General features: G+C 63.3%; 51 protein-coding genes and 1 other RNA gene (2 of these 52 only partly in view). 3 read left to right on the forward strand and 49 right to left on the reverse strand.

Annotation, left to right across the window (positions count from 1 at the left end; translation table 11 throughout):
• The 5 genes from thiI to HGI30_RS13820 all read right to left on the reverse strand — a co-directional run.
• Positions 1–149 carry the start of a tRNA uracil 4-sulfurtransferase ThiI gene (gene thiI / locus HGI30_RS13800; protein WP_168908088.1) on the reverse strand. It extends 1084 nt beyond the left edge of the window, so the window shows 149 of its 1233 coding nt (coding positions 1–149); its start codon is at positions 147–149; its stop codon lies beyond the left edge, outside the window.
• Positions 150–152: 3 nt separating this feature from the next.
• Entirely contained in the window at positions 153–1334 is a 1182-nt protein-coding gene (locus tag HGI30_RS13805; protein WP_168908089.1) for a cysteine desulfurase family protein, read from the reverse strand.
• A 145-nt stretch (positions 1335–1479) separates the two neighbouring features.
• Positions 1480–2277 carry a lytic transglycosylase domain-containing protein gene (locus tag HGI30_RS23585; RefSeq protein WP_328805121.1) on the reverse strand — a complete coding sequence of 266 codons (798 nt, stop codon included), beginning with the start codon at positions 2275–2277 and terminating at the stop codon, positions 1480–1482.
• A 141-nt stretch (positions 2278–2418) separates the two neighbouring features.
• Positions 2419–2631, reverse strand: coding sequence for a DUF1540 domain-containing protein (locus HGI30_RS13815; RefSeq protein ID WP_168908090.1), 213 nt, complete (start codon positions 2629–2631; stop codon positions 2419–2421).
• A gap of 55 nt (positions 2632–2686) precedes the next feature.
• On the reverse strand, positions 2687–3187 hold the full coding sequence (locus HGI30_RS13820; RefSeq protein ID WP_168908091.1) for a YpuI family protein: 501 nt from the start codon (positions 3185–3187) through the stop codon (positions 2687–2689).
• Positions 3188–3385: 198 nt separating this feature from the next.
• On the opposite strand from HGI30_RS13820, the gene HGI30_RS13825 reads away from it, so the two are divergent.
• Entirely contained in the window at positions 3386–5350 is a 1965-nt protein-coding gene (locus HGI30_RS13825) for a S8 family peptidase (RefSeq protein WP_168908092.1), read from the forward strand.
• Positions 5351–5548: 198 nt separating this feature from the next.
• On the opposite strand, the gene rnpB is transcribed toward HGI30_RS13825, so the two are convergent.
• The 34 genes from rnpB to HGI30_RS13995 all read right to left on the reverse strand — a co-directional run bounded on the left by rnpB (position 5549) and on the right by HGI30_RS13995 (position 44201).
• An RNA gene (rnpB, locus tag HGI30_RS13830) (RNase P RNA component class A) lies at positions 5549–5956 on the reverse strand.
• Positions 5957–5991: 35 nt separating this feature from the next.
• A complete protein-coding gene (locus HGI30_RS13835; RefSeq protein WP_168908093.1) occupies positions 5992–7113 on the reverse strand; it encodes a Nif3-like dinuclear metal center hexameric protein in 1122 nt (373 codons plus the stop codon).
• A complete protein-coding gene (locus HGI30_RS13840) occupies positions 7080–7859 on the reverse strand; it encodes a tRNA (adenine(22)-N(1))-methyltransferase (protein WP_168908094.1) in 780 nt (259 codons plus the stop codon). Before HGI30_RS13840 ends, HGI30_RS13835 begins: the two co-directional genes overlap by 34 nt.
• Position 7860: 1 nt before the next feature.
• A complete protein-coding gene (locus HGI30_RS13845; protein ID WP_168908095.1) occupies positions 7861–8715 on the reverse strand; it encodes a hypothetical protein in 855 nt (284 codons plus the stop codon).
• Positions 8716–8902: 187 nt separating this feature from the next.
• Positions 8903–10030 (reverse strand): RNA polymerase sigma factor RpoD, encoded by a 1128-nt coding sequence (gene rpoD, locus HGI30_RS13850; RefSeq protein WP_168908096.1) that lies wholly within the window; start codon positions 10028–10030, stop codon positions 8903–8905.
• Between the two features lie 71 nt (positions 10031–10101).
• Positions 10102–11973, reverse strand: a complete 1872-nt coding sequence (dnaG, locus tag HGI30_RS13855; RefSeq protein WP_168908097.1) for a DNA primase — start codon at positions 11971–11973, stop codon at positions 10102–10104.
• Between the two features lie 47 nt (positions 11974–12020).
• Complete coding sequence (locus HGI30_RS13860; protein WP_407944988.1) at positions 12021–12488, reverse strand: YaiI/YqxD family protein; 468 nt, start codon at positions 12486–12488, stop codon at positions 12021–12023.
• A gap of 37 nt (positions 12489–12525) precedes the next feature.
• A complete protein-coding gene (locus HGI30_RS13865; RefSeq protein ID WP_168908098.1) occupies positions 12526–13341 on the reverse strand; it encodes a pyruvate, water dikinase regulatory protein in 816 nt (271 codons plus the stop codon).
• Between the two features lie 42 nt (positions 13342–13383).
• Positions 13384–15471: a glycine--tRNA ligase subunit beta gene (gene glyS / locus HGI30_RS13870; protein WP_168908099.1), complete on the reverse strand. Its 2088-nt coding sequence runs from the start codon at positions 15469–15471 to the stop codon at positions 13384–13386.
• Complete coding sequence (glyQ, locus tag HGI30_RS13875; protein WP_168908100.1) at positions 15464–16351, reverse strand: glycine--tRNA ligase subunit alpha; 888 nt, start codon at positions 16349–16351, stop codon at positions 15464–15466. Before glyQ ends, glyS begins: the two co-directional genes overlap by 8 nt.
• A 348-nt stretch (positions 16352–16699) precedes the next feature.
• Positions 16700–17596: a DNA repair protein RecO gene (recO, locus tag HGI30_RS13880; protein ID WP_168908101.1), complete on the reverse strand. Its 897-nt coding sequence runs from the start codon at positions 17594–17596 to the stop codon at positions 16700–16702.
• Positions 17597–17730: 134 nt separating this feature from the next.
• Complete coding sequence (locus HGI30_RS13885; RefSeq protein WP_168908102.1) at positions 17731–17898, reverse strand: YqzL family protein; 168 nt, start codon at positions 17896–17898, stop codon at positions 17731–17733.
• Between the two features lie 106 nt (positions 17899–18004).
• Positions 18005–18931, reverse strand: a complete 927-nt coding sequence (gene era / locus HGI30_RS13890) for a GTPase Era (RefSeq protein WP_168908103.1) — start codon at positions 18929–18931, stop codon at positions 18005–18007.
• Positions 18931–19386 (reverse strand): cytidine deaminase, encoded by a 456-nt coding sequence (gene cdd / locus HGI30_RS13895; RefSeq protein ID WP_168908104.1) that lies wholly within the window; start codon positions 19384–19386, stop codon positions 18931–18933. The genes era and cdd overlap by 1 nt, the downstream gene beginning before the upstream one ends.
• Before the next feature lie 47 nt (positions 19387–19433).
• The gene (locus HGI30_RS13900) at positions 19434–19802 is read right to left on the reverse strand and encodes a diacylglycerol kinase family protein (RefSeq protein WP_168908105.1); all 369 of its coding nucleotides are present in this window, start codon (positions 19800–19802) and stop codon (positions 19434–19436) included.
• 9 nt (positions 19803–19811) lie between these two features.
• Positions 19812–20312: an rRNA maturation RNase YbeY gene (gene ybeY / locus HGI30_RS13905; RefSeq protein WP_168908106.1), complete on the reverse strand. Its 501-nt coding sequence runs from the start codon at positions 20310–20312 to the stop codon at positions 19812–19814.
• Positions 20309–22555, reverse strand: a complete 2247-nt coding sequence (locus tag HGI30_RS13910) for an HD family phosphohydrolase (RefSeq protein WP_168908107.1) — start codon at positions 22553–22555, stop codon at positions 20309–20311. The genes ybeY and HGI30_RS13910 overlap by 4 nt, the downstream gene beginning before the upstream one ends.
• A 17-nt stretch (positions 22556–22572) precedes the next feature.
• Positions 22573–23544 carry a PhoH family protein gene (locus HGI30_RS13915; RefSeq protein WP_168908108.1) on the reverse strand — a complete coding sequence of 324 codons (972 nt, stop codon included), beginning with the start codon at positions 23542–23544 and terminating at the stop codon, positions 22573–22575.
• 7 nt (positions 23545–23551) lie between these two features.
• On the reverse strand, positions 23552–24745 hold the full coding sequence (yqfD, locus tag HGI30_RS13920) for a sporulation protein YqfD (protein ID WP_168908109.1): 1194 nt from the start codon (positions 24743–24745) through the stop codon (positions 23552–23554).
• Positions 24742–25035 (reverse strand): sporulation protein YqfC, encoded by a 294-nt coding sequence (gene yqfC / locus HGI30_RS13925; RefSeq protein WP_168908110.1) that lies wholly within the window; start codon positions 25033–25035, stop codon positions 24742–24744. Before yqfC ends, yqfD begins: the two co-directional genes overlap by 4 nt.
• Positions 25036–25077: 42 nt before the next feature.
• Positions 25078–25233 (reverse strand): hypothetical protein, encoded by a 156-nt coding sequence (locus HGI30_RS13930; RefSeq protein ID WP_168908111.1) that lies wholly within the window; start codon positions 25231–25233, stop codon positions 25078–25080.
• A 52-nt stretch (positions 25234–25285) separates the two neighbouring features.
• On the reverse strand, positions 25286–25933 hold the full coding sequence (locus HGI30_RS13935) for a hypothetical protein (protein WP_168908112.1): 648 nt from the start codon (positions 25931–25933) through the stop codon (positions 25286–25288).
• A gap of 42 nt (positions 25934–25975) precedes the next feature.
• Positions 25976–26971 (reverse strand): flotillin-like protein FloA, encoded by a 996-nt coding sequence (gene floA / locus HGI30_RS13940; RefSeq protein WP_168909886.1) that lies wholly within the window; start codon positions 26969–26971, stop codon positions 25976–25978.
• A 22-nt stretch (positions 26972–26993) separates the two neighbouring features.
• Positions 26994–27716, reverse strand: a complete 723-nt coding sequence (locus HGI30_RS13945) for an NfeD family protein (protein WP_168908113.1) — start codon at positions 27714–27716, stop codon at positions 26994–26996.
• A 184-nt stretch (positions 27717–27900) separates the two neighbouring features.
• Positions 27901–28344 (reverse strand): GatB/YqeY domain-containing protein, encoded by a 444-nt coding sequence (locus HGI30_RS13950; RefSeq protein ID WP_168908114.1) that lies wholly within the window; start codon positions 28342–28344, stop codon positions 27901–27903.
• A 15-nt stretch (positions 28345–28359) separates the two neighbouring features.
• Entirely contained in the window at positions 28360–28533 is a 174-nt protein-coding gene (rpsU, locus tag HGI30_RS13955) for a 30S ribosomal protein S21 (protein ID WP_028597065.1), read from the reverse strand.
• Positions 28534–28618: 85 nt separating this feature from the next.
• On the reverse strand, positions 28619–28975 hold the full coding sequence (locus tag HGI30_RS13960; RefSeq protein ID WP_168908115.1) for a histidine triad nucleotide-binding protein: 357 nt from the start codon (positions 28973–28975) through the stop codon (positions 28619–28621).
• Between the two features lie 234 nt (positions 28976–29209).
• Positions 29210–29710, reverse strand: a complete 501-nt coding sequence (locus HGI30_RS23255) for a hypothetical protein (RefSeq protein ID WP_235680130.1) — start codon at positions 29708–29710, stop codon at positions 29210–29212.
• Between the two features lie 62 nt (positions 29711–29772).
• Positions 29773–30366: a hypothetical protein gene (locus tag HGI30_RS13970; RefSeq protein ID WP_168908116.1), complete on the reverse strand. Its 594-nt coding sequence runs from the start codon at positions 30364–30366 to the stop codon at positions 29773–29775.
• 15 nt (positions 30367–30381) lie between these two features.
• Positions 30382–34443, reverse strand: coding sequence for a helicase-exonuclease AddAB subunit AddA (gene addA, locus HGI30_RS13975; protein ID WP_235680131.1), 4062 nt, complete (start codon positions 34441–34443; stop codon positions 30382–30384).
• Entirely contained in the window at positions 34427–38119 is a 3693-nt protein-coding gene (gene addB, locus HGI30_RS13980; RefSeq protein WP_168908117.1) for a helicase-exonuclease AddAB subunit AddB, read from the reverse strand. The genes addA and addB overlap by 17 nt, the downstream gene beginning before the upstream one ends.
• Before the next feature lie 44 nt (positions 38120–38163).
• On the reverse strand, positions 38164–41256 hold the full coding sequence (locus HGI30_RS13985) for an AAA family ATPase (protein ID WP_168908118.1): 3093 nt from the start codon (positions 41254–41256) through the stop codon (positions 38164–38166).
• The gene (locus HGI30_RS13990) at positions 41253–42434 is read right to left on the reverse strand and encodes an exonuclease SbcCD subunit D (RefSeq protein ID WP_168908119.1); all 1182 of its coding nucleotides are present in this window, start codon (positions 42432–42434) and stop codon (positions 41253–41255) included. Before HGI30_RS13990 ends, HGI30_RS13985 begins: the two co-directional genes overlap by 4 nt.
• Positions 42435–42782: 348 nt before the next feature.
• Positions 42783–44201: a class I SAM-dependent rRNA methyltransferase gene (locus HGI30_RS13995; protein ID WP_407944989.1), complete on the reverse strand. Its 1419-nt coding sequence runs from the start codon at positions 44199–44201 to the stop codon at positions 42783–42785.
• Between the two features lie 148 nt (positions 44202–44349).
• Here HGI30_RS13995 and HGI30_RS14000 point away from each other — a divergent pair, with 148 nt between their 5' ends.
• Positions 44350–45333: a Na/Pi cotransporter family protein gene (locus HGI30_RS14000; RefSeq protein WP_168908120.1), complete on the forward strand. Its 984-nt coding sequence runs from the start codon at positions 44350–44352 to the stop codon at positions 45331–45333.
• An 89-nt stretch (positions 45334–45422) separates the two neighbouring features.
• On the opposite strand, the gene HGI30_RS14005 is transcribed toward HGI30_RS14000, so the two are convergent.
• The 3 genes from HGI30_RS14005 to HGI30_RS14015 are packed head-to-tail and all read right to left on the reverse strand — an operon-like array spanning position 45423 to position 48058.
• The gene (locus tag HGI30_RS14005; protein WP_168908121.1) at positions 45423–45860 is read right to left on the reverse strand and encodes an NUDIX hydrolase; all 438 of its coding nucleotides are present in this window, start codon (positions 45858–45860) and stop codon (positions 45423–45425) included.
• A 48-nt stretch (positions 45861–45908) separates the two neighbouring features.
• Positions 45909–47267 (reverse strand): tRNA (N(6)-L-threonylcarbamoyladenosine(37)-C(2))-methylthiotransferase MtaB, encoded by a 1359-nt coding sequence (gene mtaB / locus HGI30_RS14010; RefSeq protein ID WP_168908122.1) that lies wholly within the window; start codon positions 47265–47267, stop codon positions 45909–45911.
• Positions 47255–48058, reverse strand: a complete 804-nt coding sequence (locus tag HGI30_RS14015) for a 16S rRNA (uracil(1498)-N(3))-methyltransferase (protein WP_168908123.1) — start codon at positions 48056–48058, stop codon at positions 47255–47257. Before HGI30_RS14015 ends, mtaB begins: the two co-directional genes overlap by 13 nt.
• 247 nt (positions 48059–48305) lie before the next feature.
• Between HGI30_RS14015 and HGI30_RS14020 the strand changes: the two genes are divergently transcribed.
• The gene (locus tag HGI30_RS14020; protein WP_168908124.1) at positions 48306–48701 is read left to right on the forward strand and encodes a hypothetical protein; all 396 of its coding nucleotides are present in this window, start codon (positions 48306–48308) and stop codon (positions 48699–48701) included.
• Between the two features lie 721 nt (positions 48702–49422).
• Here HGI30_RS14020 and HGI30_RS14025 read toward each other — a convergent pair.
• The 7 genes from HGI30_RS14025 to HGI30_RS14055 all read right to left on the reverse strand — a co-directional run.
• Complete coding sequence (locus tag HGI30_RS14025) at positions 49423–50097, reverse strand: site-2 protease family protein (protein ID WP_168908125.1); 675 nt, start codon at positions 50095–50097, stop codon at positions 49423–49425.
• A gap of 6 nt (positions 50098–50103) precedes the next feature.
• Positions 50104–51159 (reverse strand): 50S ribosomal protein L11 methyltransferase, encoded by a 1056-nt coding sequence (gene prmA, locus HGI30_RS14030; protein WP_168908126.1) that lies wholly within the window; start codon positions 51157–51159, stop codon positions 50104–50106.
• 287 nt (positions 51160–51446) lie between these two features.
• Positions 51447–52316 (reverse strand): IS3 family transposase, encoded by an 870-nt coding sequence (locus tag HGI30_RS14035; RefSeq protein ID WP_168908127.1) that lies wholly within the window; start codon positions 52314–52316, stop codon positions 51447–51449.
• A complete protein-coding gene (locus tag HGI30_RS14040; protein WP_168908128.1) occupies positions 52313–52615 on the reverse strand; it encodes a transposase in 303 nt (100 codons plus the stop codon). Before HGI30_RS14040 ends, HGI30_RS14035 begins: the two co-directional genes overlap by 4 nt.
• Before the next feature lie 55 nt (positions 52616–52670).
• Entirely contained in the window at positions 52671–53036 is a 366-nt protein-coding gene (locus HGI30_RS14045; protein WP_168908129.1) for a helix-turn-helix domain-containing protein, read from the reverse strand.
• A gap of 497 nt (positions 53037–53533) precedes the next feature.
• Positions 53534–54136, reverse strand: a complete 603-nt coding sequence (locus tag HGI30_RS14050; RefSeq protein ID WP_168908130.1) for a hypothetical protein — start codon at positions 54134–54136, stop codon at positions 53534–53536.
• A protein-coding gene (locus HGI30_RS14055; RefSeq protein WP_168908131.1) for a polymorphic toxin-type HINT domain-containing protein crosses the window boundary here: on the reverse strand, positions 54133–57671 show its 3' portion. Its footprint extends 2770 nt past the window's final position; 3539 of the gene's 6309 nt are visible here — the last part of the coding sequence; its start codon lies beyond the right edge, outside the window; it ends in the stop codon at positions 54133–54135. Before HGI30_RS14055 ends, HGI30_RS14050 begins: the two co-directional genes overlap by 4 nt.

The raw sequence follows: 57671 nt of genomic DNA on the forward strand, positions 1-57671 counted from the left end.
GCCCGGGCATAGGTTTTTTCGAATTCAAGTCCTTCCAAGTGCTGCAGGCTGAGCTTGATGTAGCGGAACATCTGCTGCTCGAACCGGCCGCGGTTGCGGCCTTTGAGCGTCAGCTCTCCGTATCGGACCGTAATGAGATCATACTCCATGAATCAGCTCTTGCTCCTCTCCAGCGGCTTCAGCCGCTTCACGACGGCCTCCAGGCTGTCCGCCAGCCGGTCCGCCGCCTCCTCGTCATGCTCGTCTCCGAACGTGATGCGGATGCCTCCGGCTGCGCGCGCAACCGGATAGCCCATCGCCAGGAGCACGTCGCTCGGCTTCTCGTCCTTGGACGAGCAGGCCGACTTCGTGGAGACGATGATGCCCTCCTCCTCGAGCGCATGCACGATGACCTCCGGCTTCATGCCGGGGTAGGACAAATGAAGCACATGGGGAGCCTGGCGCGGCGAGTCGGGGTCGGCGTCCCCGCTCAGCTGCAGCTCCGGAATGGCGCTCAAGCGCTCCAGGAGCCGCTTCCGCAGGCCCCTCATCCGCTGCGCGCGCTCCGTCTGCCCTTCCACGGCCAGACGGAGCGCCTTGGCGGAAGCGACGATCGCCGGCACGTTCGGCGTTCCCCCGCGCCAGTCTCCGTCCTGCCCGCTGCCGCCGATGAGCGGCTCGATCTTGACGCCGGCGCGCGCATAAAGGAGGCCGGTTCCTTTAGGCCCCCGCAGCTTATGGGCCGAGACGCTGAACAGATCGATGCCCCACTCGTTGAGCCGGATCGGCAGCTTGCCGACGCTCTGCACGCCGTCGACGTGGAACAGGACGCCAGGAAAGCGTCTCACAACCGCTCCTGCCTCCTCGATCGGCTGAACCGACCCGACCTCGTTGTTCACGTGCATGATGCTGACGAGCGTCGTGTCGGGCCGAATGGCCGCTTCCAGGTGGTCGAGCCGGATGCGGCCGCTGCCGTCGACCGCCAGCCTCGTCACCTCGAAGCCTTCCGCCTCGAGCCGCTCGGCTGCCTGCTTCACGGACGGATGCTCGATCTCCGACACGACGATATGGCGGCCTCTCGCCCGAGCCGCCCTCGCCCCTCCGATAACCGCAAGCTGGTTGCTTTCCGTGCCGCCCGAGGTGAACACCCACTCCTCGGCCGACGTGCCCAGCAGCTGCGCCGCCAGCTCCTGCGCCCGCCTGAGCAGCCTTCCCGCCTCCAGACCCGCGCCATGGATCGAAGAAGGATTGGCATAGTGCCGCTCCATCACCTCGGCGAGCGTACGGATCACATCGGGATGCGGAGGCGTGGAAGCCCCGTGATCAAAATAAAGCACCGGACGGTGCTTGTCCATCGCCATGACCTCCTCGAATCAAACAAAAAGACCGGCTTCGCCGGCCGCCCGTCAAGCGTGCAGCCGCGAACGCGGTCCTTCCTCCAGGCTCCGGCCGAACGCCGAGAGCCAGCCTAATGCCTATCCTATTATAAAAAGCCGTCGGTTACAACCCGGCGCCGCCGAGCTTGTCCATGATCTTGACGACGTAGGACTGCGTCTCTCGCGGCAGCTCGGCAAAATGCTCGGTCAGCGTCGCCTCGTCGCGGATGCCGATCCGATCGAGCCTGCCGGGCCCGGCATTGTAGGCCGCGAGCGCGGCAGGCACGCTGCCGTCAAGCTTGCGGAGCAGGTACGAGAGATATTTGGAGCCGCCGTCGATGTTCTGGGCCGGATCGAACGAGTCGGTCACGCCAAGCCCGCTCGCGGTGCCGTCCATGAGCTGCATCAGGCCCTTCGCCCCGGCTCCGGATACGGCCTGCGGATTGAAGGAGGACTCCGCCTCGATGACGGCGCGGATCAGCTGGGGAGGCAGTCCATGCCGGGCGGCGGCGCCGGCGATCAGCCCTTCGTACTCGGTGCCGGCAGAAGCGGCTCCGTTCTGGAGGGCGGCTTCGAACGTCGAGGCATAGTCGCCGCCTGCCGCGATCAGCGCGGCCTGCAGCGAAGGAGAAGCGGACGCGCCCCACCCTTCTGCCGCCTCTGCGGCTTGGCCGGCATAGCTGCCCGCTCCGGCGCCGGACAGAAGGCCGGACCCGTCGGAGAGCGACGGCATGTCGGCAGAGACGGAAGCGGCGCCGGCTAGGCCCGCCGTTCCCGCCGATCCGGACAGCTGGCTCAAGATCTGATCGAAAGCGGAGGCGGTTCCGCTCGATGCTTGGCTGCCTCCGCCTACCAGCTGATCCAGGCTGGGCCTAAGCTGCTGCTTGATGAGCGCCGTAAGCATACGGGGATCGATCGACATGATAGGTTCACTCCTCATTCCTTTATCCTTTCTATATCGGCTTGCAACGCTCGGAGATGAAGAGATGGGCGATACAGATATATCGAAAAAGAGCCATCCCCGAAGGGACGGCTCCAAGAAAGCTCATGATGGCGAATCGATTCAGGAGTTGGGCTTGAACGTATGGCAGCAGGTCGCAGATGATTCCTTCGCCTTGTCCTTATGGTTGTCCCCGAACTCCCCGCCGGCAAATTCAGCGGATAGATCGGCGTGCGCATGCTGATCAATTTCGATATGGATCGCATCCGCCGAGCAGGAATTGCCTTGTCCCCAGAAAGCGCAGTTCGAAACGCTGCATGCAACGCCTTTCGGCATGGTCCCTCACCTCCGCTACCTAGGCTGGCCAGGGAGGGGGTTCGGTATGCCTTCCTTATTTTTGACCTTGCATCCGGCGCGAGGTCATGTAGTCGTTTTCGTAGTAGGAGAGGTCATCCCTCAGCTCTTCGTAAATCTTGGATACGCCGAGCACGATGTCGCGCGCGCCGCGCAGCGGCTTGTGCCGGAAGCGGATCGCGTCCTGGCCGGTATACGCGTAGCGGCCGTCTTCGGAGTAGCCTTCGTTTTTCGGATAGAAGAAGGCGTTGACGCAATGATGGTACACTTCGTAAAGCTGGCGTTCGGCATGCTCGGCGTCGAAGTTCGGCCGGCGCAGCGTGACCCCTAGCTTCTCATAGGCGACCTCGGAGTAGACGAGCAGATGGCGCAGGTCGGACAGAAGGCCCTTGTAGAAGGTGAGCTCCTCGTCGTTTGCTTCCGGGGAGGCGAGCTGAGGAAGAGCATGCTCGTTCAGGAAAGGCTCCAGCTGCGAGATGGCGTCCTTGAGCTTGGCGCGGGTAGTTTCGCTGAGCGGCTTTACGTTGGCGGATGGCATGGTGAATAGTTTCCCCTTTCATCGATCCCGTAAGAAGTTGAAGATTATGTCTATCCTAACATACAATCGGCGCGATTTGTACTTTTTATGACCCTGCCGGAGCCTTGAGGCTGAGCCGGTCTTCCGAATAATTTGCGCCCGCTTGCCGGACTCTAAGGCAGGAAGGGCTATAGACATGACCGGGAGGATGAAGCCTTCATGAGAAAGAAATGGATCGGCGCGTTCACCGCGCTCGCCCTGCTCACGCTGTTGATTCCGATCAGTCCGTGGCTCATTCCCGGCGCGCGCCCCCAAGAGCAGAAGGCCCGGACCCGGGCGCTGTCCGCGGAGCAGGAAAGCCGGCTCAAAGAAGCGGATATCCGCCACGATATGGAAGCGACCGCCATGCTGTGCGCGAGCGAGTGCGCCAAGGACATCGGCAAGCTGTTCGCCCTGACCGGGGAGCCGGCCGCACGCCGTGCCGCCAAGATGACCGATCTGATCCGCCATCATCCGCAGATGGCGCATCTGAGCTGGACCGTTCCTGGCGGCGTCGAGGCCGAGGCAGGAAGCATCCCGTCCGACGCCGAGGCGTTCGTCGCCGCGCATGCGAAGAAGGCCGCCGAAGCGATCGCCCAAGGCACCCGCTACCAGTCTCAGACGCTGACCGCCGCAGGCAAGCGGTACCTGATGCTGGCCGTGCCTGCTCCCGAAGGCAAAGAAGGCGTCGTCGGCCTGATCCGCCAGGACATCATCGGCGACGTGCAGCGGCATCAGACGCGCAACCTGCGCCAGGTTCCTTACCCTGCGGAAGGCCAGTACCGGATCGAATCGGTCCGCGCGGGCACGAAGCGGGAGTTCACCGTCCGCACCGGCCAGGACAACGGAGGCGCCAGCCATTATCATGTGCAGGAAGTCGTCGTCCGCTTCCGAACCGAGCCGACTCCGCAGCAGCTGGAGCAGATTCGCCGCGACATCGGCGCCTCCGCCGAAAACCGGATGCGGGGCGTCTACGTGTTCCGCTCCCGTTCGATGGAAGCGATGAAGATGATGGGCTATTTCCGCAAGAAATGGAACCCGCTGTATGTCGAGCCCCACTACTTGTACTTGACGAATGAAGAGCCGGCCGACGTCCGGCCGATCGTGCCCAACGACCGCCTATACTCCGACTATCAGTGGAACCTTCCCTCCATCGAGACGGAAATCGGCTGGAACCTGTCCAAAGGCAGCGAAGGCGTCAAGGTCGCCGTGCTCGACACCGGCGTGCAGCTGGATCATCCCGATCTCTCGGGCAAGCTGGCGGAAGGCTACAACGTCGTGACCTCGGGCCAGCAGCCGGATGACGACGTCGGCCACGGCACCCATGTCGCCGGCATCATCGCCGCCGCGGTCAACAACGGGGAAGGCGTCGCCGGCCTGACGTGGTACAACAAGATCATGCCGGTCAAAGTGCTCGACGCCACCGGCGCCGGCTCGACGTACTCCGTCGCCCAAGGTCTCATCTGGGCCGCCGATCACGGAGCCAAAGTCATCAACATGAGCCTCGGCAACTACGCTCAGGCCGAGTTCCTGCACGATGCGATCAAGTACGCCTACGACAAGGACATCGTGCTTGTCGCGGCCAGCGGCAACGACAATTCCGAGCAGCCCGGCTATCCGGCCGCATATCCGGAAGTTTTCGCCGTCGGGTCCACCGATTCGCGCGGACAGAAGTCGTCCTTCTCCAACTATGGGGATTATATCGACGCGGCCGCGCCGGGAGACAGCATCGCAAGCACCTATCCGGGCAGCCAGTACGCCGCTCTGTCCGGCACTTCGATGGCCAGCCCGCATGTCGCGGCGCTTGCCGCTCTCATCCGCTCGCGCAACCCGCAGCTGACCAACGTCGAAGTGTACGACCTGATGCGGAGCACGGCGCGCGATCTGGGCGCCAAGGGCAAGGATCCCTACTTCGGCTACGGGCAGATCGACATCGACAAGGCGCTTCGAGCCGCCGGAGAGGGCGCCAGCGGAGGCCGGACGGAGACGATTCCGGCTTCGGATGGGCGGCAGCCTGCGGGAATCGTGTCGGAGCCGGGCGAAGCTCCTGCCTCCGAATCGGCCGCGTCCCGCATGCCGGAGTCATTGGGCGAGCGCATCCGCAAGCAGCTGGAAGAGCTTCTGGGCCGGCTGCAAAGCAGGTAGCGGAGCGATCCCCCCGATCCAAGCCCAAACGTAAAAAGCGTCCTTCTCCACGATGGAGAAGGACGCTTTTTGTGTGGGGGCGGCGCTTCATGGGGCGATCGAGGCTAGGCTCTCGACTGCCGCCAGGGCCGCCCGCCGACCACCCGGAAGGGACGGCAAAGGCAAGAAGCGCGAAGCGCTGTCGATCGCAAGGCCGTTGCGGAAAGTCTGCCGTAAGCCGGGTTCTGTGCTCTTCGTGGTCCGAACGGGAACGACCCTCCCACTGTCAAGCGACAATCATCTATCTAGGCCTGCCATTGCTGACAGGCTCAAGCGACCAACCCGAACGCGCCCCGGGCAAGGACTGAAGCCGAAGCTTCTGCGTTCTCTTAGGTCTTGCTCCAGATGGGGTTTACCAGCCGCGTTGTCGCCAACGCCGCTCGTGGTCTCTTACACCACGGTTCCACCCTTGCCTGTGCCGGCGCGCAAGGCGCCCGCCATCGGCGGTCCATTTCTGTGGCACTATCCTTCGGCTCGCGCCGACTGGACGTTATCCAGCATCCTGCCCTGTGGAGCCCGGACTTTCCTCTCGCGGCCGAGGCCGCCAGCGATTGTCTGTCAGACTTTCCGATACCTAAGCTAGTATAGCCGGATCAGCCGCCTCATGCAAGACGGAACGGCTCGGTATTTATTGCCGAAGGGATGATCTCCGTCTCATGGCGCGATTCGGAAAGCCGTTCGGTCAGCCACTGCGCCACTTTGCGCTTCATGATCTTCTCGGCGTTATGTCCGGGATCAAGGAGAAGCATGCCCGCGGCAAGCGCGTCGTGGGCGGAATGGTAGTCGATGTCGCCGGTGACGAGCGCTTGAGCGCCGGCGAACTGCGCCTGCCGCCAGTAGCGGGCGCCTGAGCCGCCGAGCACGGCCGCCTTGGTGATCGCCGCTGCCGGATCGCCGGTCACCCGCACGAACGGGACGTCGAATGCGGCCTTGACCCGTTCCGCCAGCTCGGCGAGCGTCGCCGGCTTCTCCAGCCGTCCGCTGCGGCCGAGGCCGAGCGACTTGCCTTCCCGCTCGAGGCGGATCACGTCATAGGCCGTCTCCTCGTACGGGTGAGCGGCCAGCATCGCCTTCACCGTCTTGCGCAGCAGGCTCTCGGGCACGACGATCTCGATGCGAACCTCGTCGACCGTCTCCAGGCGGCCCTGCGAGCCGAGAAACGGCGCTGTGCCCGCACCCGGCCGGAACGTTCCTTGTCCGCTCGTGCTGAAGCTGCACCGGTCGTAGCGGCCCAGCGTGCCGCCGCCGGCTTGCCACATCGCCTCGCGCACCGCTTCGGCATGCGGCTGCGGAACGTAGACCGCAAGCTTGAACAGGCGGTCCTCATGCACCTTCTCCAGGCTCACCCGGCCCTCCGCCGCGATCCCGAGCGCATCGGCCATCCAGTCGTTCATGCCGCCCTCGGCGACGTCGAGGTTCGTATGCGAGATGTAGACCGCGATGTCGTGCTTGATCAGCTTTTCGTACAGCGCGCCTGCGGGCGAAGCGGTATCGATCTTGGCCAGCGGCCGAAAAATGATCGCATGATGGGCGATGATGAGGTCGGCTCCCTCGGCGATCGCCTCGTCTGCGACCTCCATCGTCACATCCAGCGCGATCAGCGCCTTGCGGATCGGCTTTTGCAGCGTGCCGAGCTGCAGGCCGATCCGATCGTTCTCTACCGCATATCTCTTCGGCGCGAGCCGCTCCATCAGCTCCGCGACGACATGTCCGTTGGCATACATTCCAGCACCTCCTCGATTCGGGCGATCACCTGGGCGAGCTCGCGCTTGCGGGCCGCCGCTTCCTCGGTGTCCGAGCGCTCCAGCTGCCGCTCGATGCCGCGCAGCTTGCGCAGCTCCGAGCTCCATTTCAGGGCGAAGGCCTCGGACGGACGGCGGGTCAAATACGGCCCCATCCGCAGCTTGAGCTTCCGATCCTCCTCCGCCGACAATCCGGGCAGCAGCGGCTCGCCCCCGTACAGCTCCTCGTTCGGCGCCTGCCCCTCGGCGGGGCGGAGCGCGTTCAGCAGCTCATACACTTTGCCGTCCTCTTCCAGGATCGTCTCGCCGGCCAAATGCCAGCCATGCTCCAGGAGCCAGGCGCGCACGAGCTCTTCGCCTACGTTGGGCTGCAGCACGAGCTGGCTTACGCCCTCGAGCCTGCCGCCGACGCGGCCCGATTCCAGAATCGACACGATCAGCGCGCCGCCCATGCCGGCGATCGTCACCGTATCGGCCTCCCCGGGCCGCAGCACCTCCAGTCCGTCTCCTTTGCGCGCCTCGATCGAGGAGGCGAGGCCGGCCGCGGCGATGCCGCGGCGAGCCGCCTCCAGAGGACCGTCGTTCACCTCGCCGGCCACCGCCGACGGGCATGTGCCGCGGCCGACGAGCTCGACCGGCAGCAGCGCATGATCCGACCCGATGTCGGCCAGGCGCGAGCCTTCGCGGACGTAGTCCGCTATCGCGCGTAAGCGCTTCGATGTCAACATATCAGGCAACCCACTCTATCCAATAGTTTCGCAGGAGAAACAACGCTCCTCCCCCTACGACCAGTTTACCAACAAATACGCTCTGGAGCCAAACGCCCCTGCCCTGCTCGACGAGCAGCGTCGCTTCCGGCATGAGCGCCAGCAAAGCCGCCGCGCCGAGCAGCACGGCGCAAGACGGCTTGGACCAGCGCCGGACGAACCAGCCGGACCAGCCGAACAGCACCGCGAGCGGCAGCCAATACAGCTGCTTCTCCCCGAGGCCGGTCCCGCCGGCGAGCTGCTGCAGCAATATCGCATAGACGAGCGCGAGACATGCCCACCCGCAAAAATGGAGCAGCGGAATGCGCTGCCAAATGCCGTACCCGATCCAGAAGACGGCGCAGACGCTCCAGATCGCGGCATTCCATTGCCAGCCGAGCAAGTCGTGCAGGGCCATCAAATACAGCGCGAAGCCGACGAGCAGCAGCATGCCCGCCCCGGTCCAAGCCATGCCAGCCGTCTCGCTCCGAGGCCGGATGACCGCTCCCGCGGTCAGGAACCCGCCCGAGACAAGCAGTGCGATCGCGATTTGCAAAGCAGGGGGAAAAGAGCTAAAATGAAGAACAATCAAGAAGAAAAGGGAGAAGATGGCAAGAAATAAGAGCCATTTCCAGCCTGAGGCGCCCGCAGCGGCCCGGACCGCTTTTTTCGTCCGCAGCCTCTCGTTCGAAGAGGTTTCTGCCGGCAGCTGATCGCCCTCGGGCGCCGGGTCGGCATACAGATTCAACAAAAAATCGCAGTAATGGTCGGGCAGCAGCTTGCTTTTTTTCCACCCGCGAATCTCCTGCACCATGAGGGTGCGCTTGTCCATATCCATCGTGACGGCTCTCCTTGCAGCCGCTCGCTCAGCGAGCAGCCTGTGGAATCGGAGCCGTTCGGCTCCACTCCTTACATCGTCATCTCGATGTGACGGCTGAAGGGCCATCCGTCTCCGGGACGTTTGACCTATCCATGCCGATATAAAAAAACTCCCCGCCGAGGCGGAGAGCCTATCCATCATCGTTCTATTCCAGGAAATCCTTCAGCCGCTTGCTGCGGCTCGGATGGCGAAGCTTGCGAAGGGCCTTGGCTTCGATCTGGCGAATCCGCTCGCGCGTCACGCCGAACACCTTGCCGACTTCCTCCAGCGTTCTCGTACGGCCGTCATCGAGGCCGAAGCGCAGGCGCAGCACGTTCTCTTCCCGCTCGGTGAGCGTATCGAGCACGTCCTCCAGCTGTTCCTTGAGCAGCTCGTATGCCGCGGCATCCGCGGGAGCGAGCGCCTCCTGATCTTCAATGAAATCCCCCAGATGCGAATCGTCTTCCTCGCCGATCGGCGTTTCAAGCGATACCGGCTCCTGAGCGATCTTCATGATCTCCCGCACCTTGTCGGTGCTCAGATCCATCTCGGCCGCAATTTCTTCCGGCGTAGGTTCGCGCCCGAGTTCCTGAAGCAGCTGGCGCGAGACGCGGATCAGCTTGTTGATCGTCTCGACCATATGCACCGGGATGCGGATCGTGCGGGCCTGGTCGGCGATGGCGCGCGTGATGGCCTGACGGATCCACCACGTGGCGTACGTGCTGAACTTGAAGCCTTTTTGGTGATCGAATTTCTCGACCGCCTTGATCAGGCCCATGTTGCCTTCCTGAATGAGATCGAGGAACAGCATGCCGCGTCCGACGTAACGCTTGGCGATGCTGACGACCAGACGCAGGTTCGCTTCCGCGAGGCGGCGCTTCGCTTCCTCGTCGCCTTGCTCGATCCGCTTGGCGAGCTCGATCTCGTCGTCGGCGAGCAGCAGCGGCACCCGGCCGATCTCTTTGAGATACATGCGCACCGGATCATTGATTTTGATGCCCGGCGGCAAGCTCAGATCGTCGTCGAAGTTGAATTCGTCGCTCTCGCGCTCCTGGTCCTCTCCTCCAAGCGGAGACGGCCGATCGTCCCGCTCGTTCGTCACTTCGATGCCGAGATCGTCGAGCTGCTCGAAGAACTCGTCGATCTGCTCCGGCTCCTGGTCGAAAGGAGCCAGCTTATCCATGATCTCTTTATAGGAAAGGGAAGAGCGCTTCTTCCCCTGTTCGATGAGCTGATCCTTGACCAGCTCCATTTTTTGCTCGTTGTCCAGCTCCGTACGTTGGTCATTCGCCATATTCCCGACTCCCTCCTCCCTAGAAAGGATCATCCTGCCGTTCCTTGAGCGGTCTTTCTAGGGCGATAATCTCACTTTGGATCCTTGCTTTTCAAAACGTCGATCGCTCTCTCCAGAGGAATGATATCGAGATGGATCTGGGCCGCTCTCAAGACATCCCCCGACCTTTCCGCCCGCGTCGCTTCTTCCTTCAACACCTGGATCTTCTGCTTCAGAACCATTCTTTCCGTTTCCTTCTGGATGTCAAGAATGTTCGAAGGCACAAGCTCGAAATTAAGGGAGGAGCTGTCTTCATGAATGAGGATCGAAGAAGCGAGCTGCTCGAGGCGATTGTCCTGGATCGAGCTGATGAAGCGGCTCGCATCCGGGTCATGGCCCTCGGCGTAATAAGCATAGAGATAAGCAGCCAACGCGACATGATCCTCAAGGATGAACGAATCACCGAGCTGTTCGTAAACCGTCGATGCCACTTCCTTGTCGTGCATCATGCAAGCCAGCAGATGCCGTTCCGCTCGTTTGAATAAAGGCGGAATATCCGTCGTCTTCGGAAACGAGGACGCACGCCTTGTTTCATTCCTACCATTATTCCACGATTGATCGTTCTTATCCCTGTCCGGCCTCGTTTTCTGCCGCTCGCTCCAGATCCGGTGGCAGTCCTGCTTGAGCGACTCCAGAGAGAGCTCGAACTCGCGGGAAAGCTCCTTCAGGTATACTTCCTGCTCCGTGCGGGAATCGAGCTCCGCGACTATGCCGACGGCTTCCATGACATAGTTCTTGCGGCCCTCTTCTCCTATGAGTGTATGATTCCGGCGCGAATATAAGAGCTTAAATTTGGTGACGGAGACCGGATGCTCGATGACTTCCCTCATGAACGTCTCGGCGCCGAAGCGCGTGATATGCTCGTCCGGATCCATGCCTTTGGGAAGCAGGGCGACAAGCGGCCGCAGTCCGGCTTTTTCCAGGATCGGAATCGACTTCATCGCCGCGGCTTGTCCCGCATCGTCGCCGTCGTAGCAGAGGATCACCTCGTCTACCTCGCGCGCAAGCTGGACCGCATGGTCGTCCGTCAACGCGGTGCCCATCGCCGCCACGCCGTTCTTGAGGCCGGCGGACCAGGCTTTGATGACATCCATGTATCCTTCAAAAAGAACCGCGGACCGTTTCTTGCGGAAGACGGAGCGCGCCGCATGCAGCTGATAGAGCAGCTTGCTCTTGGCGAACAGGCGGGTTTCGGGCGTGTTCAAATACTTCGGCTTGGAATCGTCCATGACGCGGCCCGCGAAGCCGCAGACCTTGCCGTCCCGCGCCCGAATCGGGAACATGATGCGGGCGCGGAACCGGTCGACATATCCGCTTCCATCGTTTTTCGCCGAAAGGAGGCCCGCTTTTTCCAGCAGCTCGGGCTCGTAGCCCCTCGATTGCAGAAATCTGGACAGCGTGTCCCATCCCTCCGGCGCGAAGCCGATGGAGAATTCATCGATCAGCTTGCCGCTCATGCCCCGTCCAAGCAGGTAAGCCCTCGCCTCCTGGCCTTGAGCGGAGTTGTTGAGCAGGTAATGGTAGAACTTGGCCGCAAGCTCGTGCGCCTCGTAGGACTTGTCGAGCTCGGGGTCACGCGGCGAAGAGCCCTCGCCGGGCGCATCCCATGTAATGGGCATCCCTGCCTCTTCCGCCAGATGGCGGACGGCTTCCGGGAAGGAGTAGCCCTCGATCTCTTCGATGAACCGAATGACATTGCCTCCCTTGCCGCAGCCGTAGCAATGAAAAATCTGCAGCTCGGGAGTGACCGTGAAGGAGGGTGTCCGCTCCGAATGGAACGGACAAAGCCCCTTCATATATTTTCCGTTTTTGGTCAAATGAACGTACTTGCCGACGGTGTCTACAATTTCGTGATTCCGGCGCACCTCTTCGATGACGCTTTCCGGTATCTTGCCGTATGCCAATCGTTCATCACCTTCGTCCGAATAACACCTAATATTATTCGCTGGTCCTACCTTTTTTCCTGCCTGCGCTGCAAAAGTTTTGTCAGCTTTTGTTGAAAGGCCGCCCGGTCTTCGGCAGTCATCGCCTTAGGACCTTTGGTCCTGCCGCCGCTCCTCCGGATGACGCTTTGCTCATGGCGCCTCGCCATCATGGAATCGATCGTCTCGTCCCGATAGCGATGGCCGCGGAAGCCGATGACCTCCGCTCCTTTGGCGAGCGCGATCGCCGCCAAGCCGTAATCTCCCGTGACGACGATGTCGCCGACGCGGACGCGGTTCAAGATGTACAGATCCGCCGCCTGGCTGCTGCGGTCGACATGGGCGATCTCCAGGCCGGGCTCCGGCTCCAGGCGATGATCGTACGACGAGACCATCAGCACCGGCACGCCGAGCGGATAGGCGATGTCCATGATCTCCCGCTTCACCGGACAGGCATCCGCATCGACCACGATCCGGGTACTTGCCGTTTCCTCCAAGGGCTCCACCGCCTTTCGGCCTCAGCCGTCCATTCCTTCAGCTGCTCCGGATCCGCTCCATGATGATGCTGGCCGTCTCCTCGACCGCCCGATGCGACACGTCCATCGTAAAGCAGCCGATCCGGTCGGTGATGGCCTTGGCGTAGGCGAGCTCGCGCTCGATCCGCTCGGAGGTGGCATAAGACGCGCTGTCCGGAAGGCCGAGCGCCTTCAGCCGCTCCTTGCGGATGACGTTGAGGTAGTGCACGCCGATCGTCAGGCCGATCACGCGCTCCTTCGGGATCGTGAACAGCTCGTCCGGAGGCTTCAGCTCCGGCACGAGCGGAACGTTGGCCACCTTGTATTTCTTATGGGCGAGATACATCGACAGCGGCGTCTTCGACGTGCGAGACACGCCGACGAGCACGATGTCCGCTTTCTTGATGCCCGTCGTATCCCTCGCATCGTCATATTTAACCGCGAACTCCACCGCTTCAACCTTGCGGAAATAGTCTTCGTCGAGCACATGGTTCAACCCCGGCTCCTGCCGGGAAGGCATGCCCGTTTTGCGCTCCAGGCTCTGGATCAGCGTGCCGAGCAGATCGATCGCCTCGACCCCGCTCGTATCCGCCAGACGAACCATCGCTTCCCGCAGATGCGGCAGCACGAGCGTGTAGAGGACGATCGCGCCGTTGCTGCGGGCAAGCTCCATCACCTTGGCCAGCGCGGCCTCGTCGGCGATGAACGGCGCCCGCCGGATCTGCGGCACGATCGGATGGAATTGGGCCGCTGCGGCGCGCACGACCAGATCCCCCGTATCTCCCGCCGAATCGGACACGACATAGACAATGACATCCCGTTCGTATGCGCTCACGGCGCCACTCTCCCTTCAGCCGTTCGAATTCGGATCAACGGATCATGCCCAGACGAGCTTGGAGAAATCGGCGTACCGCGCGGCGTCCTTGGCGATGCCCGAAAGCAGCGCCAGCCGGTTGCGGCGCACCGCCTCGTCCTCCGCCATGACCATGACGGAGTCGAAGAAGGCGGTGATCGGCTCGCGCAGCTCCGTCAGCAAGCCCAGCGCCGTCGCGGCGTCGCCGGCGTCCAGCGCGCTGCGGTAGCGGCCGGATACTTGCTCGTAGGCTTCGTGCAGCCGGCGCTCCGCTCCCGCTTCGAGCTTCGCCGCGTCGACCGCGGCGTCCGATTCCGCCTTGGCCGCCAGGTTGGCGCTGCGCGTAAGCGCATCGACGACCGTCTTGAACTCGACCTGCTCCGGACCTGCAGCCCGGGCGAGCAGGATCGCGGCGCGCTTGACGGTAAGCGTCAGATCGTCGAAGCCGGCGGCGAGCGCCGCGTCGATCACGTCGTAGCGGTTGCCCTGCTCCGTCAGGACGTTTTTGAGCCGCAGCGCGAAGAAGTCGTATAATTCTTTGCGAATATCGGCTCTCGGTCGTTTCAATCCGCGCTGCTCATGGATGTCCAGCGCCAGGTCGAACAGCTCGCCGAGCCGCACCGGGAGCTCATGCGCCATCAGCGTCTGCACGATGCCGGCCGCCTGGCGGCGCAGCGCGTACGGATCCTGCGATCCGGTCGGAATGATGCCGATCGAGAAGCAGCCCACGATCGTATCGAGCTTGTCGGCGAGGCTCACCAGCGAGCCCGGCAGCGAAGCCGGCGCCGTGTCGCCGGAGAAGCGCGGCTGATAGTGCTCGTTGATCGCCTTGGCGACGGCCTCGTCCTCGCCGGCTTTGCGGGCGTAATCTTCGCCCATGATGCCCTGCAGCTCGGGGAATTCGTAGACCATCTGCGTCACGAGGTCGAACTTGCAGATCTCCGCGGCGCGCGCCGCGGCTGCGGCCGCTTGCGGCTCGACGCCGGCGGCGGCCCCGACGCGGCCCGTCAGGGCGACGATGCGTCCGACCTTGTCCGCCACCGTGCCGAGCTCCTCGTGGTAGACGATCGACTCCAGCTTGCGGAGCGCATCGGCGATCGCCAGCTTCTGGTCCTCGGCATAGAAGAACTTCGCGTCCGACAGGCGGGCGCGCAGCACCTTCTCATTGCCCCTGGCGACGTTGTCGAGCGACACCGAGTCGCCGTTGCGGACCGTCACGAAGTACGGCAGCAGCTTGCCCGCGCTGTCCAGTACCGGGAAGTAGCGCTGATGCTCGCGCATCGAGGTAATCAGCACCTCCTGCGGAATGTCGAGGAAGGCCGGGTCGAACGAGCCGAACAGCACCGTCGGCGTCTCGACGAGGAACAGCACCTCCTCGAGCAGGTCGTCCTTGATCGAGATCGTCCAGCCTTTGTCGGCGGCCAGCGCTTCGATGCCCGCTACGATCAGCCGCTCCCGCTCCGCGATGTCGACGATGACGTGTTGGCGGCGCAGCGCCTCCACATAGGCGGCCGGCTCGGCGACGCGCGTCTCCTCGCCGAGGAAGCGGTGGCCGCGAGAAGCGTTGCCGCTCTTCACGCCGGCGATCTCCATCGGCACGACGTCCGTGCCGAACAGCGCGAGCAGCCACTTGATCGGTCGGACGAACTTCAGCTCGTACGAGCCCCAGCGCATGTTTTTCGGGAACGTCATCGCGTGCACGATCGCGTTCAAGCCTTCGGCCAGCACGGATGCCGTATCCACGCCGAGGCTCGATTTGACGGCATAGACGTACTCGACGCCCGCCAGCTCCTTGAAGAACAGCTGCTCCGGCTCCACGCCCTGGCTGCGCGCGAAGCCGAGCGCCGCCTTGCTCCAGCCGCCTTCGGCGTCCTGAGCGATCTTGCGGGAAGGTCCCTTGACTTCCTCGCTTACGTCGGACTGCTTCTCCTCCACGGCCCGCGCCAGCACCGCCAGGCGGCGAGGCGTCGCGTAGGCGGTCACGCCGCCGTGGCCGATTCGCGAGTCCGACAGCCATTTCTCGACGCGCTCCCGAAGCTGATTGACCGCGGCGCGCACGAAGCGCGCGGGAACTTCCTCCAGTCCGATCTCGAACAGCAGGTCCTTAGCCATTGGCGTCCCCTCCTTTCTTGAGCAGCGGGAATCCGAGCCGCTCCCTTTCCTCCAGATACGTGGCCGCGCAGGAGCGGGCAAGATTGCGCACGCGCTGGATGTAGCCCGTCCTCTCGGTCACGCTGATCGAGCCTCGGGCATCCAGCAGGTTGAACGCATGGGAGCACTTGAGCACGTAGTCGTACGCCGGGAAGACGAGGTTGTGCTCCATCGCACGGCGAGCTTCCTCCTCGTACATCGAGAACAGCTTGAACAGCATGTCCGAATCGCTCACCTCGAACGTGTACTTGGAATGCTCGTACTCCGGCTGCAGGAACACGTCGCCGTAGGTGACGCCGTCCACCCACTCCAGGTCGAACACGTTCTCCTTGTCCTGAATGTAGGAGGCCAGGCGCTCCATGCCGTACGTAATCTCGACGGCGACGGGGCTGGCGTCGATGCCGCCGACCTGCTGGAAGTACGTGAACTGCGTGATCTCCATGCCGTCCAGCCACACTTCCCAGCCGAGTCCCCACGCGCCGAGCGTAGGCGATTCCCAGTTGTCCTCGACGAAGCGGATGTCATGATGGAGAGGGTCGATGCCGAGCCGCTTCAAGCTCTCCAGATAGAGCTCCTGGATGTTGTCCGGCGACGGCTTGAGGATGACCTGGAACTGGTGATGCTGGTACAGGCGGTTCGGGTTCTCCCCGTAGCGGCCGTCCGCCGGGCGGCGGGAAGGCTCCACGTAGGCGACATTCCACGGCTCGGGGCCGATGGAGCGGAGGAAGGTCATCGGGTTCATCGTGCCCGCGCCTTTCTCCGTGTCGTAAGGCTGTACGAGAATGCAGTTCTGCTCGGCCCAGAACTGCTGCAGCGTCAGAATCATGCCTTGGAAATTCATGCTGGTGGCCACTCTCCTTCAATGGAATCTGGGGAAAAACAGCAGCCGTCCGGAAGACGCCAAAAAAACTCCCGTCTCCTACGTCTGCGATACAGACGTAGGGACGAGAGCTTGCATCTCCCGCGGTTCCACCCTACTTGGCTTCTCCGGCCGCCTCGGCAGCTCGGGACGAAGCCCGCTTTCCTCACTTGCACGCACTCCGGAGTGCCCTCGCCTGCGCTTCCGGCCGGGCTCCCACCGCCCCCGGCTCGCTGTTCCCGCTGGAAATTCGGAAGATCAGCAGACTACCTTCTCCATCATCGTTCGTTCGAGCATATTTTCCCATTGTAACCCTTCACTCGGCCACTGTCAACCGTCCAAAGAATCTTCTTGCAGCGTCGCATCCTCTCCCGCGGATTCGGATGCGGCATCTTCTTTTTCCGGCTCCGCCTGCATCTCCTCCCGCTCCTGCGCCCGCTGCCGCCGACGCTCCGCCGCCGCCGCGGCGGACGCCGGCATCGGCTCGTTCATCCGCTCCAGCTGGTCGAGGAAGCCGCGCGTCTTGAGCCTCAGATCGAGATGCGCGTCCATGAGCGAGCGCAGTGCAAGCTTGAGCTGCTGCCGCGTCTCGGGGCGCACCTGGATGCTGCCGAGGCGCCGCAGGTCGATCGCGCCGAACAGCCGCAGCAGCTTCAGCGCCCCTTCCTCCAGCGGAAGCGCCTGCAGGTCGCGGTGGCGGCAGCGGGGACAGAGCAGGCCTCCGCCCGCCGCGCTGAGCCGGAACGGCCCGCGGTCCGAGCCGCAGCTGACGCATACGTCAAGCTGCGGCGCATAGCCTGCGGCTTCGAGAATCTTCATCTCGAACAGATGGATGACGATCCCCGGATCCTTCCCGTCCCGCAGCGCGTCGTAGCACGCCTTGAGCTGATGGTACAAATAGGCGCCCGCCTCGTCGTCCTGGAACGCCCGGTCGCACACCTCTGCCGCATAGGCCGCATAAGCGGACAGCTCGAGATCCTCCCGCAGCTGGTGGTTCGACTCGAGGATCTCGCCTCCGTTCAGCTGGCCCAGACCGGCGTTGCGGAAATAGACGAATTCGCCGTGCGTGAACGGCTGCACGAGCGACGAATGGCGGCTGCGCACCTTTTTCGCGCCGCGGGCCATGATGCCCGCCTTGCCTGCCGAATCGGTCAGCAGCGTGACGATCTTGTTGCCTTCTCCGTAGTCGACGCTGCGGATGACGATGCCTTCCACCCGGTAGATCATAGGTCCTCTCCCCTTCCTGCAAGCGGACGAACGGCGGTCGCGGGCAAGGCAAGCATGCCAAAACCGCCCGGAGCGCATGGCTCCGGGCGGGCCCGAGCAGCTTCAGTAAGCCGCATCTGCAGGAAGGACGGACGTCAGACGGTCAACGTCACCCATGCCTCGGCCGGCTCCTGCGCGGCGGCTTCCGCCGCGGCCGCCGCTTCGGCGCTTCCCGCCTCGCGAACCTGATCCACTTCCTTGTAAAGCAAAAACGACTCAACATCACCGGTCATCGTAAAATACGTCCACGAAAAATCCCGCATGCCGCCATCTTCCTTTCGCTTTCCAAAGTGGCGCGGCTACCCGCGTCTGGCACTCTTATCATGCGGAAAAGGAAGAAGGGCTATGCTGTCAAATAGCGGGAAAGGCCTATTCGTTGCGGAAGCCGAGGTCGCGCAGGACGCGGTCCTGGTTGCGCCAGTCTTTCTTGACCTTGACCCACAGCTCGAGGAACGTCTTGGAGCCGAGCAGCTTCTCGATGTCGCGCCGCGCCTGCTTGCCGACTTCCTTGAGCAGGGCGCCTTGCTTGCCGATGATGATGCCCTTCTGCGAATCCCGCTCGACGAAGATGACCGCGCCGATGTGGACGACGCCGTTTTCCTGGACCTTCATGCTCTCGATCGTCACGGCGATGGAATGCGGAATCTCCTCGCGCGTCATCTGCAGGATCTTCTCGCGGATCATCTCCGCGCAGACGAACTGCTCGGGATGGTCGGTCACCTGGTCGGCCGGATAATACTGCGGTCCTTCCGGCAGGTAGCGGTCGATCTGGTCGAGCAGCCGCTCGACGTTGCTGCCCTGGAGCGCCGAGATCGGGATGATCTCCGCGAAGTCGTAGCGGTCCTTGTATTCGATGATCGTCTTCATCAGCTTCTCGTCGTCGATCTTGTCGATCTTGTTGAGGATGAGGAATACCGGCGTCTTGACCGACTTGAGCCGCTCGATGATGAAGCGGTCGCCGCCTCCATACCCCTCCGCCACGTCGACGAGGAACAGGATCGCCTCGACCTCGGAGAGGGCGCCTTCCGCCGCCTTGACCATATAGTCGCCGAGCTTGGAGTTCGGCTTGTGGATGCCGGGCGTATCGAGGAAGACGATCTGCGAGTTGTCGCGCGTCAGCACGCCGTGGATCTTGTTGCGCGTCGTCTGCGGCTTGTCCGACATGATGGCGATTTTCTGGCCGATCATCCGGTTCATGAGCGTCGACTTGCCGACGTTCGGCCGGCCGACGATGCCGACGAACCCGGAGCGGAACTTCGCTTCGGACCCTTTTTTGCTGCCTGTCGTGTTCGCCATCAGCGGTTGCCCTCCTTGTGCCCGTCCATGCGGCTGTCTTCCAGCGAAAAGGCTCCCGGAAGCAGCTCGGCGACGGTCATGACCGCCTGGTCGCCGTTGAGGTTCGTCATGACGACGGGCATGTCCGGCCCGCACAGCTCGGACAGCACCTGGCGGCATACGCCGCATGGCGAGATCGGACCCGGCGTGTCGCCGACGACGAGAATCGCTTGGAAGGTACGGGGCTCGCAGCCGTCGGCGATCGCCCGGAAAAGCGCCGTGCGCTCCGCGCAGTTGCCCGGGCTGTAGGCGCCGTTCTCCACATTGCAGCCTTGGTGGATGCGGCCATGCTCGTCCAGCAGGGCGGCGCCTACCTGGAACTTGGAATAAGGGACGTACGCGCGGCTCATCGCCTGGCGCGCAGGTCCGGTCAGCTGCTCAAGCAGCTTGTCGATCGGTTGGTTGGTCGGACTCATGTATTCTCTCCTTGGCCGGTCCTCCAGGGACCGGATTCAATCCAAACTTAAACGGCCAGAAGCCGCCATAGCGGCGGCCCCAGCACGAGCAGGCCGATGACGGCCGAAGCGGCCGCGCAGACGAGCACCGCGCCGGCTGCGGCGTCCTTCGCCACCTTGGCGAGCGGATGAAGCTTGCCGCCAGAGGCGAGGTCGACCGCGCGCTCGACGGCGGTGTTCATCAGCTCCGCCGCCAGCACCAGCGAGATGGCGAGCGTAAGCGCGGCCCACTGGAGCGGGCCGATGCCCAGCCAGGCGGCCAGAGCGCAGGCGGCCGCGCCGGCCGCCAGATGAATCCGCATGTTGCGCTCGCTGCGGATGGCGGCGGCGATGCCGGCACAGGCGTCCGACAAGCTGTCGCGGAACGGCCTCGCCATGGCTGCCGCCTATTCCCGCGTCAAGCCGGCTTGCTGCAGGACGGCCTCCTGCTTGGCCGTCATGACGGCCTCGGCCTCGGCATCCTGATGATCGTAGCCGATCAGATGCAGGAAGCCGTGCACGAACAGGAACCCGAGCTCCCGCTCCAGCGAGTGGCCGTAATCCTCGGCCTGCCGCACGGCGGTCTCGACGGAAATGATGATGTCGCCGAGCGGCTCGCTGACCGGCAGCTCGTCGGCCTCGTCCTCGACCTCGTAGATGATGCCGAGCTCGTCCTCGCCGTCCTCCTGCATCGCGAAGCTGAGCACGTCCGTCGGACGGTCGATGCCGCGATACTCGCGGTTCAGCTCATGGATGCGCGCGTCGTCGACGAACGTCACGGCCACCTCTCCATCCTCGATGCCCTCGGCCCGGGCCGCCAGCTCCAGCAGCCGCTCCAGCCGCTGCCCCCACGCCTCGGGAATTTCGACCGCTTCTTGCTCGTTGCTCCAATCCATCGTCACGCTCATGCCAGCTTCTCCTTTGATTTGACCTCTTCCGGATATTCGATCCGCGAATGAAAGATGCCGATGACGGCTTCCTTCAGCGTCTGGCCGATCTTGTCCAGCTCCTTGAGCGTCAGATCGCACTCGTTGAACTGGCCGTCGTCCAGGCGGCTCTTGATGATCTTCTGGATCATCGACTCGACGTTCTCCATCGTCGGGCTGCGCAGGCTGCGGACCGCTGCCTCGACGCAATCCGCGATGCCGACGATCGCCGCCTCCTTGGACTGCGCCTTGGGCCCCGGATAGCGGAATTCGTCCTCGGTGAAGTCCGGCTCGATCCCTTCCGCCTCCGCCTGCTTGACCGCCTTGAAGTAGAAGAACTTGAGCGACGTCGTGCCGTGGTGCTGCTCCGCGATATCTCGCAGCGGCTTCGGGATGCCGTGCTGCTTGAGCATCTCCACCCCGTCGCGGGCATGGGCCACGATGATCGACTTGCTCAGCTTCGGATCGATGCTGTCATGCGGATTTTCGCCGCTCTGGTTCTCGATGAAATAGCCGGGACGCTTCGTCTTGCCGATGTCGTGATAGTAGGACCCGACCCGGCACAGCAGGCCGTCGGCTCCGATCGCCTCGGCCGCCGCCTCCGACAGGTTGCCGACCATGACGCTGTGATGGTAGGTTCCCGGCGTCTCCGTCAGGAGCTTGCGCAGCAGCGGATGGTTCGGATTCGACAGCTCCACGAGCTTGAGCGCCGACAGGATGCCGAAGCTGAGCTCGAAAAACGGCATCAGGCCGATGACGAGCACTGCCGTGATGAGTCCGCTGACGAAGGCGAAGCCGAGCGAGTAGAGCAGCTCCTGGCGCTCCGGCAGATCGCCGAGCAGCAGCAGCGCCAGCACGGTCACGGCGCCGAACAGGCTCGCCATGATGCCGGCCTTGAGGATCGTCGAGCGCTGGCTGGCCCGGTGCACCGTGAAGATGGCGCTGAACGAGACGACGCAGATGACGAAGCCGTAGCGGAAGTCGAAGATCAGGTTCACGTCGTGGTTGAAGATGATGCTGCCCATGATCGCGAACACGAACGAGCTGACGATCGCCAGATGCTTGTCCAGCAGCAGCGTGATGAGCATCGTGCCGACGGCGGCCGGGGCCAGGTAGCCGATATACGGCATCGCCGGCGACTGCGCCAGCGCTGTCGCCTGCATGAGCGCCAGATCGAGGAACAGGATCAGCCAGAGCATGAACAGGTGCATGTTGTTGTAGCGCGGCTTGACGCCGCCGATGCGGCCGCTCTGGTACAGGTAGACCATCAGCACGAGCAGGAACAGCAGGCTCGTCAGCAGCAGGCCGAGCTGCGGCCAGTAGCTGCGCTGCCCCCCGAGCAGGCCGGCTCCGGCCAGCATGTCGAGCTTCTCCTGCGTGACGACCTCGCCCTTCTTGACGATGACGCCGCCTTCCTTGATGATGACCGGCGTCGTATTCTGGCGTGCCAGCTCGCGCGCTTCTTCGGTCGCGGCCGAATCGAGGAACTTGTTGGGCATGAGCGACATGCGCGCCAGCTCCTGCACGACCTCCCGCGTCGTCCGCTGCGTCAGCGAGCTCGCGTTGACGAGCTCCGCCACCTTGGCGCGGGACGTCTCCGCCTCGCGGATGGAGTCCGCCGACAGCTTGCGGGCGACGTTGACCGCCACCTGCCGCATCTCCGCGACCTGGGCGGGCGTCAGCGCCGGCAGCTTGTAGAACACCTCGGCCGGAACCGCGTAGCTCTGGCTCTTGGCGACCCGGGACATCTCCTCCAGGAGCGCCTCGCTGATATCCGGCTTGCCGCTGTTCGTCCGCACGAACTCGTCGATGTATTCGTTGTAATAAGACGGAATCTCTCCGCGATAGATCTCGATCTTGTCGCTCGTGCTGACTCCCTCGTCCTGGTTGAGCACCTCGATCCGGTTGAAGACGCGGTTCAGGATCGCTTCCGGCTTGAGCGGCAGCGAGCTTGAGATCGGCTCCACCGACTCGGCCGCCAGCTCCTGGGCTTTGGCTGTGGCGATCTTGTCCTCGAGGCTTTTGGATGCGACGATGTCCCGGCCGCTCTCCTCGCCGAGCGTAATATTGTACGTCTGGGGAATCAGATGCGGCGAGAGGTTGAGGTAGAACAGCAGCACGAACAAAACGCAGAGCGCCAGGCGGATGCCCGTGCTCTGCTTCCAGCTGGCTGCCCATGAAGGCTGTTCGGCCGCGTTCCGGGTCTCGGCGCTCTTCCGGTCCATTCAGGCAACCATCCTCTCTATGCTTGGTTTTCGTCATCCTCATTATAAGCGAGAATGATCTTCTGAACCAGCGAGTGGCGCACGACATCGGCTTCGGTGAACGTAATGAAGCCGATCTCGGGAATGCCGGCGAGAATCCGCTGCGCTTCGCGCAGGCCCGACTTCTTGCCTCGCGGAAGGTCGATCTGCGTCACGTCGCCGGTTACGATCATCTTGGAGCCGAAGCCCAGCCTCGTCAGGAACATCTTCATCTGCTCCGGCGTCGTATTCTGGGCTTCGTCGAGAATGATGTACGAATCGTCAAGCGTCCGGCCCCTCATATAAGCGAGCGGAGCGATCTCGATGATGCCTCGCTCGAAGGCCTTGGCCGTCGCTTCCGGACCGAGCACGTCGTGCAAAGCGTCGTAAAGCGGACGCAAGTACGGATCGACCTTTTCTTGAAGGTCTCCGGGGAGGAAGCCGAGGCTCTCGCCCGCCTCCACGGCGGGACGCGTCAGCAGGATCTTCTTGACGGCGCCTTCCTTGAGCGCCGCGACGGCCAGCACGACGGCGAGATAAGTCTTGCCGGTGCCCGCCGGACCGATGCCGAACACGATGTCCTTGGCCTTGACGGTCTTGACGTAATGCCGCTGCCCGATCGTCTTGACCCGGATCGGCTTGCCGCGGAATGTGGAAGTCAGCTCCATCTTGAACAGGTCGAGCAGCTGGTCCGCCTCCAGCGTGCGGGACAGGTCGAACGCATACTGCATGTCCCGCTCGGACGGCGAATAGCCGCCCCGCACGAGCTGCAGCAGCACGGTGTACAGCTGCTCGAGCGAGGCGACCTCCGCCTCAGGACCGCTGATGACGATCTCGGCCTCTCGCGAGCGGATCGTCGACTCCGTCTGCTCTTCGATCAGCCTCAAGTAGTGGTCGCGGGGGCCGAACAGCGCGAGGCCCTCCGCGGCGTTGTCCAGTGCAATCTTTACGGTTCTCGTCTCAGTCGGCAAACGTTCCTCATTCTCCTTGCATCTGAACTAGTGGCATTTCCTTGACGATAGACTGATCCACTTCCAACAGAACTTTCAAATAAACTTTACCATTGTCCGTCTTCTCATGCAAAATTTTTTGCTCCTTCACGACGGCATCCGCGCCGGCTTTCGACAGGACGTCGGCACGCGCCTGAAGCAGTCCGCTCTCCACCGCTTCCTCGCGCCCCAGCTGCCGCCGATCCTGCCGCAGCTCCATCACCGTCTCCTTGAGCCGGCCGACGGGCAGCTCCCAGCCGCGCCAGCCGAGCTGCTGCAGCTGCTCCCTCGTCTGGGACGTGGCGAACGAGTCCTTGCCGTAGCCGCTCACCTGAAACGCCTTACCGAACAGCACGAGCGACCATTTCGTCTTCGTCTCTCCCGTGTACACGTTTACCGTGCGCACGAGCGGAGACACGACATTATACTCGTACCACACCAGCCCGCGTACTTCCCCGTCCGCCACGACGGTCGCCGTGTTGGACCCCTCTCCGATCGTGCCGGAGATGAGCGTCTGGCCTTTTTTCACCCGGCTGTTGACATGCACGACCGGACGCCCTTTGTCGGCGATGATGCGGGTGACGACAGCGTCTGCGGAGGCGATCAGATGCCGCGTGCTCCGGAGCGCTCGCGCTTGCGGCTTTTTCGTCTCGACGACCTGGATGATCAGCCTCGTCCCTTTTTTCTCCACGCCGATCCAGGCCGCATCCGGCAGCCGCTGCGAGAGCCGCTTGGCCAGATCGGACGGCTCCGGCAGCTTCCACTCCCATTGAAAGGGATGGACCCCCTCCGCCTTGGCCGCCGCCAGCAGGTCTTCCGTGCGGATCGTCTTGTTGCCGCGCACCTCGATGTTCCACAGCAGCGAGGACAGCAGGTACATGGCGGTGAAAAAGAGCACGACGCCGCCGAGGAAAAACTTGCGCTTCCCGGCCTTCCGCAGCCAGAACGGCAAGCCTTCCCGCTGCGTCACATGGACGCGGCAGCCTGTCCGCCGCAAATACGGACGCAGCCGGAAAAAGTCCGGCACCGTCAGCGAAAATACCATATGCTCCGGGCTCGTCCGGCGGATGGACCACAGAGACAGCCCGTCCTCAAGCGCGCCGTTCACGAGCGCCTCCGGCTCTCCTCCGCGGACCTGCACCGTGACGATGCCTTTTGCTCTCTGCAGCCAGCCTACCTTCATCTCGGCCCCTCCTTGTCCATCAGCTGAATCGATGCGATCTTGCCCTCGATGAACACTTCCTCGGTCCAGATCGTGCGGATGACCAGGTCCGCTCCGCTCACCTCGAGCACGCCATGGCTCAGCTGCAGCCGCAGCTGCTCCGACGAGAAGTGCAGCACTCCCCGATGGTTCTCGATATAAAGCTGCCGATCGCCGATCATCGTCATGCGGGGCAGGTCGTAGGCTACATCCTGAGGCAGGTCCAGCATGTCGGCGGTCCATTTGCGCAGCTTGCGGTTCAGCTTGCCCATCGAGGCGTCCGCCCTCCCTTTTCATCGCTTATCTATCCATACCTATGCCTCGGAAAAGAGGAATATGAACGGCTTGCGCTGCGCCGAGGAGAGCTCCGGCCTGGGTTGCGCGCCGGGAATGCCAAGCACAAACAGCCGCTCCGCCGCCGGAAGGCGGTCGAAGCGGCTGTTTTGACAGGCGGACTTGCGGACGATCACGATCGAACCTCCGCCCCTCGCGGGGCTGATCCGAACCTTGGCTGTCCTTCGCTCAGCGGCCGCCGCTGCGGCGCGAGCGCGGCGGGCCAAGAATCTCGGCCCAGAGCACGGCCTGGCGCAAGTCGTCTCCGCTCACGCTGCCCGCTCGCGGCGGCTGCAGCCTGGACGCGGAAGGAGCCGAAGGCCTGGATTCGGCGATCGCGGCGGAAGCCGATCGTTCCCAGAATTCATTCGGGCTGGAGTCGTCCGTCCGATCCGGGGCCTGTGTCGTCTCGTACCGGCCGAACGGGCTCCTCGCCGCCTCCTCCTGCCATTCCAGCGACTGGCCTTCGCCGCCGCTCGTTCCCTCCGGCTCGGGCTCGATGGTCCGAATGCGGCCCGGCTGCGCCGTTCGACCCCTCGGTCCTGCCTGGTCCTGGCGGACGGCAGGGGGACGGACGGCCTCCGTCCGACTCGGGGCAGATTCGGCCTCGGGTTTTTGCAGGGGAGACGGAACGGGCGGAGACGGACGACGATCGAGTCCGCCGCCGCCGAAGTCGGGCATGCGCCCCGGCGGACGGCTTGCCGGACGGCCCGGCTGCTGCTGCGTCGCCGATTTGAACAGCTTGCCGAGAACCGACCAGATCGCGCCGACAATAAGGAAGACGAAAAAGATGTTGTCGAGCAGAAAATTGATCAGCAGTTGAATCGGGTTGGGCATGGCCGCGGCTCACCTCCTGCGATGCGGCTCGGGAGCGTCGGTTCAGCCTCCGTTTTTCGTGTCGTTCGCCTGGCCTTCCGGCTTGGCGATGCTGCTCCGCATCTGGGTGTCCGCCTCGACGTTCTTCAAGTTCATGTAATCCATGACGCCAAGCTTGCCGGACTTGAGCGCATCGGCCATCGCCAGCGGAACCTGGGATTCCGACTCGACGACGCGGGCTCTCATCTCGACGACTCGCGCCCTCATCTCCTGCTCCTGGGCGACGGCCATCGCGCGGCGCTCCTCGGCCTTCGCCTGGGCGATGCGCTTGTCGGCCTCGGCTTGCTCCGTCTGCAGGTTGGCGCCGATGTTTTTGCCTACATCGACGTCCGCGATGTCGATCGACAGGATTTCGAACGCCGTGCCGGCGTCCAGCCCTTTTCCGAGAACGGTGCGCGAGATCAGGTCCGGGTTTTCCAGGACGTCCTTATGCGAGCCGGAAGAGCCGACGGTCGTGACGATGCCTTCCCCGACGCGCGCGATGATCGTCTCCTCGCCGGCGCCGCCGACGAGCCGCTCGATGTTGGCGCGCACCGTGACGCGTGCTTTGACTTTCACCTCGATGCCGTCCTTGGCGACGGCGGCCACGGTCGGCGTCTCGATGACCTTTGGATTGACGCTCATCTGCACGGCCAGAAGCACGTCGCGGCCGGCCAGGTCGATCGCCGCCGCACGGGCGAACTCCAGCTCGATGTTGGCGCGCTGGGCGGCGATCAGGGCATTGACGACGCGGTCGACGTTGCCGCCCGCCAAATAGTGGCTTTCCAGCTGGTTGATCGACAAGCCGAGGCCGGCCTTGGTCGCCTTGATCATCGGATTGACGATGCGGCTTGGCGTGACGCGCCGCAGGCGCATGGCGACGAGCGTGATGATGCCGATGCGCACGCCCGAGGCGAGAGCCGAGATCCAGAGCATGATCGGGAAGAAGCTTAGAAAGACGGCGATGACGATGACGGCGACGATTGCGGCGACGACATATCCGACGCCTGCAAAATCCATATCCATTGAATCGACTCCTTTGTTAGTGGATTTCCTTGACGATGACGCGCGTACCCTCGACCCGCGAAACGACAACCCTGGCATGCTGAGCGATGAACTCGCCCGCCGTGACGACATCAATGCGTTCTCCGCCGATATCGACGATGCCCGCCGGGCGAAGCGCCGTCACCGTGACGCCCTGTTGTCCGAGGAGGCTCGATTTGGACGCCGAAGGCACGAAGCCTTCCTCGCTCGTCAATCGTTCTCTCAGGACGAAGCGGTTCCAGATCCCCCGTTCCTTGAAGCGGCGGGCGATCAGCGTGACGACGATGATCGCTGCGGCGAATGCCGACAGCATGGCGATCGTCGCCGTCGCCATGTCCTCGAAGCTGAACAGGATCGCGCGGACCAGCGCGGCCGCTCCCAGAATGCCGAGAATTCCGAAGCTCGGGACGAGCAGCTCCAGCACGAGCAGCACGATGCCGAGGACGAAGAAGAAGACGTCCATTCCTTCGCTGTAGCCGGCCTGGTGGCCGCCGAGAAAGAACAGGCCGAAGCCGATGATGCCGATCAGCCCCGGAGCCGCGAAGCCCGACAGCAGCAGCGCGAGCATCGTCCCGGTGAAGCCGGCAAACAGCAGCAGCGCGGCGACATACGGATCGGCCAGCCAGACGGCTCCTCCCTCTGCGCCGGCCGCGCCTGCAGCGGATGCCGTGGCGGTTGCAAGGAGTCCGAATAGAGCGGAGCCTGCAGCCGCTATCCTCACTTTTCTCAGTTGGTATCCCCCCTTGATGCAAAATCATCCCTAACTAATTCAGTGGTGAAGCATTTACTCCTTCTTTGATACGGGCGAGAAGCCCTTTCGTTTCGCCTATTTTACCCTATGCGGCGCCATTCAGCCGGCAAAACCAAAAAACACTCCCCGAAGGGAGTGTTGTTGTGGTCCGAGATTAAGGCAGAAATTGCTGTACCGTTTGGTTTACTAGCTTACCGTCAGCGCGTCCCTTCACTTTCGGCATGAGAGCGCTCATCACTTTGCCCATGTCGGCCTTGGAAGAAGCACCGGTTTCCTGGATCGTCTGCTGTACGATTGCTTTGATCTCTTCTTCGGTCAGCTGTGCGGGAAGGTAGACACTAATAATATCAATTTCTGCTGCGACATCTTTTACAAGATCGTCGCGGCCGGCTTTTTGAAATTCTTGGAGGGATTCTTTGCGCTGTTTGATCTCGCGACTGACGATGTCAAGAACCTCGCCGTCCTCAAGCGGTCGCTTCAGGTCGATCTCCTGGTTCTTCACAGCTGCGCGCACCATGCGGATCGTGGTCAAGCGGAACTTGTCCTTGTCCCTCATGGCTTGCTTCATGTCGTCGTCCAATCTTTGGCTAAGGCTCATTTCGGAAGGATCCTCCTAAAACTTTCTCTTGCGCGCAGCCTCGGATTTCTTTTTGCGCTTCACGCTCGGCTTCTCGTAATGCTTGCGCTTTTTCACCTCAGCCAGGACGCCGTCCTTAGCAATGGTGCGCTTGAAGCGGCGGAGTGCAGCATCGATGGTTTCATTTTTGCGAACTTTCGTTTCAGACACTTGTTATCCCTCCCTCCGAAACAGACGGTCCAGAAGATGAACACGGCTAATCAAATTTAATTATAGTTCAATGAAAGAGCCAGTGTCAACTCGTATGACCTTCGACCAGCGCACCCAGCGGACGCCCTCCCAGCAGATGCACATGCAGGTGGTAGGCGGTCTGCCCTCCGTCCGAGTTGCAGTTGTTGATGAGGCGGTAGCCGGACTCGGCGATGCCTTCCTGCGCGGCGAGCTTTTGGGCCGTGAGCAGCAGCTCGCCCAGCAGCGCGGCGTCCTCGGGCCCCGCGTCGTTCATCGTGGAGAGGTGGCGTTTGGGGATGATCAAAATATGTACGGGCGCCGCTGGCGCGATGTCCCGGAACGCCAGCACGTTCTCGTTTTCGAACACTTTGGAAGAGGGAATGGCTCCTTCGACGATCTTGCAGAAAATACAATCGCTCACAGCTCCCGACAGCTCCTTTGCTCCAGCTCTTGCTCTTGCTCTTGCTCCCCCTATTGTAGCCGATTCGGGAGCGTTCGTCTAACACAGACGAAAAAGCCCCACCCGCCGCATAAGGCGAAGATGGGGCGTGCTTCGGCCGCGGTCGCGGCGCATGGAAGCCGGCGAGGGACGCTGCCGCGGATGCGTGCCGGGGAGCGGCATCCGCGCCGTCGGAAATCCCCTCGGATCAGGCTCTTAGAGGAACGGCAGCAGCGTCAAGCCGGCCAGCGCGGCCAGCGGGAACACGGCGCGGGCGAAGCGGCGGCGCGGATAGTACGGGTACGGATAGAGAGGCGGATAAGGACCGAAGCCAGGACCGAAGCCCGGGCCGAAGCCAGGACCGCCGACAAAGGCGCGGGGATCGATCTCGTTCATGCCGCAAGGAACGGCGATACAGACGTACTCGTCGTCATAGTGCTCGATGAAGCCGTCGACGCACCAGCCGTCCTTCGTATGGGCGAGCACGTAGCGATGCTTGTGGTTGTCGCAGAAATGCTTCATTTCCGGCTTTTCCATGACGACGACGACCGTGTTCTTGATCGTCGTGTGCGACGGAGCAGCCGGCATGACCGGCATGACCGGCTCGGGCGGCGCGACCGGCATGACGGCGGTCGGAGCCTTCATCGGCATCGGGGATGTAGGCGTCTTGGCCGGCATCGGGGCAGGAGAAACAGCTGTCGGGTTTGTCGGTTCCATCGTGGGTTACCATCTCCTCAACGTTCGTTCTGCCCTATCCTATGCAGCCCATGGGCGAATGGTTAATCGCCCGTTTTGAATCCGTCCACGATGTCCGCCATCCGGCGCGCGGCCTCCGGCCAGTTCTTGTCGGCGAGAAGGGTCAGATAGCGCTCGCGCGAGGCGATCGACGTGTCGACCGAATCCGCGAGCTGCTTCAGCTCGGCGAGCACGCCGGAAAGCCTCTGCAGCTCTTCCTCCGAGCCTTCAAGAGCCGTCCTTCTGACCTGCTGGTTGAAGTCTTCGGCGCTGCTGCCTGCGGTGTCCGGCCAATCCGCCGAATGGCTGCGGGCGGCCTCGAAGAGCTCCGGGAGCGGAATATCGCTCAGCGCCTCCCCCTGCCCGTCCTCGCTTAGTCCGTACAAAACGGAAAGCCGAAGCTTCTCTTGCGCCGCCTCTTCTTCCCGGAGCTTGCCGAAGGCCTGACTGGCCTTTTCCAGCCCTGCCTGCGTCTCCTTCCAGAGAGTGAAAGCCTGCTCTCCCTGAGCCACCCTTTCCTGCTGCTTTTCCTGCAGGTAATGCGCGAACAGAAAAACGTTGCCGACCAAGCTCATGGTCAGCAGGATGAAGAGTACGGCTGTCGTCATGCTGCGTTTCGGTTGCGGCTCTTGCTTCACACGATCGTTCCTTTCTTAATCGAGTTCGAGACGGACCGCTTGGCCGCCCCGGAGAAAATAGACCTGAACTTCGGCGACCCGGCGGCCGAGCGCCTGCTCGACGGCCCGGCGGTACAGCCCCAGCTGGAAGCGATGCCTGGACGCCGCCCGCTCGAATTGGCCGGAGGGCACCCGGTCGCTCTTGAAATCGCACAGCACGAGCCGGCCGGCCTCCTCGAACAGGCAGTCGATGACGCCTTGCAGGAGCACCGGCTCTCCGGCCGCCTCCAGGCCGGCGTCCGGGAACGCCTCCCGCGCCGGCATCAGGCAGCTGAACGGGAGCTCTCGCCAGACGCGGTCCGCGGCAAGCAGCCGCTTGCCCAGCGGTCCGGCGAAAAAGGCCTTCGCCGCCTCGACGTCGGCGGACTCGGCCTGCTCCTCCGTCAGGATGCGCTTGAGCACGAGCCGCGCCAGCGTATCCTCGACCGCGCGTTCCGGCAGCGGTGCGTCCAACGGCACATGCTGCAGCAGCGCATGCACGGCGGTGCCTTTGTCGGCAGCCGTCATGCCGCGCTGCTCCATGAACTTCGGCCGCCGCAAGCGCAGCGCGGCCTCTTCGCCTAGCGAAGCGGATGGCGGGGGCGCAGCGGCGGGTACAGCGCCGGAAGGCGCGCCGGCTGAACCGCTGCGGGCCGTCAGGCTTCCTCCAGGCTCGACGAACGGTCCGCTGTCCATCGGCACCGCATCCTCGCCCCTGGCGGCATCGCCGCGAAGGCGCTTGAGCTCGGTGACGGATGTTTTGGCCGCGACACGGGACGCCTCGGCATGGGGATAGCGCCAGGACAGCCTCCTCTCCACCTCGCGTTCCCACCCTCCCGGCTGGAGCGGCACCGCATGCAGCGCGGCTTGCCGCTCCGCCGTCCGGTCGGGCGCAGCAGCCGGCTCCGCCCCGGCGGCAGCTTGGCCGCCCAGGACGTAGTAGGGCAGGATGCCCGTTTTCCAGCTGGAGAAGGAGGCTTCGCGACGCGCGGCCGCATCAGGGAAGGCAGCGGGCGCCGGGTCGGCAGACGGACCCGGCTTCGCTGTCTCCTCGGACTGCCCCGCAGGCGCGGATAGAGCCGCATGCGAGGCTTGCTGCAGCTCGCCCGAAATCGAGGCGAATCCGGCGAGCGGGCCGAGCCAGTCGAGAAAGCGGCGGGCGGCGGCGATCCGGTAATCCGACAAGCCGCCGTCCGCGCCGACGGAGGAGTTCCAGCGCTCGACTTGGCGGACGGCGTCGTCGACCGTGCCGACAAGAACGAGCTTTTCCTTCGGCCGCGTCAGCGCGACGTAGAGCACCCTCAGCTCCTCCGCCTGCATCTCCATCCGCATCCGGCGGCGGATCGCCAGGCAAGGCAGCGTCGGATAGCTGAGCCGCAGCTCGGGATCGACGAACTTCGGGCCGAAGCCGAGATCCTTGTGGAGCAGGAATGGAGAGCTGACGTCCTGCTGGTTGAATTTCTTGCCGAGGCCCGCCACGAAGACGACCGGGAACTCCAGCCCCTTGCTCTTGTGGATGCTCATGATGCGCACGACGTCCTCGCCCTCGCCGAGCGCTCCCGCCGTACCGAGGTCGCCGCCGTTCTCGCGCATCCGGTCCATGAAGCGCAGGAAGCGGAACAGCCCGCGCGCGGTGCCGGCCTCGAATTGCCGGGCCCGCTCGTGCAGCGCGCGCAGGTTGGCCTGGCGCTGCGCTCCGGCCGGCAATCCGCCTGCCCAATCATAGTAACCCGTCTCGCTGTAGATCCGCCAGATCAAATCCGCCAGGCTGCCCTGGCGCGCCGCATCCCGCCATTCGTCGAGCGAGCCGAGAAAGGCCGACAGCTTGGCCCGCAGCTCCTGCGGCGCGAGCAGATGGTCGGCCGTACGGACGACCGCTTCGTAATACGGCCCCGGGCCGCCGACGATGCGGATGAGCGCCAGCTCTTCGGCCGTCAGCCCGAACATCGGCGAGCGGAGGATGCCGGCGAGCGGAATGTCTTGAAACGGATTGTCCGCGACGCGCAGCGCCGACAGCATGACATCGACCTCGACGGCGTCGAAGTAGCCGCTGCCGAGCTCGGCATAGGCCGGGATGCCGGCTGCCTGCAGCTCTTCCATGAGCACGGGCGCCCACGACTTGGTCGCTCGCAGCAGGATGACGACGTCCCGCCACGCCATCGGCCGGGTGCCGCCGCGCCCGTCATGCACCCCATATCCCTCGGCATGAAGGTCCAGCAGGCGGCGGGCGATGTAGCGCGCCTCCAGCTGAGCCGTCTGCAGGTCGGCCGCCTCCTCCCGCTGGCCGGCCTCGGCGCCGTCCGCGCCTTCGCCTGCGGCGTGAGCCTCCGAGGCCGCCGCTCCGCGCTCGCGGTCGATCAGCGCGAGCTCGACCGCGAACGCATCCCGCGGCTCCGGCTCGGGGTAGGAAGCGCCGAGCACGAGCTCGGCGGAACGGTCGTAGTCCATCTCGGCGACCGACTCCCGCATCAGCGCGCGGAAGACGGCGTTCACGCCGTCCACCACCTCGGAGCGGCTGCGGAAATTGCGGGCCAGATCGATGCGGCGCCCTTCGTCCGCATCTCCGCGGCCGAAGCGGCGGTATTTGGCCAAGAACAGGTCCGGCTCCGCCAGGCGGAAGCGGTAGATGCTCTGCTTGACGTCGCCGACCATGAAGCGCCGTCCGCCTTTCTGCTCCGGCGGATCCGCGGGAGTGCCCGTCAGCAGCTCGACGATCGCTTCCTGCACGCGATTGGTATCCTGGTATTCGTCCAGCAGCACCTCGCGGAACTGCCTGCGGTAATCCAAGGCTGCCGCCGACGGGACGGCACGCTCCGGCGAGGAGCCTTCTCCGCGCAGGATCGCCAGGCAATCGTGCTCGAGGTCGCCGAAGTCGAGCAGTCCTTTGCGGCGCTTGGCGACCCGGTAGCGCCGGTCGAACTCGACGACGAGTTCCGCCAGCGTCTCGAGCAGCGGAGCGAGCTCGCGCAGCTCGCGGACGTAGTCGGCGGCGGGACGGCTGAACAGCTCCTTGCCCAGCTCCTCCACGATGCCCTTGGCCTCGGCGCGCAGCTCCTTGGCCCGCTCCTGCAGGAGCGGGTCGGCTTCGTCGGACGCGCGAGCGGCCTTCAGCCTGCCGAACGAACCGGCCAGCTGCCAGGCGTCCCGCCACTCGTCCCAAGGACGGGTCAGCACCGACTCCCGGACGGACGAGACGAGGAGGAGATCGTCCCGGAGCGTGTCCGCATAGGCCGCCGGCCCTCCCGGCGCCCCGGCAAGCTCCAGCGCCTCGGACAGGGCAGCGGAGGCTCCGTCGAGGCTGAGACGCAGATCGGCGGCGAGAGCCGACAGCCACGGCGTCGCCTCGAGCTCGGACGGCTCCTGCACGCGGAAGGCGGCCGCCATGCCGCGCAGCCAATCGTCCGGCCACGGCTGCGAGCGGGAAAATCCATGCAGCTCCTGGACGAGCCGGTACAGCGGCTCGTCGCTCTTTTCCCCGCCGTAGCGGTCGGCCAGCTCCAGGAAGCGGCCGCCGTCCTTGTCCGAAGCCGCATAGCGCTCCTCGAACAGCTCGTCCAGCACTTCCAGCCGCAGCAGCTCGCCCTCGGTCTCGTTCGCGACGCGGAAGCCCGGATCGAGCCCGATCATCGGATAATAGCGGCGGATGACGTCGAGGCAGAACGAGTGCAGCGTCGTGATCGACGCCCGTCCGAGCAGCGCGAGCTGACGGCGCAGATGCTCGGAATCCGGCTCGCGCTCGAGCGCCGCTTCCAGCGCGGCCCGGATCCGCTCCTTCATCTCGGCGGCCGCGGCCTTGGTGAACGTCGCCACGAGCAGCTGGTCGACGTCGGCATCCTCGGAGATCATGCGGATGATCCGCTCGACGAGCACGGCCGTCTTGCCGGAGCCGGCCGCGGCGGCGACGAGCACGTCCCCTCCGCGGGCCGATACGGCCGCCCACTGGTCGTCCGTCCAGCGGGAGCCTGCGGGCTTGGGCGCCGATGCGACCGATGCGTTCACCGCCGCAGGCATCGATCCTTCCTTTGTCCCGCCGATCGGTTCGTCATGGTCTGCGCTCATCCTCGTTCCTCCTCTCCTTGCCGGCTGCGTTGCCGGTTCCTTGATTCCTCGCCCTGCCCGGCGCTTCTTCCGGCCCCGCAGGCATGAGCCGCGGCGGATGCTCGCTCGAGGCGGCAGGCTCGGCCTGCGCTTCGGCAAGCTCCTCCAGCGAGGTCCAGAACTCTTCCTTGCCCGGCGCAGGCAGCTTCAGGTACGCGTTGCCCTCGTTGAGCGGATCGAACTGGCAAACCGGCTTGTACGCGCAGAACTGGCAAGGCGTCTTGGCCCCGAGCCGGTAGGGGCGGATGGCGATCTCGCCGTCCTTGACCGACTGCCCGATGCCGCCGATCGTGCGGCGGACCGAGCGCCGGAGCAGCTCCCATTGCCGGCCGCTCGCCACCGAGGAGTCGGACAGGAAGCCGCCGTCCTTGCGGAACCCGGCCGGCAGCAGATCCGACCGTCCCTCGAGGCCCGCATCCATCATGCGGACGGTATCGGCGTCGTCGAGGAGCAGCCCGCGCATCTTGAACCGCTTCAGCAGCATCGCGGCCGCCTCCTCCGCCTCCATGCCCGCCGGCACGCTCAGCACCGGGTTCTGGACGTGGAAGTAAAGCACGCCGGCCGGATGCGCCCGCTCCCCGAGCCAGCTCTCGGCATGGGTCAGCAGCACGTCGAGATAGGCCAGCATCTGCAGCGACAGGCCGCTCGCCACCTCCTCGAGGCGGAGCTGCGTCGCGCTCGACTTGTAGTCCAGCACGCGCAGCAGCAGCCCCTTGTCCGAACGGGCGGCGTCGACGCGGTCGATGCGTCCGATCAAGGTCACGGAGCCGCTGCCGTCGGGGAACTCGACGTCGAGCGGCGGCAGCTCTCCGCCCGGCCCGAACTGGACCTCCAGCCCGATCGGGCGGAAGTCCGCGCGGCGCGCATGCTCGCCGAGCACGATCGCCGCGCGCGAGACGACCGCCTTGAGCTTGCCGGCGATGTAGCGATAGCGGCTGCTGCTCAGCAAAATCTCGGACTGCAACCTCGGCACGAGCTCTTCGACCGCTAGGGACGCGGTCTCGCGGATGCGCGCCTCGCCGGCGCGGCCCCAGCCCTCGCCGAGCTCCGTCGCGACCTTGGTGAGCGCCGCATGGAACAGCTGGCCCATGTCCGGCGCGCCCAGCCGGTAGAGACGTCGCTCCTTGAGCTTCAGGCCGTGCGCGGCGAAATGCTGGAACGGACAGGAGACGAAGCGCTCCATCCGCGACACGCTCGTCGTCAGCTGCCCTCCGTAGAGCCGGTCGGCCAAGCCGCGGCCGAGGCGGACGACCTGGTTGTCGTAGCCGAGCGCGCCCGTCATCGCGGTCAGGCGGCCCTGCCAGTCCGGCCGGACCGCGAACCAGTTGTACACGTCCTGCCAGAGCGGATCGAGCTTGCCTCCGTCCAGCCATTCGCGCAGCCTCGGCACGAGATAGGACAAGGCGCGCTGCGGCAGCTCCAGATAGTCGAGCTGCCGCTCGGCCGCCGAGGCGGCGTCCGGCGCTGCGGCAGCTGCACGCGCCGCCAGGCCGGGGAACAGCGTCTGCAGGTGGCGGATGTACTCGGACGGATGCAGCCCCTTGCCCTCCTCGTCGGCAAGCGGCCAGCTCACCCATAGCCGCTCGGACGGAGCAAGAAAAGCGCGGTAGATGTGGAAGCGCTCGTCGAGCAGGCGGCGGCGCACGCCGGGGGCCATCTCCAGCCCCGCATCCCCGAGCTGCTCCCGCTCCCGCTCGGTGAGCAGGCCGTCCTCCTGGATGCGCATCGGCAGCACGCCGTCGGACGCGCCCAGGACGTAGGCCGCGCGCACGCGCCCGTTGCGGACGCGGTCCATCGCGCCGACGACGACCTGGTCGAGCGACGGCGGCACGGCCGACAGCTTCATCGACTCCAGGCCGGTCTCCACCATGCCGGCGAACAGGTCGGCCGGGATCGGCTCCTCGCCCGCCAGCTCCACGAGCTGGTCGAGCAAGCCGAGCACGCCGTCCCATACCTGGCGGTGGACGCGCGCCGCGCCCGGCCGTCCGGCGGCCAGCTCCTGCTCCGCTCGCCGCTCCAGCCGGTCGGCCGTCCCCGACCGGTCGAGCAGGTCGAACAGAGCCTCGCAGCGCTGCCGCACCGTCTCCGCCTTGGCCATCGCGCGCTCGAAGCGCGTGAGCGGGCGCATCAGCTCGCTGCGGGAGCGCAGCACGTCCTCAAACTCCTCGCGCTGGCGGGCGCCGGCCTCGCCCGGCTCGTCCTCGACGCTGCCGGTGCGCAGCGGCTGCCAGCGCTTGAGGCTTTTCCAGCCTCGGCCCTCGATGCCCGCCGCCAGCACGTAGTTCTCCAGCCGGTCGAACCGCTCGCGGTCCAGCCGGCCGTCGGCCGGGAACAGCAGCTCCGTCTTGACGCAGCGGAACACCGCCTCGTGCTTCCAGCCGTACAGCACCGTCTCCAGCGCCGAGCGGATGAACTCGACGAGCGGATGATGGAGCACGTCGCGGCGCCCGTCGAGGAAGAACGGGATGCCGTAGTCCGTGAACACCTGCTGGATCATGTCGCTGTAGTCCGCCGTCTGCCGCACGACGACGGCCAGCTCGCGCCAGCGCATGCCGCGCTCGCGCACCTGGCGGACCATGTCGCGGGCCGCCGCTTCGACCTCGGCCCGCCGCGAGGCGGACGGGCGGAGGACGATCTCGGCGGCATTCTCCGCCAGCCGGTCGGAGCCAGAGCCAGACGGCCCTGCGGCCGTCCGCAGCTGGACGCGCCCCCCGAAGTGCCGGTTCAGATGCTCCAGCATCCCTCCCGGGCGGTAGCGGGGCGCATCGCCGGGCGGCAGGACGAGCGGGGATTCGACCGCTGCGCCGAGCTCGGCGGCCAGCTGCGTCAATCGGATGCACGCGTCGGCGGCGGGGTGGAACAGGTCGAGCTCATGCGGGCGTTCCCCGGCTTCGTAAAGGCGGTCCAGGCAGAGCGTCACAGTGACCGACTCCGCATGGCGCAGCAGCGAGCCGACGGCGGCCAGCTCGCGGGCCGTGAAGCCGTTGAAGCCGTCGAGCCAGTACCGGGCCCCGCGCATCGAGCGGCAGTCGGCGTAGCCGTCCGCAAGCAGCGTCAGATGGTCCTCGTCGTCCATGTAATGCCCGGCCAGCTCCCGCTCCAGCTCGGCATAGATCAGCGACAGGTCATGGAGCTTGCGCTCCAGCAGCGGGCCGGGGGCGCGGGAGCCGGCAATGGAATGGGCCGGGTCTGGGCCGGTTTCGCCGCCCAGGCTGCCGCGCACGGCAGCCGCGTCGATGCCGTAGCGCTTCCACTCGGTCAGCAGCTCGCCCATCTTGGCGATGAAGCCCTGCTGCCCGCTGCCGGCCTGGAACAGGCGGAGCTGCGGCGAGAGGCGATGGACGATTTTGTGCAGCAGCATGTTCTTGCCGTTCTCGCCGACCGGCACGAGCGCCGCGCCGCCCGACTCCTGCATGACGCGCAGGGCAAGGCGGCGGAAGCTGAGCACCTGCGCCCTCAGGCTGGAGCGGATGCCGCTGCCGAGCAGCGCGTACTCCGTCTGGAACGTCGCCTGCTCCGGGGTCAGCAGCACGAGCGGAGCGCCGGCCGGATCGGCCGACAGCTCGCGGCGGATCTCCTCCATGCAGGCATGGGTCTTGCCCGTGCCCGCCCGTCCGATGATGAACCTCAGCGCCATTCTGGACCTCTCCTTTCCTCCGGCGGCTCGCGCCGATCGTTTCGTTATTTGAGCAGCAGCCGCGTGCTGCTGTGCCCTTCCTTGGTCTTGCTCACTTCCAGCACCGCCGGAAACGCATCCTTGAGCTCCTGCACGTGGGAAATGACGCCGATCAGCCGGCCCGCCTCATGCAGGTCGGCGAGCGCCGAGATCGCCCGGCCGAGCGACTCCTCGTCGAGCGAGCCGAAGCCCTCGTCGATGAACATCATCTCGATGGAAACGCCGCCGCGGCTCGACTGGATGACGTCGGTCATGCCGAGCGCGAGCGCCAGCGAGGCGTTGAACTTCTCGCCCCCGGACAGCGACTTGACGTCGCGGTTCTGCCCCGTATAGCTGTCGTAGACGTCGAGGCCGAGGCCGCTCTGCCGCCCCCGCGCCTCGAGACGGCCGCTGCGCTCCAGCACGAACTGGCCGCTCGACAGCTCATGCAGCCGCTCGTTGGCGGCATGCAGGATCTGCTCGAGGAACTCGATCAGGATATAGCGCTCGAACGAAATCTTGAGCGCGTTGTCGCCTTTGAGCATCTCATGCAGATCGGCGACCTCCTCGAGCTCGGCCTCCGTCGCGGCGCAGCGCCGCGCCGCCTCGGCCGCGGCCGCGCCGAGCGCCTGCGCCTGGCCGCGGCGGCGGTCCGCCTCGCGCCAGCGGGCGTCGGCCGCCTCCCGCTCGCCGCCGAGCCGGCGCGCCTCCGCCGCCAGCTCCTCGAGCGCGCCGCGCTCCCGTCCGGCAAGCTCGCGCTCCAGCTCCTCGGCGAGCCGCCGCTGCGCGGCCAGCTCCGCGCGATACGCCTCCAGCGCCCGCCGGGCCTCGCCCCGCCGCGCCTCGTCCAGGCGCGCCGCGCGCCACGCGTCCGCCGAGGCGAACCCGCCGGCGGCGAGCTCCGCCGCGAGCCGCTCGGCCGCCGCAGCGGCGGCCAGCTCCGCCTCGCGCGCCTGCTCCGCAAGCCCCGCGAGCCGCGCCGCCGTCTCCGCCGCAGCCGTGCCGGCGCGCCCATGGCGCTCCTGCGCGGCGCGCAGCGCGGCGGCCAGCTGCGCGGCCAGCCGCGCCGACGCCTCGTGCCGGCGCTCCAGCTCCGCCGCGTCCTGCAGCGGCTCCGGCACCGCCGCCAGCTCCGCCTCCAGGCGGGCTTCCCGCGCCGCCGCGTCCAGCGCGAGCGGCTGGAGCAGCGCCTGCAGCCGCTCGCGCTCCGCCTCCAGCGTCTCCAGCCGGCGCTCCAGCGCGGCCATCGCTTCGCGCAGCGGCCCGCGCTCCGCCTGCAGCACCTGCAGCCGCTGGCATTCGCCGCGGACCCGGCGGCCCTCCTCGAGCGTCTGCTCCAGCTGCCGCTCCAGCGGCTCGGCTCCGATCTCAAGCTCCGCGCGCCGCCCTTCGGCCTCGGCGAGGCGCTCCTGCGCGGCCGCGGCCTGCGCCGCCGCGGCGGCGAGCTCGCGCTCGAGATGCAGCAGCGTGGCCTTGGCCTCCTGCAGCTCCTCGCGGCGCACCGGCTCGGCATCGGCCGAAGCCTTGCGCGGATGCGCCTCGCTGCCGCACACCGGACACGGCTTGCCGTCATGCAGATGCTCGGCGAGGCGTCCCGCCTGCCCCTCGATCCAGCGCTGCTCCAGCCGGTCCGCCGCCTCGCGGCTCGCCAGCGCGGCGTGCTCGCGCTCATCGCGGGAGCGCTCCAGCGCCTGCGCCTGGCGGCTCGCCTCGAGCATCGCCCGCAGCGCCTCGTGGCGGCGCAGCAGCTGCTCCAGCCGCCGCTCGAGCTGCGGCAGCGGCTCCACGGCCTGCTCCAGCTGCTCCAGCCGCCCCTGGCGCTCGCGGCGCTCGGCGCGCGCGGCCTCCAGCGCGGCCCCGGCGCGCTCCAGCTCCGCGCCGACGCGGCGCTCCTCGGCGCGCAGCCGCGCCAGCTCCGCCCGGCGCTCGCCGAGCGTGCGCACGAGCGGCAGCAGTCCCGCGAGCCGCTCCTGCTCGCGGCCGGCCGCCTGCCGCTCGGGCTCGCGCTCCTGCTCCGCCGAGGCGGCCGCACCCGCCGCCTCCAGCTCGCGGGCGGCCTGCGCGGCCGCCTCCTCCGCCTCGCGCCGGCGGCGCTCCACCGCCGCCGTCTCGGCCGCGGCGCGGCGCGCCTGCTCGTCGTACGGCGCGAGCCGCTCCGCCCGCTCCGCGGCCTCGAGCCGCTCGGCGAGTCCGCTCATCTCGCCGCCGCGCGCCTCCAGCGCCTCCGCCTGGCGGCGCGCGGCGTCCCGCTCGTCGAGCCGCGCGTTCACTCGCTCCGCCTCGGCGAGCTGCGTCCGCTGGGCATCCCAGACGGCCTGCGCCCGCTCCCGCTCCTCCAGCAGCTCGCGGCAAGCCGCCGCATAATGCCGCTCCTCCTCGCCGAGCCCGTCCAGCAGCTGCGCAGCGCCGATATGCTCCTGCGCGAGCACGGCGGCGAGCCGGCTCTCCTCGCGGGCGGGCAGATCAGCCCTAGCCTGCTCGCCGATATAGAGCAGCCGCTGCCGATCGCCCTTGACGGCCTCGCGCAGCTCGCGGGCGCGAGCGGCGAAGCTTTCCTCCAGCCGCCGGTACAGCTCCGTGCCGAACAGCCGCCGCAGAATCTCCTCCTTGTTCTCCGTGTCGGAGGTGAGCAGCTTGCGGAACTCGCCCTGCGGCAGCATGACGATCTGGATGAACTGGTCCCGCGTCAGGCCGACGAGCTCCTCCAGCCGCGCGTCCACCTCCTTGACATGGAAGCGGTCGACCGCCGGGGCCTCGCCGCCTGCGGACAGCTCGTACAGCTCCGCCTTGCCGCCGGTCTCGCTCTTGTTGCCTGCCCGGCGGTGGGCCATCTGCCGGAACACGCGGTAGCGGCGTCCCTTGGTCTCGAACACGAGCTCGACCGACGTCGGCTGGTCGTCCCCCGCGAAGTGGCTGCGCAGCAGCCGCGTCTCCGCGCGGTCCTCTCCGCTCGCCGCGCCATAGAGCGCGTAGCAGAGCGCGTCGAAGACGGTCGTCTTGCCGGCGCCGGTCTGGCCGGAGATGACGAACAGCCCCCTGCCGCGCAGCGGCTCGAAGTCGATCGCCTCCTCGTCGCGATAAGGCCCGAAGGCCGTCATGCTCAGCGTGATCGGCCTCATCCCGCCGCCTCCTCTGCGCCGAGCACCCGTCCGCATACTTCTTGGAACAGGCGCTTCTTGCTCTCGCTCAGCTCGGTGCCGCGCACCTCCCGGTAAAAGCCCTCGAACAACGACGCCGGATCGCTCGCCCGCCGCGCGCCTTGCTCTCCGGCGGCTGCAGCCGCCTCGGCTGCGCCCCCCGCCACAGCCGGCGGCGCAGCCGGCCGGCGCTCCACATGCAGCGCGTTCGGGTAGGACGCGCGCACCTTTTCCATCGGGAACAGCACCGGATTGTCGTCCAGCAGCGTCACGAACACGTAATCGTCGCTCGTCTCCGCCGCCTCGATGTCCCTTATGTATCCGCTTACCCGGCGCATGTCGCGGCGCGGCTCGATGAGCCGCTGCTCCGTCGAAGCAGCGCCGTCCGCGTCCAGCTCCACGACCAGGTAGCCCTTGCGGTGGCGCTCCTCCGAGACGGAATACTTGAGCGGCGAGCCCGCGTAGCGCACGCTCTCGCGTCCGACCCAGTGCGCCTGGTGCAGATGGCCGAGCGCCGCATAGTGGAACGGCTCGAAATGCCGCGCGTCCACGTGCTCGGCTCCGCCGATCGACAGCGGCCGCTCCGAGTCGCTCGTATTGTCCTGCGGGCGGCCGCCGGGCGTGACGAACGCATGCCCGACGAGCACATGGCGCGCCGACGGATCGAGGCGCTCCGCCAAGCGGGCGGCCGCCGCCCGCATCGCGTCGTCATGCGTCCGGATCGTCTCGTCGCCGAGCGCCAGCCGGACGGCCGACGGATCGCAGTACGGCAGCAGGTGAAAATGGACCTCGCCATGCGCGTCCCGCAGCCGCACCGGCTCCGCGTCCGGGTCGTAGCGTCCCGCCAGATGGAGCCCGCGTCCGGCCATCAGCCGGCTGCCGAAGCGGATCCGGTCGGGACTGTCATGGTTGCCGGCGACGGCGATGACCGGCGTGTCGAGGCCGATGACGAGGCGCGAGAGCGTCTCGTCGAGCAGCTCTACCGCCTCCGTCGGCGGCACCGCCCGGTCGTACAGGTCGCCGGCGATGACGACGGCGTCGGGCCGCTCCCGTTCGACCGCCTCCAACAGCTGCTCCAGAGCGAAGCGCTGGTCGTCCGTCATGTAGACGCCCTGCACGAGCTTGCCCAGATGCCAGTCGGCCGTATGGATGAACTTCATCTCCGCCTCTCCCTTCCCGCCGGCCAGGCTCGTCCCGCCCGGCCGACCATGAACATATGTTCTTAAACAGTAGCATTTTCGCGCCTGCCGTGACAAGCCCGGCCTTGCAGCCAAAAGCCGCCAGCGGCGCGCGCGGCCCGGAACGAAAGCAGCCGCCCGGGTCGGTCCCGGACGGCTGGATCGCGGCTGGAGCATGCCTGCTGCCCCTCTCAGGGGCTTCATTCGCCGCCTGTTCGGCCCCGCTTCGTCACATACGCGAAGGCGTACCGCTGCACGCCTTCGCCTACGTTCCTTGCATGGAACGAGCCTTCGGATTCCTCTGCCGCCCCCGGAGGCTGACCGCTCGCCCTAGGCCAGGCTGCGCACTTCAAAGATCGCGAACTTCAGGTAATGGCCCTCCGACACGCCGAGCAGCTGCGGATGGTCTTTGCCCGCCGCGCGCCACTCCACGAGCCGCAGCGACTTGCCCGCGTCGGCCGCGGCGTCCTGGACCGCCTGCAGGAACAGCTCGGGGCTCATATGGTACGAGCAGCTCGCGGTGACGAGGTAGCCGCCTTCGTTGACGAGCTTCATGCCGTGCAGGTTGATGTCCTTGTAGCCGCGGCAGGCGCCTTCGACCGCGCCCTTCGTCTTGGCGAAGGCCGGCGGGTCGAGGATGACGACGTCCCAGGTGCGGCCGCCCTCCTCCAGCTTGCGGGACGTATCGACGCCTTTGGCGCCTTCGGCGCGCGCGCTGCGCTCGTCCCGGCCCTTCACCTGGCGGCGCAAGTATTGGAAAGCGTCGTCCACGACGAATTCCACCCGGTCCGCGAAGCCGTTGCGCTCCACGTTGCGGCGAGCCGTCTCGACGGCATGCTCCGATACGTCGAGGCAGGTGACCTTCTTCGCCCCGTATTTGCAGGCATGGAGCGTGAAGCTGCCCGTATGGGCGAAGCACTCCAGCACCGTCGCCCCGTCCCAGAGCGGGTAGGTGACGGGCTTGCCGCTTTTGTTGACCGGCACGAGCGCGGTCTCTCCATCCCCGTGCCCGCCTGCAGGCGCGGAAGCCTCCCAGCCTGCCGAAAGCTCCGCGATCGGACGCCGCTCGAGCCGGATGCCGCTGCGCGCGCCCCAGCCTTTCATGAGCGGCGCGATCGAGGCGCGGTTTTCCCGCTGGTCGTAGAAATAGCCGGTCTTCTGGCCTTCCTCCAGATCGACCTCCATGACGATGCCGTTCTCGACGATGTCCGCATAGCGCGGACAATCGCCGTACAGCACGCCCGTGCGCTCCTCCAGTCCTTCCAGTCGGCGCACGCCGACGTCGCTGCGCTCGTAGATGCCCTTGGGCCGGAATACGGCGACGAGCGCCCGCACCAGCTCCTCGCGGCGCTGGTCCATGCCGAGCGTCAGAATCTGCACGACGAGCACGTCCGCGAAGCGGTCGACGACGAGCCCGGGCAAATAGTCCGCCTCGCCGTAGACGAGCCGGCAGTCCGGCTCGGACACGAAGCGCTCGCGATGCGCGCGGCACTCCTCGAGGCGGGCGGTCAGCAGCGCCTCGTCCAGCTCCTGCTCCGGCTGCCGCGACACGACGCGAACGCGGATCTGCGAGGCCGGATTCCAGTAGCCGGACGCCAGATAGCGCCCGTTCGCCGCCAGGACATCGACCATCGCGCCGGGCGCAGCCTCCCCTTCCATCCGCTCGATCTCGCCGGCGTACACCCACGGCTGCCCTTGCTCCAGACGCTTCGTCTTCTTCTTATATAAATAAAGCTTCGCTCTGCTCAAGCCTGATCCCATCCCTTTCGCGATCGGGCGGCCGGATGTCCGGCTCGGCCCGTCCTGCTCTTCCCTTCCGGCCCGCGCGGCGCGCGGCGATCCGGTCATGCCTCCCCGCCCGTCCACATAAAGTAGAAGAGCGAAAGGAGTCCTGTCCATGCTCAGCTCCATCCTCATCCCCGCGCTGCTCGGCTTCGCCGTCTTCATGCTCGGCATGAAGCTGATGGAGGCGGCGCTGCACCGCTCCGCCGGCCGCTATGTCGCGGCCGCCGTCGAGCGCTTCACGCGCACGCCGCTGCACGGCCTCGCCTCCGGAGCGGCGATCAGCGCCGTGCTGCAGAGCAGCACGGCCGTCACCGTCATCGCCATCGGCATGGTGAACGCCGGCATCCTCACGCTGCCGCGCACGCTCGGCATCGTGCTCGGCACGAACGTCGGCACCTGCCTGACGACTGAGCTGATCGGCCTCGAGCTGGAGCGCCTCGCCGGACCGCTGCTGCTCGCCGCGCTTGCCGGCTGGCTGCTCACCGCCGCGCTCGGCGAGATGAGCCCCTCCGGCGGCAGCCACCGCCAGCGCTGGCTCGGGCCGCTGCGCAGCGCCTCGCTTGCCGTCTTCGGCTTCGCGCTGCTGCTCGCCGGCATCTCCGTCATGAAGTCGATCGGAGCCGCCGTGCAGGCCAGCCCGTTCTACGCCTGGTTCATGGAGCGCTCGGACGACAGCCTGCTGTGGGGCCTCCTGGCCGGAGCCGCGCTCACGGCCGTCGTGCACAGCAGCGCCGCCGTCATCGGCATGGCGATGAGCCTCGCCGCCGCCGGAGCGATGCCGCCCGAGCTCGGCATCGCCATCGTCATCGGCGCCAACGTCGGCACCTGCCTCACCGCCGTGCTCGCCTCCATCGGCGGCAGCCGCGCCGGCGCCGGCGTCGCCTGGTTCCACGTCGCCCTGAACGTCGGCGGAGCCGCGCTCTTCCTGCCGCTGACGCCGCAGCTGGCTGCAGCGGCCGCCTGGTTCGGCGGCGGCGCTTCCGCGCAGCTCGCGCATGCGCAGACGCTGTTCAACGTCGCCTGCTCGCTGCTCGCGCTGCCGCTCTGCTACTTGCCGCTGCGCCGCCGCTCCGGCCGCCCGAGACGGGACAGCTGAGCGCTGCTTCAGCCGCGACACGCCGCTCCCCTTCTTTCAAGCGAAAGCCCCGTCCCCGACCTGCAGGGACGGGGCCTTCCCCGCTGACGCTACGTTCCGCTGATGCCCAGTCCGAGCAGCCGCAGCGCGCCCGCTACGATCCGGTCGTTGTTGTCGTAGCCGGACTGCTTCTGGCGGCGCCACGCTTCCTCCGGCGCGAACCATTCGACGCCGCGGATCTCCTCGACCTGCGCCTGCAGCGAGCCGCCGGTCGCTTCCACGAGATAATAGTGGACTTCCTTGTCCACGACTCCTTTGGCCTCATGCCGGTACTGGTACTTGATCTGGTCGATCGGCTCGACGATCCGGCCCTCCAGGCCGGTCTCCTCCGCGATCTCCCGAAGCGCGGTCTCCTCCACCGTCTCGCCCGGCTCCATCTTGCCCTTCGGCAGCGAAACCTTGCCGTACCGATCCTGGATGAGCTGGATCTGCAGTCCATGCTCTGGCGTCCGCCGGTATACGACCCCGCCTGCTGAGATTTCCTTCATGCGCTTCCGATCCTCCCCGATCTGATCTTGACGGCGCGGCGCCGCTTGTCAGGCTCCTGCCTTTTCCAGCCTTGCCGGCTGCTCCTGCACGACCTCGACGAGGCGTCCGCGGCTCTCGTTGACGCCCGCCTCCGTGATCTCGACGCGGCACAGCTTGCCGATCATCGACTCGTCGCCCTGGAATACGACCTGGATATAGTTGTCCGTGTACCCCATCATGAGGCCCGAGCCCGGCGCGCTGCCCTTGTGCTCGCGCTCCGGGATGACGCCCAGCGTCTGGCCGACGTACTGCTCGGCATAGGCGAGCTGCATCGTCTCCGACAGGTCGATCAGCCGGTGGACGCGCTCGTTCTTGACCGCCTCGTCCACTTGTTCCTCCATCCGCGCGGCCGGCGTGCCGGTCCGCTTGGAGTACGGGAAGACGTGCATTTCGGAGAAGCCGAGCTCCTTCATGTACGCGTAGCCCGCCTCGAACTGCTCCTCGCTCTCGCCCGGGAAGCCGACGATGACGTCGGTCGTGATGGCCACGCCCGGCATCGCCTCGTGCAGGCGGCGGATCGTCGCCGCGTATTCCTCGGTCGTGTACTTGCGGCGCATGCGCTTGAGCACCGTGTCGTCCCCGGCCTGGAGCGGCACATGCAGATGGCGGCACATTTTCGAAGACTTGTTGAGCACCTCGATCATGTCCTCGTCGATCTGGCTCGCCTCGATCGAGCTGATGCGGATGCGCTCCAGCCCGTCCACCTTGTCCAGATCCCACAGCAGGTCGGACAGCTTGTAGCGGTCCAGATCGTCGCCGTAGCCTCCCGTGTGGATGCCGGTCAGCACGATCTCCTTGAAGCCGGCCTCGACGAGCTTGCGCGCCTGCGCGACGACGCTCTGCGGATCGCGGCTGCGGGACAGCCCGCGCGACCACGGGATGATGCAGAACGTGCAGAAGTTGTTGCAGCCCTCCTGGATTTTCAGGAACGCCCGCGTGCGGTCGGCGAAGTCCGGCACGTCCAGCTCCTCGAACTCGCGCGTCTTCATGATGTTGCGGACGGCGTTCACCGGCACGCGCTCGGCCTGCACCTGGCGGACGTAGTCCATCATCCGCTCGCGGTCCTGCGTGCCGATGACGAGGTCGACACCCGGGATGTCGAGGATCTCCGCCGGCGACGTCTGCGCGTAGCAGCCCGTTACGGCGATGACCGCGTCCGGATTGCGCCGGATCGCGCGGCGGATCACCTGCCGGCTTTTCTTGTCGCCCGTGTTGGTGACATGGCATGTATTGATGAGATAGACGTCGGCCTTGTCCGTGTCGAAGTCCACTTGCTCGTAGCCTTCGTTCTTGAACAGCTGCCAGATCGCCTCGGTATCGTAAAAGTTGACTTTGCAGCCTAAGGTGTGAAGGGCTACCGATGGCATGACGTTCCTCTTCCTCCCATTTCTCCGGACTCGTACATGAGCGCGGCCAGTCCCGCCAGCCCCGCCGTCTCGGCCCGCAATATTCTCCGTCCCAGGCCCGCCGCGAGCGCGCCCGCCGCCTGGATCTCCTCCGCTTCGCGGGGGCTGAAGCCGCCCTCTGGCCCGACGATCAGCAGCACCGCTTGCGGCTCGCCGTCCTTGAGGACGCCGCTCTCGCGCGCCTGCCGGATGCGGTCGCCCAGCCCGGTGCGGATGCCTGGCGCATGGCCCTCTGCCTCGTAGCAGAACAGCGCCAGATCATGCCGCGGCACGTCGGCGAGCAGCTGCTTCCAGCCATGCACCTCCCGCACCTCGGGCAGCCGGCTGCGATGCGCCTGCTCCGCCGCCTCCTTGGCGATCCTGCCCCAGCGCTCCAGCCGCTTCGCCTCCTTGCGGGCGTCGTACTGGACGACCATCCGCTCGGATTGGAAAGGCAGGAAGGCGAACGCGCCGAGCTCGGTGCCTTTCTGGATGACGAGCTCCATCTTGTCCCCCTTGGGCAAGCCCTGGGCGACGGTCACGCGCCAGAGCGGCTCGCGGTCCATCGGCAGCCGCTCGGCGATGTCGGCGGTCACTTCCGACGGCGACAGCTGCGTGAGCACGACGCGCGCTTCCTGCGAGACGCCGTCGGCGACGATGGCCTCGTCGCCCGCCTTCATGCGCATGACCTTGACCATATGATGGGCGTCCTCCCCGCGGAGGACGACCGTGGAATCGCCGAACTGCTCCGGCGATACGAAATATCGCTGCATCTCATAACCCCTGTATCGTAAAAGTCATCCTCCATCATACACCTTTTGCGGATGAAAATCCACGCGAGGGACCGGCAGGCGCCGCGCATGGCGATACATTCGATGCGAATCTTCCGTCTATCGGGACAGGAATCCGAAATTATGGAAAGAGGGCGATGTCATGCATGATGAAGACCGGCCTGGGGATGGAGGGAACACGGCATGGCGGAAACCGCCTGTCCCGTCATGGGTCTATCGGGGACTAGCCTTGCTGATCCTCGCTGCCGTCGCCGGCCTGTTTCTCGTCGGATTCCCGCTTTATTCCCTCTCGAAGGAGTTCCGGCCCTTTCGGTTGACCGTCCACAACCAGTCCGGCAAGAGCGTCGACGTGCTGGCGATCTATATCCGCTCGCTGAACGAGTCGGGAATCGAGGGCGTGAGCTCGCTGGACCGCTTGTCCCGGAAGCTCGGGAGCGGTCGCAAAGCGACGTTCAAGCCGGCGCTGGAGCATGCCGGGGAAGGGACGATCTACGTGGAGTACCGGATCGGCGGCGACCGCCAATCCATGAAGACGGTCGTATGCGGGTACACGGAATATGCGAGCGGGTTTTCCACGTTGACGCTCAAGGGAACCGAGGTCCAGTTGAAACAGAGATGCCATTAGCTGCTAGAGCGCGCAATCAACCCGCTAGGGCGTGTCTGCAACCTCCGCAGGAAGCAGATGCTGCTGGATTTTAGTTCCTGGCAAGGAACGTAGGCGAAGGCGTACCGGGGATGGGGATGCGTCAAGCCTACCTGACGAAGCAGGGCCCTTTCCTGCTGTTTCGCGTGATCCATCCCGTCCCCGCCCGATGCCAACGACTCCTCAGACGCTTCGAACCCCTTTTTCCGCGTCTCCAACATCTTAACGACGAATCAGACGCTTAGAACTGCCTTTCGCGTGTTTTCGAATGCTTTTTCGGCCATTTCGAATGGCTAAGCTCTTCACACGTCGTTAGATAGTTGAGCCGCCCCATTCGCTGCTTCTAACGATCTGATTCGTCATCAGCGGCCCTCTACACTTCGACGGGAGAAGCTGCGCGCAAAACCGAGCGCCTCTCGACGGTGGGATGCTCGGGATCGGGATGAGGCTCGCGATCGGGACGATTCCCGCTATCAGGAGGATGCCCGCGATCGGGACGATGCTCGGGTTCGGAACGAAGCGGCGGTGTCATGGAAACTCACCGAGCGGAATGGAGCGCAACGGCCTACGGCACCGCTTGCCTCCCGTTCAGGTCCAATGCAGTCGCGGGATAACTCGGCGGGCGTTACTGCTTTGCAGGCAAAAAGGACAAAGCGAGACCATCTCGCTTTGTCCTTTTTGCCATGCGGATTTGGGATCAGGATTAAAAAAGGGCTTCGAAAAACGATCGGAACATGACATGCAGATCTCCGACAAGAGCCAGATACGGCTGCAACGTGGCCTCGTTGAGCGGCCGGATGAAGACAATGAGCAAGAAAATGAAGATCCCCCACTGCGAGTACTGGTCGAGCTGGATGCGCGTGCGGCGCGGCAGCAGCTCGTACAAAATGCGGTAGCCGTCCAGCGGAGGCAGCGGCAGCAGGTTGAACAGGAACAGCATGCCGTTGAGGTAGATGAAGTAGTGCAGGAAGATCGAAAGTGCCTCGACGACGCGATCCGAAGCGCCGAGCAGCAGATCCGTGGAGTTGAAAAGCTGCCATAAAAACGCGCCGAGCGCCATCAGCAGCAGGTTGCTGAGCGGTCCGACGAGAGCCACGACGATGTTCATGAGGCGCGGCCGCTTGAAGTTGAGCGGGTTGACCGGCACCGGCTTCGCCCAGCCGAAGCCGGCGATCAGGATCAGGAACGTGCCGAGGAAGTCGAGATGCACGGCCGGGTTGAGCGTGACGCGCCCTTGCTTGTACGCCGTATCGTCGCCGAACTTGTAGGCGGCATACGCATGCGCGAATTCATGCAGCGTGAACGCGATGATGAGCACGAGCGCGATGAACGGCAGCTCGTCCAGCGGGAAGCGGATGAGGCTTTGCAATCCCTCCATCCGCGTCTACCCTTCGCCCTTCGGCTTGGCGGCGACGAAGGCGATCCACTTGTCCTCGCGGACGCGGTCGACGATCTCGAAGCCCGAGGCGAGCAGCGCCGCGGCGACCGTCTCTTCCTTGTTCTCGTAAATGCCGCTCGCGATGTACGTGCCGCCGGGCTTCAGCGCCGCGTACACGTCGTCGAGGAACAGCAGGATGATCTCCGCCAGGATGTTGGCGACGATCAGGTCGCACGGCACGCCGACGATCAGCGGCTCGCTCACGGCGCGGGCGGCCAGCTCCGCCCTCACCTTGGCCTCGATCGGATTGGACTCGGAGCTCCAGGAGGACGCCTCGCCGCTGCTGATCTTGAGCACGCCGAGCAGGTCGCTCTGGAGCGCCTGGATGCGGTCCTCGAGCCCGTTCAGGCGGGCATTTTCAATCGCGCTGGACACGGCGACCGGGTCGAGGTCGACCGCGAGCACGCGGGCCGCGCCGAGCTTTACCGCTCCGATCGCCAGGATGCCGGACCCGGTGCCGACGTCGATGACCTCGTCGCCCTCGCGGATCGACGACTCCAGCGCGCGCAGGCAGAGCGAGGTCGTCGGATGCGTGCCGGTGCCGAACGCCATGCCGGGATCGATCTCGATGACCAGCTCCTCCGGCGTCGCCTCGTAGTCCTCCCACGTCGGCTTGATCGTCAGCCGCTCCGAGACGCGGATCGGCTTGAAGTACTGCTTCCAGGCGGTCGCCCAGTCGTTCTCGTCGACCGTCACGACGGAGATGTCGGCCGGACCGGGATCAATCTCGTACGTCCGCAGCTCCTCGATGCGGGGACGGACCGCCTTCACATGCGCGTCCATGTCCTCGTCTTCGTTGAAGTAGCCCTTCATGACGACGAAGCCCTCGGGGATGTCGTTCAGCGGCAGCTCGTACCACTGGCCGAAGCTCAGGTCGCGGCGCCTCTCCAGCGAGCCGGACTCCTCGATCGACACGCCTCCGGCTCCCTGCTCGTGCAGGAAATTGGAAATCATCTCGACCGCTTCCTCGGTCGTGTAGATGGTCAGTTCATGGTATTTCATCGGTGCAGCCCCACTCCTCTTCGCCTACTGGCTTATCCTGTCTATTCTACAACAGAACGAAGAGGGGATTCAAAATGCGGATAACAACTTTATAACTCTTGTTACGAGAAACACTCAAGAAGCCGGATATAGTAGGTTCTATGACAAGCGATTGGAGTTTTGCAACGTAGAGCGGGGTCACAAACAGTTTAGAAATAAATAGTGGGATGTCAAAGGCTACTTCGGAACGAACATGCAGAATGCTGGACCTCTGTCAAGAAAGTGGACACCTTTGTAACGGACGGAGTTCAGGCAGTCCCGTCGAATCCAGCCGCGAATCGTACCGGGGACAGATAACCAAGCGAGCCGTGGATTCGCTTGCGGTTGTAAAAGAATTGGATATAGCGGTACATGTCTTGCGAGGCTTGCTTTCGGGTCAAGAATCGCGTGCAATAGACGAATTCTTTTTTGAGAATGCTGTGGAACGATTCCATGCTCGCATTGTCATAGCAGATGCCTCTGCGGCTCATGCTGGCGGTCATGCCGTACTGCTCCAGCTGGCTTCGGTAGGCTTCCGAGGCGTACTGACTGCCTCGGTCCGAATGGTGCACCAGACCAGCAGGCGGCCCCTTGCTCGCGTAGGCTTTCTCCAGCGCGTCCAAAACAAGCTCAGCTTTCATATGGCCTGCAAGCGTCCAGCCGACAATCTCACGGGTGCACAAATCCATGACGCTCGCTAAATACAATCGCCCTTCCCGACAAGGAATGTAGGTGATATCTGCCACCCATACTTGGTTCGGCTGTTCGACGTCGAACTGCTGGTTCAGGAGATTCGGAGAGATCGGCTGGTCATGATTCGAATCCGTCGTCGACACCCGGAAACGGCCAGAAACGCAAGCGCGAAGCTTCATTTCGGCCATGTAGAGACTGACGGTACGTTCGGAAATGGCGTATCCCTCCCGCCGGAGCAGCACGGTGAGCTTCGGGGCTCCATACCGCCGCTGGGCATCATGAAAGTGGAACCGAATCCGTTCTTGGATGTCCGCTTTAAGCCGTGCCCGGGCGCTGGGAAGCGCCTGGCTCCATTTGTAGAATCCGCTCCGCGACACTTGCATGACCTTGCACAACTTCTTCAACGGAAAATCGGAGCGGGAGTCCTCTATGAACTGAAATCTCATTTCCGTGGATTGCTGAAGATGTGCACCGCCTTTTTTACGATGGCCAGCTCTTCTTCCATCTCGCTGATCTGACGTTCCTTCGCTTTGAGCTGTGCTTTCAGCTCCCGGATCAGCTCGGCGTTGTTCACCGGTTCATGCTCGAATTCCCGATACTGAGCCAGCCACTGATGCAACGTGCTCTTGGGAATGTTCAGTTCTTCGGCAATGTCTCCCAGCGACTTGGTCTGTTCTTGAATGAACTTTACGGTTTCTTTCTTGAACTCTTCGTTGTAATGCTGGCGCCTACGTTCCTCTGTCATGAGAACACCTCCACATACGGTCATTATTGTCTGTCCGTTAGAGAGTGTCCACTTTTTATTCTAGTTGCAGATAGTTCGGCAGGTAGTACGTGTTGTTCTTGCTCTGACTGACCAGAATCAGCTTCTTCTCGGCTAGACTCTCAATGTGACGTTCTACGGTCTTGGAACTGCATCCGACATTTCGGGCAATCATCTCCATCGTGGGGTAGCACTGACTCTTGTCGCTCATGTAGGCGATAATATCAACGAGAATCAGCTTCTCATAAACGTTGAGTCCATAACACCGATGGATTTTATGCGGCAGGATAGTATACCCCTTGTGACATCCCGTAAAGTTGCTCTCCTTGGCAACCTCGTCCATGTACGTATTAGCGGCGGTGTTGTTTTTAATCAACCAGAAATCGTTAAACTTCATTTTCATCTTCAATACCTTCCTTTTGTCGTGTGATGCCGCCGTGGGGCGGCTGTGAAGTCAGGAAGGCGGCTAGCCTAAAACGTTACCTCACCTGTATATGTAAACTGGTCGTCACCAGACTGTCTTTCTGCTATAACCATCGGAGCATATTCCCAGATCGTTGCGGACTGTTTTAAAATTCTTCTTACTATCCATAGTCGATGTATGTCTGATGATAGTTGCGGAAAGGTATTTATCTGAGAAAAACGCAAGAAAACGAAGATAAGGTTTTCGGCATAAAATATAGAGGTAACTGGGGATTTTAGTACAGTTGAATAGGAGAGCGGCAATGCAAATAGGGTATATAATTCAAGCATTAAATGCTGTGCATACACGATTTTGGAGAAATTTTGATACGGGAGTGATGAAGGTTAAGTTCTTTCAGGTCGCGCCGCCCGATTCATTCGGCACTGGGTGGGGGTAAAAGAAAGACCTTGAGGATATCCTCAAGATCTCATAAAGTATTACTTAATATTGCTATAGAATTTCTTCAACTTTGTCGAAATCTCTTCGGGGACGGTACATTTTTTAAAGTTAAGTGACACTAATTCATTAATTGCTCTATCCATTGTAAACCACGAATCACTTTTATAGTCACCGATTTCGTTATTGAAGCCTAATATACAAATACCGTAACTCCTCTCTCCCCATATCGCCCACTTCATGGACGGAGATAACCATACAACCACCTCAGAGTTATATAAAATAGCATCAGCAGGGCTCTCATCAGGACCTTTTTCAAGCATATTCCAATAATCATCATCTGTAGTTCCTTTTTGAAAAATACACCAATTATACTGGGAGAACTCATTATAGTAATAATCTACAGGATGTGGGTCTAAAACACCCATAATGACAGATGAATCGCCAAACACGTAAGTAAGTTGTTCTAGTTCATCCCAAAACAGATCACTCATTGCATGATCAAAATCGAGTACAACTGTTTTTTGAAACGGGAATTTAAAAATTTGGTTTGGTAGTCGTTGTTCTGAATTGAACGCCTTCGTTACCAGAAATAGTATTTCTTCAAATTCTTTTTTATCCCTTATAAAATTGTTTTGACTCATTCATCAGACCCCAATCTAATTTTGGTAGTAGGTGCCTTACTTCCTTTGGCATAATAGTCGGCAGTTTGTTGTCCCTGATTAGATTTATCACGAACAACATATTTAGCACCGTCTTTTGAATAGATGGTAGCACTACCGTCCTTTGCAACAGTTTTAGTCCAACCATCGCCCAAAAGACTACTCTCAAAATCCGCCTTTGTAACATTAGTTGAAACATTTTTCACACTTTTCCCAACTGTAATATCTTTATAACCACACTGAGTATTATGAACCCATATACCTAAATCCGTCACATAATAAGTATGGAAATCAGCAACTGTAAAGTTATAAACCGTAACAGGCTCTTCTAACTTAACGAACTCTACTTTGTCAATCGTCAGATTGCTTCTATCAGCCTTTTGAAGCTTATCGCCTACTTGAAGTTCATCTGCGTAGACCCACCCTTTACCCTCCACCCAGAACGGATGATTGTCGGTGGTCTCTATGACTTGCTCCCCAACATATAGTTTAATAATATCATCACGTTGATTACGATATAAAGCTGTTACTTCTTTGTAAGCCAACTCTCCATTAGAATCGTACTCAGACTTGGCAAGTACCTTATCCCCTACCTCGATTTCCTCGATAGGTTTCTCCCCTTCGTCTGTTAAAACCTTTGTTCCTGCTATGAAGCAATTGCACTGGTTCAATGCTTTATTTGCGTTACCAGACTTTGTCGGTTTACCCTTATTAAAAGCTTCGTCATCAAGTAATTTTAATTCGTGTGCTTTAGCTTGATTTTTTGCTGTAGCTTCTACCGCTCTTTCAATATGTTTGCCGCTTTTATCTGCAAACTTGACAATTATCTTTCCACCTTTAATAATTTTCCCAACCGGAAGCAAACCAACGATAGCCAATCCTTTGTCAAAATAACTCGATTTAGGATTCATAATCGTTCTAATATCATCAACGACAAGGAAATTGGCAATCTCTACGACTACATTAGCACCTGTTTTAAAAATGGTGCTACCTTCCTCCCAAGTCGCTCCTTCAATTATGTACTGATTCCCCGTCGGGTCTACGTATTTCAACGGATTATTGATTACATACGTATACAAGTTCAAACTTAAAGGATTAAAAGCGTTCCCTTCAAAGGTATCCGCACTCGTGAATTGTCCTGCACCACTGTCATACCAACGGGCCTTATAATCCATGAGTCCCGTTTTAGGGTCGATGGTTTGTCCGGTGTATCCGATCGTATTGTATTCCGGCGTCATCGGCGTCATCAGACTACCAAACGCATCGTAGCGGTATTGCTCCAGCGTTTCGCCGTTACGGTCCGTCAAGTGGGTCACGCTGCCTAGGTGATCGTTTAAGTAATAGGTAAAATCACCGCGCAGCATCCCGCGAACAGGAGCTTCGCTTTTTCGAATAGGCGCTTCGTCATCCATGACATTCCACAACGTATTCCGATACGACTTTCGGGACAACACATCGCCGTTCGCTTCATAATACTGCGCAATCGGCTCCAGATCCTCACCGTATTCCTTCATGATCGTCAACCCGTCATTCAGGTAATAGGTTTGATCTTCGATAAGAACAGGTTCCTCCTGCAAATTATCTACAAATGCAGCCGACTCTCCATAAGTGCTTTGTGTCGCTCGCTCTGATTCGAGCAAGGTAGGCTGCTGGCGCGGATCAGGATAGCTTTCTTTCCGACCGATTTTTTGCAGGAACGCGTCATAGTCGTATTCCACTTTCGAGCCATCGTCATAAAGAACCTGTTCCAGCATATCGTTGCTGTCATACGAATAGCGAATGAGTCCCTTATTCCCTCTCTCCTGAACCCTGTTTCCATTCGCATCATAGACAAACGTTTCTTCGCCCGAGCGGACCATTCGACCTGCCTTGTCATACTCATAAGCGGTCGTTTTCCCATCTGCCGACATTGTTTTTCGGTTGCCATCCGAATCATAGGTATAAGCAACTTCGCCAGGAGGCTTGACCATAGTATCGCGGTAAGAATGTGTGGATCCCTTTCGATCCTGTTGCTTGAACGGCAAATCGTAGATATCCAGAATCTCGGCGTCTTTAGCCTGCGGATACTGGACGTGCTGAATTCGATTTAATCCATCATAAGCGTACTCCGTTTTAGCTCCGTCTTCCTCTGCTTTTTGTGTGATGTTTCCGGCTAAATCGTAGGCGTATTCCAACCGGCTTTGCGTTCGTTCACCTTTATGGTCCAGGCTGACAAGCTGGAGATTGTCATTGTACGCATACGTGGACTGTATTCCGTTCGGCCGGTTGACCTTTGTCATTGCTCCACGTGCATCGTATTCAAACGTCGTCTTGAAACCATCGGGGTCCGTAAATTCCTTGATTTGATTGAGCAAGTCGTATACGTATTCCTGCGTATTTCCTTCGGGATCCGTCATGTGCGTCCGGTTTCCTCTTTCGTCGTACTTAAACCGAACCGATTTATCCCAGGTATTATTTTGCATGGTGGAGATTCGCCCCATGGCGTCATACGTGAAACTTTGTTCATTCGTCGATGTCGAAGCGTGAATCAACTGTCCAATGGAATCGTAGCTATAGGCAAACACTTCGCCGTTCGGCATGCGTTTCTCTGTTATCCGTCCCTGCAAATCATATGCATAGGTCGTGCGTTTGCCTAAGGCATCCACGCTTTCGGACATCAATCCGGATGAATCATAGGCATACGTCCGTTTTTCATTCTCTGCATTGATTTTTTTCGTCAAACGACCGAAGGCATCATAGCTCCATGTCGTGACAGCTCCGCCTGCAGTTTTCGTTTCAATGAGATTTCCAATCGTATCATATCGGTATGAAGTAACCTCACCTAGCGCATTTCGAACATGAACTAAACGTCCCAGCAGATCATATTCATACTGGGTTTTATTTTTATTGGCATCTGTATAAGTTTCAACCCTGCCCGCAGCGTCATAAGAGAAGCGCTCTACGCCTCCTTTTGGATCCGTTTTGGTCAAGACTCGGCCTAACCCATCGTAGGTGAAGGCAAGTTCGGCTTGAAGTGAATCTTTATAAACCGTGACGAATCCAGCTGAGTTGCGAGTAAAGGATTCGGTATTGCCGTTAGGATCGGTAGACTTGACAAGAAGCCCTCTTGGATCATAATCCGATTGCCACTTCGCTCCACCAGGTTCATTCACGGTAATGACTCGGCCAGCTTTATCGTAGGCGTAGGTAGTCTTGTTTCCGTCTGCTGAAGTAATAGCCGCAACCCGATTGAGTTCATCATACGAATAAAAGGTGGAGTGACCCTTATCGTTAATAGCTTGCACCAAATTTCCGTTGCCATCGTAGAAGAGTTCAGACTGCGCCCCAACGGAGTCTTTCATCCAAACCGGCAAGTTTCGGCCATCATATCGGAATTCAGATATTCCTCCATTCGGTTCCTTTTGCCACACCAAGTTCCCATTGCCATCATAGCGATACTCTGTCGCATAGGTGACCCCCGTCTGAGAGTCTTTGTTCCATTCCTTCGTAACTCTTCCATTTGAATCATTTTGATAGG

Source organism: Paenibacillus albicereus, assembly GCF_012676905.1.
Taxonomy (GTDB): Bacteria; Bacillota; Bacilli; order Paenibacillales; family Paenibacillaceae; genus Paenibacillus_O; species Paenibacillus_O albicereus.

Excerpts from the sequence above, each read along its gene's own strand:
- HGI30_RS14040 (WP_168908128.1), bottom strand. The coding sequence starts at position 52,615 with ATGACAGAGGAACGTAGGCGCCAGCATTACAACGAAGAGTTCAAGAAA.
- HGI30_RS14015 (WP_168908123.1), bottom strand. The coding sequence starts at position 48,058 with ATGCAGCGATATTTCGTATCGCCGGAGCAGTTCGGCGATTCCACGGTC.
- HGI30_RS13840 (WP_168908094.1), bottom strand. The coding sequence starts at position 7,859 with ATGTTGACATCGAAGCGCTTACGCGCGATAGCGGACTACGTCCGCGAA.
- HGI30_RS13935 (WP_168908112.1), bottom strand. The coding sequence starts at position 25,933 with ATGCCCAACCCGATTCAACTGCTGATCAATTTTCTGCTCGACAACATC.
- HGI30_RS14005 (WP_168908121.1), bottom strand. The coding sequence starts at position 45,860 with ATGAAGGAAATCTCAGCAGGCGGGGTCGTATACCGGCGGACGCCAGAG.
- HGI30_RS13815 (WP_168908090.1), bottom strand. The coding sequence starts at position 2,631 with ATGCCGAAAGGCGTTGCATGCAGCGTTTCGAACTGCGCTTTCTGGGGA.
- HGI30_RS14045 (WP_168908129.1), bottom strand. The coding sequence starts at position 53,036 with ATGAAAATGAAGTTTAACGATTTCTGGTTGATTAAAAACAACACCGCC.
- glyS (WP_168908099.1), bottom strand. The coding sequence starts at position 15,471 with ATGGCTAAGGACCTGCTGTTCGAGATCGGACTGGAGGAAGTTCCCGCG.
- HGI30_RS23255 (WP_235680130.1), bottom strand. The coding sequence starts at position 29,710 with ATGGAACCGACAAACCCGACAGCTGTTTCTCCTGCCCCGATGCCGGCC.
- HGI30_RS23585 (WP_328805121.1), bottom strand. The coding sequence starts at position 2,277 with ATGTCGATCGATCCCCGTATGCTTACGGCGCTCATCAAGCAGCAGCTT.
- HGI30_RS13805 (WP_168908089.1), bottom strand. The coding sequence starts at position 1,334 with ATGGACAAGCACCGTCCGGTGCTTTATTTTGATCACGGGGCTTCCACG.
- ybeY (WP_168908106.1), bottom strand. The coding sequence starts at position 20,312 with ATGAGCGTGACGATGGATTGGAGCAACGAGCAAGAAGCGGTCGAAATT.
- HGI30_RS14035 (WP_168908127.1), bottom strand. The coding sequence starts at position 52,316 with ATGAGATTTCAGTTCATAGAGGACTCCCGCTCCGATTTTCCGTTGAAG.
- addA (WP_235680131.1), bottom strand. The coding sequence starts at position 34,443 with ATGAGCGCAGACCATGACGAACCGATCGGCGGGACAAAGGAAGGATCG.
- HGI30_RS13835 (WP_168908093.1), bottom strand. The coding sequence starts at position 7,113 with ATGTATGCCAACGGACATGTCGTCGCGGAGCTGATGGAGCGGCTCGCG.
- HGI30_RS13985 (WP_168908118.1), bottom strand. The coding sequence starts at position 41,256 with ATGAGGCCGATCACGCTGAGCATGACGGCCTTCGGGCCTTATCGCGAC.
- cdd (WP_168908104.1), bottom strand. The coding sequence starts at position 19,386 with ATGAGTCCGACCAACCAACCGATCGACAAGCTGCTTGAGCAGCTGACC.
- mtaB (WP_168908122.1), bottom strand. The coding sequence starts at position 47,267 with ATGCCATCGGTAGCCCTTCACACCTTAGGCTGCAAAGTCAACTTTTAC.
- HGI30_RS14000 (WP_168908120.1), top strand. The coding sequence starts at position 44,350 with ATGCTCAGCTCCATCCTCATCCCCGCGCTGCTCGGCTTCGCCGTCTTC.
- HGI30_RS13990 (WP_168908119.1), bottom strand. The coding sequence starts at position 42,434 with ATGAAGTTCATCCATACGGCCGACTGGCATCTGGGCAAGCTCGTGCAG.
- HGI30_RS13820 (WP_168908091.1), bottom strand. The coding sequence starts at position 3,187 with ATGCCATCCGCCAACGTAAAGCCGCTCAGCGAAACTACCCGCGCCAAG.
- floA (WP_168909886.1), bottom strand. The coding sequence starts at position 26,971 with ATGGATTTTGCAGGCGTCGGATATGTCGTCGCCGCAATCGTCGCCGTC.
- recO (WP_168908101.1), bottom strand. The coding sequence starts at position 17,596 with ATGATCTACCGGGTGGAAGGCATCGTCATCCGCAGCGTCGACTACGGA.
- era (WP_168908103.1), bottom strand. The coding sequence starts at position 18,931 with ATGGCGAACACGACAGGCAGCAAAAAAGGGTCCGAAGCGAAGTTCCGC.
- addB (WP_168908117.1), bottom strand. The coding sequence starts at position 38,119 with ATGGCGCTGAGGTTCATCATCGGACGGGCGGGCACGGGCAAGACCCAT.
- HGI30_RS13885 (WP_168908102.1), bottom strand. The coding sequence starts at position 17,898 with ATGCGGGATTTTTCGTGGACGTATTTTACGATGACCGGTGATGTTGAG.
- yqfD (WP_168908109.1), bottom strand. The coding sequence starts at position 24,745 with ATGAAGGTAGGCTGGCTGCAGAGAGCAAAAGGCATCGTCACGGTGCAG.
- yqfC (WP_168908110.1), bottom strand. The coding sequence starts at position 25,035 with ATGGGCAAGCTGAACCGCAAGCTGCGCAAATGGACCGCCGACATGCTG.
- HGI30_RS14050 (WP_168908130.1), bottom strand. The coding sequence starts at position 54,136 with ATGAGTCAAAACAATTTTATAAGGGATAAAAAAGAATTTGAAGAAATA.
- HGI30_RS13845 (WP_168908095.1), bottom strand. The coding sequence starts at position 8,715 with ATGGATATGGACAAGCGCACCCTCATGGTGCAGGAGATTCGCGGGTGG.
- HGI30_RS13900 (WP_168908105.1), bottom strand. The coding sequence starts at position 19,802 with ATGGCGAGGCCGTTCCGCGACAGCTTGTCGGACGCCTGTGCCGGCATC.
- prmA (WP_168908126.1), bottom strand. The coding sequence starts at position 51,159 with ATGAAATACCATGAACTGACCATCTACACGACCGAGGAAGCGGTCGAG.
- HGI30_RS13825 (WP_168908092.1), top strand. The coding sequence starts at position 3,386 with ATGAGAAAGAAATGGATCGGCGCGTTCACCGCGCTCGCCCTGCTCACG.
- HGI30_RS13950 (WP_168908114.1), bottom strand. The coding sequence starts at position 28,344 with ATGAGCCTTAGCCAAAGATTGGACGACGACATGAAGCAAGCCATGAGG.
- HGI30_RS14025 (WP_168908125.1), bottom strand. The coding sequence starts at position 50,097 with ATGGAGGGATTGCAAAGCCTCATCCGCTTCCCGCTGGACGAGCTGCCG.
- HGI30_RS13910 (WP_168908107.1), bottom strand. The coding sequence starts at position 22,555 with ATGGACCGGAAGAGCGCCGAGACCCGGAACGCGGCCGAACAGCCTTCA.
- glyQ (WP_168908100.1), bottom strand. The coding sequence starts at position 16,351 with ATGAATTTCCAAGGCATGATTCTGACGCTGCAGCAGTTCTGGGCCGAG.
- rpoD (WP_168908096.1), bottom strand. The coding sequence starts at position 10,030 with ATGGCGAATGACCAACGTACGGAGCTGGACAACGAGCAAAAAATGGAG.